This is a genomic window from Bradyrhizobium sp. (assembly GCF_049519115.1).
Lineage (GTDB): Bacteria > Pseudomonadota > Alphaproteobacteria > Rhizobiales > Xanthobacteraceae > Bradyrhizobium.
The window spans coordinates 1-57,074 of sequence record NZ_JBEKRB010000023.1; the positions used below are offsets into that span (position 1 = coordinate 1).

At 61.3% G+C, this 57,074-nt stretch carries 53 protein-coding genes (1 of these 53 running past the window's edge); 23 read left to right on the forward strand and 30 right to left on the reverse strand.

Annotation, left to right across the window (positions count from 1 at the left end; all coding sequences use genetic code 11):
* Positions 1-1,265: 1,265 nt before the first annotated feature.
* Entirely contained in the window at positions 1,266-1,517 is a 252-nt protein-coding gene (locus tag ABSE61_RS18335) for a hypothetical protein (protein WP_423872544.1), read from the reverse strand.
* A gap of 112 nt (positions 1,518-1,629) precedes the next feature.
* On the opposite strand from ABSE61_RS18335, the gene ABSE61_RS18340 reads away from it, so the two are divergent.
* From ABSE61_RS18340 to ABSE61_RS18355, 4 genes are all read left to right on the forward strand, one after another.
* Positions 1,630-2,520: a DUF2061 domain-containing protein gene (locus tag ABSE61_RS18340; RefSeq protein ID WP_423872545.1), complete on the forward strand. Its 891-nt coding sequence runs from the start codon at positions 1,630-1,632 to the stop codon at positions 2,518-2,520.
* A gap of 85 nt (positions 2,521-2,605) precedes the next feature.
* Complete coding sequence (locus ABSE61_RS18345) at positions 2,606-3,964, forward strand: class I SAM-dependent methyltransferase (protein WP_423872546.1); 1,359 nt, start codon at positions 2,606-2,608, stop codon at positions 3,962-3,964.
* 111 nt (positions 3,965-4,075) lie between these two features.
* The gene (locus ABSE61_RS18350) at positions 4,076-4,405 is read left to right on the forward strand and encodes a hypothetical protein (protein ID WP_423872547.1); all 330 of its coding nucleotides are present in this window, start codon (positions 4,076-4,078) and stop codon (positions 4,403-4,405) included.
* Between the two features lie 10 nt (positions 4,406-4,415).
* On the forward strand, positions 4,416-5,648 hold the full coding sequence (locus ABSE61_RS18355; RefSeq protein WP_423872548.1) for a Zn-dependent hydrolase: 1,233 nt from the start codon (positions 4,416-4,418) through the stop codon (positions 5,646-5,648).
* 40 nt (positions 5,649-5,688) lie between these two features.
* Here ABSE61_RS18355 and ABSE61_RS18360 read toward each other — a convergent pair whose 3' ends face one another.
* The 3 genes from ABSE61_RS18360 to ABSE61_RS18370 all read right to left on the reverse strand — a co-directional run bounded on the left by ABSE61_RS18360 (position 5,689) and on the right by ABSE61_RS18370 (position 7,493).
* Positions 5,689-6,468 (reverse strand): enoyl-CoA hydratase-related protein, encoded by a 780-nt coding sequence (locus ABSE61_RS18360; protein WP_423872549.1) that lies wholly within the window; start codon positions 6,466-6,468, stop codon positions 5,689-5,691.
* A 97-nt stretch (positions 6,469-6,565) separates the two neighbouring features.
* Positions 6,566-6,811 (reverse strand): hypothetical protein, encoded by a 246-nt coding sequence (locus tag ABSE61_RS18365; protein WP_423872550.1) that lies wholly within the window; start codon positions 6,809-6,811, stop codon positions 6,566-6,568.
* Between the two features lie 49 nt (positions 6,812-6,860).
* A complete protein-coding gene (locus ABSE61_RS18370; protein WP_423872551.1) occupies positions 6,861-7,493 on the reverse strand; it encodes a DUF2061 domain-containing protein in 633 nt (210 codons plus the stop codon).
* A gap of 38 nt (positions 7,494-7,531) precedes the next feature.
* On the opposite strand from ABSE61_RS18370, the gene ABSE61_RS18375 reads away from it, so the two are divergent.
* A complete protein-coding gene (locus ABSE61_RS18375; RefSeq protein ID WP_423872552.1) occupies positions 7,532-8,569 on the forward strand; it encodes a PrsW family glutamic-type intramembrane protease in 1,038 nt (345 codons plus the stop codon).
* Between the two features lie 122 nt (positions 8,570-8,691).
* Positions 8,692-9,258 carry an HdeD family acid-resistance protein gene (locus ABSE61_RS18380; protein WP_423872553.1) on the forward strand — a complete coding sequence of 189 codons (567 nt, stop codon included), beginning with the start codon at positions 8,692-8,694 and terminating at the stop codon, positions 9,256-9,258.
* Positions 9,259-9,319: 61 nt separating this feature from the next.
* Here ABSE61_RS18380 and ABSE61_RS18385 read toward each other — a convergent pair whose 3' ends face one another.
* The 3 genes from ABSE61_RS18385 to epmA are packed head-to-tail and all read right to left on the reverse strand — an operon-like array spanning position 9,320 to position 11,765.
* Positions 9,320-9,544: a hypothetical protein gene (locus ABSE61_RS18385; RefSeq protein WP_423872554.1), complete on the reverse strand. Its 225-nt coding sequence runs from the start codon at positions 9,542-9,544 to the stop codon at positions 9,320-9,322.
* A gap of 56 nt (positions 9,545-9,600) precedes the next feature.
* A complete protein-coding gene (locus tag ABSE61_RS18390) occupies positions 9,601-10,698 on the reverse strand; it encodes a lysine-2,3-aminomutase-like protein (protein WP_423872555.1) in 1,098 nt (365 codons plus the stop codon).
* Positions 10,695-11,765, reverse strand: coding sequence for an EF-P lysine aminoacylase EpmA (epmA, locus tag ABSE61_RS18395; protein WP_423872556.1), 1,071 nt, complete (start codon positions 11,763-11,765; stop codon positions 10,695-10,697). Before epmA ends, ABSE61_RS18390 begins: the two co-directional genes overlap by 4 nt.
* Positions 11,766-11,905: 140 nt before the next feature.
* Here epmA and efp point away from each other — a divergent pair, with 140 nt between their 5' ends.
* Both efp and ABSE61_RS18405 read left to right on the forward strand, forming a co-directional pair.
* Positions 11,906-12,472: an elongation factor P gene (gene efp / locus ABSE61_RS18400; RefSeq protein ID WP_423872557.1), complete on the forward strand. Its 567-nt coding sequence runs from the start codon at positions 11,906-11,908 to the stop codon at positions 12,470-12,472.
* Between the two features lie 50 nt (positions 12,473-12,522).
* The gene (locus tag ABSE61_RS18405; protein WP_423872558.1) at positions 12,523-14,136 is read left to right on the forward strand and encodes a M23 family metallopeptidase; all 1,614 of its coding nucleotides are present in this window, start codon (positions 12,523-12,525) and stop codon (positions 14,134-14,136) included.
* A gap of 19 nt (positions 14,137-14,155) precedes the next feature.
* Here the strand turns inward: ABSE61_RS18405 and ABSE61_RS18410 are convergent, their stop codons facing one another.
* Both ABSE61_RS18410 and ABSE61_RS18415 read right to left on the reverse strand, forming a co-directional pair.
* Positions 14,156-14,668, reverse strand: a complete 513-nt coding sequence (locus tag ABSE61_RS18410; protein ID WP_423872645.1) for a cupin domain-containing protein — start codon at positions 14,666-14,668, stop codon at positions 14,156-14,158.
* A 35-nt stretch (positions 14,669-14,703) separates the two neighbouring features.
* Positions 14,704-15,183 carry a carboxymuconolactone decarboxylase family protein gene (locus tag ABSE61_RS18415; RefSeq protein WP_423872559.1) on the reverse strand — a complete coding sequence of 160 codons (480 nt, stop codon included), beginning with the start codon at positions 15,181-15,183 and terminating at the stop codon, positions 14,704-14,706.
* A gap of 50 nt (positions 15,184-15,233) precedes the next feature.
* On the opposite strand from ABSE61_RS18415, the gene ABSE61_RS18420 reads away from it, so the two are divergent.
* Positions 15,234-15,818, forward strand: a complete 585-nt coding sequence (locus tag ABSE61_RS18420) for a MarR family winged helix-turn-helix transcriptional regulator (RefSeq protein ID WP_423872560.1) — start codon at positions 15,234-15,236, stop codon at positions 15,816-15,818.
* Between the two features lie 44 nt (positions 15,819-15,862).
* A complete protein-coding gene (locus ABSE61_RS18425) occupies positions 15,863-17,098 on the forward strand; it encodes a lytic murein transglycosylase (RefSeq protein WP_423872561.1) in 1,236 nt (411 codons plus the stop codon).
* On the opposite strand, the gene recJ is transcribed toward ABSE61_RS18425, so the two are convergent.
* Positions 17,099-18,940, reverse strand: coding sequence for a single-stranded-DNA-specific exonuclease RecJ (recJ, locus tag ABSE61_RS18430; RefSeq protein WP_423872562.1), 1,842 nt, complete (start codon positions 18,938-18,940; stop codon positions 17,099-17,101).
* Between the two features lie 186 nt (positions 18,941-19,126).
* On the opposite strand from recJ, the gene xdhA reads away from it, so the two are divergent.
* Genes xdhA through guaD form a run of 3 tightly spaced genes read left to right on the forward strand, consistent with a single transcriptional unit; the run spans position 19,127 to position 24,297 of the window.
* Positions 19,127-20,560: a xanthine dehydrogenase small subunit gene (xdhA, locus tag ABSE61_RS18435; protein ID WP_423872563.1), complete on the forward strand. Its 1,434-nt coding sequence runs from the start codon at positions 19,127-19,129 to the stop codon at positions 20,558-20,560.
* Complete coding sequence (xdhB, locus tag ABSE61_RS18440) at positions 20,557-22,917, forward strand: xanthine dehydrogenase molybdopterin binding subunit (protein ID WP_423872564.1); 2,361 nt, start codon at positions 20,557-20,559, stop codon at positions 22,915-22,917. Before xdhA ends, xdhB begins: the two co-directional genes overlap by 4 nt.
* Before the next feature lie 27 nt (positions 22,918-22,944).
* Positions 22,945-24,297, forward strand: coding sequence for a guanine deaminase (guaD, locus tag ABSE61_RS18445; RefSeq protein WP_423872565.1), 1,353 nt, complete (start codon positions 22,945-22,947; stop codon positions 24,295-24,297).
* A gap of 30 nt (positions 24,298-24,327) precedes the next feature.
* Here guaD and ABSE61_RS18450 read toward each other — a convergent pair whose 3' ends face one another.
* The 5 genes from ABSE61_RS18450 to ABSE61_RS18470 form a co-directional block, all read right to left on the reverse strand.
* Positions 24,328-25,047 carry a haloacid dehalogenase type II gene (locus ABSE61_RS18450; RefSeq protein WP_423872566.1) on the reverse strand — a complete coding sequence of 240 codons (720 nt, stop codon included), beginning with the start codon at positions 25,045-25,047 and terminating at the stop codon, positions 24,328-24,330.
* A gap of 113 nt (positions 25,048-25,160) precedes the next feature.
* Positions 25,161-26,159 (reverse strand): class II fructose-bisphosphatase, encoded by a 999-nt coding sequence (glpX, locus tag ABSE61_RS18455; RefSeq protein ID WP_423872567.1) that lies wholly within the window; start codon positions 26,157-26,159, stop codon positions 25,161-25,163.
* A gap of 52 nt (positions 26,160-26,211) precedes the next feature.
* The gene (locus tag ABSE61_RS18460) at positions 26,212-27,531 is read right to left on the reverse strand and encodes a homoserine dehydrogenase (RefSeq protein ID WP_423872568.1); all 1,320 of its coding nucleotides are present in this window, start codon (positions 27,529-27,531) and stop codon (positions 26,212-26,214) included.
* A 54-nt stretch (positions 27,532-27,585) separates the two neighbouring features.
* Complete coding sequence (locus ABSE61_RS18465; RefSeq protein WP_423872569.1) at positions 27,586-28,806, reverse strand: LL-diaminopimelate aminotransferase; 1,221 nt, start codon at positions 28,804-28,806, stop codon at positions 27,586-27,588.
* 203 nt (positions 28,807-29,009) lie between these two features.
* On the reverse strand, positions 29,010-29,291 hold the full coding sequence (locus tag ABSE61_RS18470; RefSeq protein WP_423872570.1) for a hypothetical protein: 282 nt from the start codon (positions 29,289-29,291) through the stop codon (positions 29,010-29,012).
* 450 nt (positions 29,292-29,741) lie between these two features.
* On the opposite strand from ABSE61_RS18470, the gene ABSE61_RS18475 reads away from it, so the two are divergent.
* The 4 genes from ABSE61_RS18475 (at position 29,742) to ABSE61_RS18490 (ending at position 34,586) form a co-directional block, all read left to right on the forward strand.
* Positions 29,742-31,547, forward strand: a complete 1,806-nt coding sequence (locus tag ABSE61_RS18475) for a PHA/PHB synthase family protein (protein ID WP_423872571.1) — start codon at positions 29,742-29,744, stop codon at positions 31,545-31,547.
* A 146-nt stretch (positions 31,548-31,693) separates the two neighbouring features.
* A complete protein-coding gene (locus ABSE61_RS18480) occupies positions 31,694-32,092 on the forward strand; it encodes an MAPEG family protein (protein WP_423872646.1) in 399 nt (132 codons plus the stop codon).
* Between the two features lie 110 nt (positions 32,093-32,202).
* Positions 32,203-33,600, forward strand: a complete 1,398-nt coding sequence (locus tag ABSE61_RS18485; RefSeq protein ID WP_423872572.1) for an MFS transporter — start codon at positions 32,203-32,205, stop codon at positions 33,598-33,600.
* Positions 33,597-34,586, forward strand: coding sequence for a substrate-binding domain-containing protein (locus tag ABSE61_RS18490; protein ID WP_423872573.1), 990 nt, complete (start codon positions 33,597-33,599; stop codon positions 34,584-34,586). The genes ABSE61_RS18485 and ABSE61_RS18490 overlap by 4 nt, the downstream gene beginning before the upstream one ends.
* 133 nt (positions 34,587-34,719) lie before the next feature.
* Here ABSE61_RS18490 and ABSE61_RS18495 read toward each other — a convergent pair whose 3' ends face one another.
* The 5 genes from ABSE61_RS18495 to ABSE61_RS18515 all read right to left on the reverse strand — a co-directional run bounded on the left by ABSE61_RS18495 (position 34,720) and on the right by ABSE61_RS18515 (position 38,955).
* The gene (locus ABSE61_RS18495; RefSeq protein ID WP_423872574.1) at positions 34,720-35,307 is read right to left on the reverse strand and encodes a class I SAM-dependent methyltransferase; all 588 of its coding nucleotides are present in this window, start codon (positions 35,305-35,307) and stop codon (positions 34,720-34,722) included.
* Between the two features lie 12 nt (positions 35,308-35,319).
* Entirely contained in the window at positions 35,320-36,369 is a 1,050-nt protein-coding gene (gene argC, locus ABSE61_RS18500; RefSeq protein ID WP_423872575.1) for an N-acetyl-gamma-glutamyl-phosphate reductase, read from the reverse strand.
* A 165-nt stretch (positions 36,370-36,534) separates the two neighbouring features.
* On the reverse strand, positions 36,535-37,515 hold the full coding sequence (argC, locus tag ABSE61_RS18505) for an N-acetyl-gamma-glutamyl-phosphate reductase (protein WP_423872576.1): 981 nt from the start codon (positions 37,513-37,515) through the stop codon (positions 36,535-36,537).
* Positions 37,512-38,171, reverse strand: a complete 660-nt coding sequence (locus tag ABSE61_RS18510; RefSeq protein ID WP_423872577.1) for an FMN-binding negative transcriptional regulator — start codon at positions 38,169-38,171, stop codon at positions 37,512-37,514. Before ABSE61_RS18510 ends, argC (ABSE61_RS18505) begins: the two co-directional genes overlap by 4 nt.
* 253 nt (positions 38,172-38,424) lie before the next feature.
* Entirely contained in the window at positions 38,425-38,955 is a 531-nt protein-coding gene (locus ABSE61_RS18515; RefSeq protein ID WP_423872578.1) for a DedA family protein, read from the reverse strand.
* Positions 38,956-39,212: 257 nt separating this feature from the next.
* On the opposite strand from ABSE61_RS18515, the gene parE reads away from it, so the two are divergent.
* From parE to ABSE61_RS18535, 4 genes are all read left to right on the forward strand, one after another.
* A complete protein-coding gene (parE, locus tag ABSE61_RS18520; RefSeq protein WP_423872579.1) occupies positions 39,213-41,270 on the forward strand; it encodes a DNA topoisomerase IV subunit B in 2,058 nt (685 codons plus the stop codon).
* 258 nt (positions 41,271-41,528) lie between these two features.
* Positions 41,529-42,311: an outer membrane protein gene (locus tag ABSE61_RS18525; RefSeq protein WP_423872580.1), complete on the forward strand. Its 783-nt coding sequence runs from the start codon at positions 41,529-41,531 to the stop codon at positions 42,309-42,311.
* 140 nt (positions 42,312-42,451) lie between these two features.
* Positions 42,452-42,637 (forward strand): hypothetical protein, encoded by a 186-nt coding sequence (locus ABSE61_RS18530; RefSeq protein WP_423872581.1) that lies wholly within the window; start codon positions 42,452-42,454, stop codon positions 42,635-42,637.
* A gap of 182 nt (positions 42,638-42,819) precedes the next feature.
* Complete coding sequence (locus ABSE61_RS18535; protein WP_423872582.1) at positions 42,820-43,590, forward strand: SDR family NAD(P)-dependent oxidoreductase; 771 nt, start codon at positions 42,820-42,822, stop codon at positions 43,588-43,590.
* A gap of 131 nt (positions 43,591-43,721) precedes the next feature.
* Here ABSE61_RS18535 and ABSE61_RS18540 read toward each other — a convergent pair whose 3' ends face one another.
* Both ABSE61_RS18540 and ABSE61_RS18545 read right to left on the reverse strand, forming a co-directional pair.
* Positions 43,722-44,957 (reverse strand): FAD-dependent oxidoreductase, encoded by a 1,236-nt coding sequence (locus tag ABSE61_RS18540; RefSeq protein ID WP_423872583.1) that lies wholly within the window; start codon positions 44,955-44,957, stop codon positions 43,722-43,724.
* A 52-nt stretch (positions 44,958-45,009) separates the two neighbouring features.
* Entirely contained in the window at positions 45,010-46,518 is a 1,509-nt protein-coding gene (locus ABSE61_RS18545; RefSeq protein WP_423872647.1) for a caspase family protein, read from the reverse strand.
* 500 nt (positions 46,519-47,018) lie between these two features.
* Here ABSE61_RS18545 and ABSE61_RS18550 point away from each other — a divergent pair, with 500 nt between their 5' ends.
* Together ABSE61_RS18550 and ABSE61_RS18555 are read left to right on the forward strand one after the other, a co-directional pair.
* Positions 47,019-48,473 carry a DEAD/DEAH box helicase gene (locus ABSE61_RS18550; RefSeq protein ID WP_423872584.1) on the forward strand — a complete coding sequence of 485 codons (1,455 nt, stop codon included), beginning with the start codon at positions 47,019-47,021 and terminating at the stop codon, positions 48,471-48,473.
* A 147-nt stretch (positions 48,474-48,620) separates the two neighbouring features.
* Positions 48,621-49,655, forward strand: a complete 1,035-nt coding sequence (locus ABSE61_RS18555; protein ID WP_423872648.1) for a GGDEF domain-containing protein — start codon at positions 48,621-48,623, stop codon at positions 49,653-49,655.
* 131 nt (positions 49,656-49,786) lie between these two features.
* Here the strand turns inward: ABSE61_RS18555 and ABSE61_RS18560 are convergent, their stop codons facing one another.
* From ABSE61_RS18560 to ABSE61_RS18595, 8 genes are all read right to left on the reverse strand, one after another.
* Positions 49,787-50,281: a TfoX/Sxy family protein gene (locus ABSE61_RS18560; protein ID WP_423872585.1), complete on the reverse strand. Its 495-nt coding sequence runs from the start codon at positions 50,279-50,281 to the stop codon at positions 49,787-49,789.
* A 60-nt stretch (positions 50,282-50,341) separates the two neighbouring features.
* Positions 50,342-50,758 carry a HesB/IscA family protein gene (locus ABSE61_RS18565; RefSeq protein WP_423872586.1) on the reverse strand — a complete coding sequence of 139 codons (417 nt, stop codon included), beginning with the start codon at positions 50,756-50,758 and terminating at the stop codon, positions 50,342-50,344.
* Positions 50,759-50,810: 52 nt separating this feature from the next.
* Positions 50,811-51,149 (reverse strand): SUF system Fe-S cluster assembly protein, encoded by a 339-nt coding sequence (locus ABSE61_RS18570; protein WP_423872649.1) that lies wholly within the window; start codon positions 51,147-51,149, stop codon positions 50,811-50,813.
* An 89-nt stretch (positions 51,150-51,238) separates the two neighbouring features.
* Positions 51,239-52,486: a cysteine desulfurase gene (locus ABSE61_RS18575; RefSeq protein WP_423872587.1), complete on the reverse strand. Its 1,248-nt coding sequence runs from the start codon at positions 52,484-52,486 to the stop codon at positions 51,239-51,241.
* Entirely contained in the window at positions 52,483-53,808 is a 1,326-nt protein-coding gene (gene sufD / locus ABSE61_RS18580) for a Fe-S cluster assembly protein SufD (RefSeq protein WP_423872588.1), read from the reverse strand. Before sufD ends, ABSE61_RS18575 begins: the two co-directional genes overlap by 4 nt.
* Before the next feature lie 17 nt (positions 53,809-53,825).
* Positions 53,826-54,578: a Fe-S cluster assembly ATPase SufC gene (gene sufC / locus ABSE61_RS18585; protein ID WP_423872589.1), complete on the reverse strand. Its 753-nt coding sequence runs from the start codon at positions 54,576-54,578 to the stop codon at positions 53,826-53,828.
* Positions 54,579-54,652: 74 nt separating this feature from the next.
* Positions 54,653-56,149 (reverse strand): Fe-S cluster assembly protein SufB, encoded by a 1,497-nt coding sequence (gene sufB, locus ABSE61_RS18590; protein WP_423872590.1) that lies wholly within the window; start codon positions 56,147-56,149, stop codon positions 54,653-54,655.
* A 97-nt stretch (positions 56,150-56,246) separates the two neighbouring features.
* Positions 56,247-57,074 carry the 3' portion of a cysteine desulfurase family protein gene (locus ABSE61_RS18595; protein WP_423872591.1) on the reverse strand. The gene runs 330 nt beyond the window's last position, so the window shows 828 of its 1,158 coding nt (coding positions 331-1,158); the start codon falls outside the window, past its right edge — the gene reads right to left on this strand; the stop codon is at positions 56,247-56,249.

The following is a 57,074-nucleotide window of genomic DNA, read 5'->3' on the forward strand; positions in this document are numbered from 1 at the left end:
AAGGTTGCATCTAGTGCTGCGAGCAGCACCAGATGCTGTGCGACAGGAGGCTCCGTTGTGGCCCAGCGTCAGCAGCGGAGCGAGCGCACGACCTAGTTGATTTGCTGCCAATCGGCGTATTTTCGCTCGGCGAAATTGACTTGCGCGTCGGTCTCAGCCTCACGCATGAGGCGTGATAGCCGCCATCCCTCAAAGTCGTCGCCGTGTTGGGTTGCGCGTTCACGGACGACATGCGCCGCGTCGTTCAAAATCCGACAGCGTTGACCAAAACCTGCGGCTCTCCATCATTGTTTTGTTCCTTTGGTTGGATGGGCAACCGCAGCCACGGTCGATAGTTGCACGCCACCGGCGAGCGCAATGAATTTCAAGTTAATGCTGATGATAGAAAAAACCACCGGGTCGGCGGCGGGTTCAAATGTCAGCGCCGTAGCCTTCTGGCGTGTGCCGCCAACCGCTGCCGGTTGCCCCGAAAGCTGACGATGGCGGAGATTCCGGCGCTGATTCCATCTGACATCATGCCGCGCAGCCGGCTTGCTCGATATCGCACCAACTTCTGACGCTCTCTGGTCCCATTTTGGCCCCGACTCAGACCAAGGCTCTCGACAAGCGTCAGGAGCCACGAATGCGCCCGCCAATCTATGATGTCTATCAAATGAAAGCCGATAGGCTGCCGGAAGGCTCAAAGGCCGTTTGGCTTCGAACCTGGCCCGACGAAAGGCCGGCTTCGGACAATTGGACGCTGATCGGACGAGAGCGCCATCCGAGTAAGTGGACGATCGATGAGATGAATGAGAAAGGCTTCTGCTTCCGCGAGATACCGGGCTGGATCGACTCCTCGAATTTTAGGTAGCGACGGAGTTTTTCAAAGAGGTTCGTCCGCCGATCTGACGACGCCTCTCTGCGCCATGAAGCGAGATAGACCGTTGACCGCCGCGTCGTATTTCGCAGTCCGGTGTGATTAAATTTCAACACTCAATGAAAATCTGCTCGGTTCTTATTCGGAACACAGTTGCGCCTATTGGCATCCCCACGGCTCCGCGAAGTTGCCAGCGAAAGAAAAAACGGGAGTCAGTCATGAGCGTCAACATCCCCCTGGACCTTCAAAGAAAGTGCGAACAGCGCTGGGCCGCCAGATTTCCTCAACCGGTTGCTACCGCGCCTCAACGCCAATCAGATGGGAAAGATCAGGAGCGGCCGCACCCCAGCCCAGCGGAGTAAGCGCACATCTGTCCAGGGGAAATACGTAACCGCAGCTGCACAAGGCGTCAGGGCTTTGCTGGCGTCGTGCCCGCGCTGGTTTTGCTCTTGGAAGTCTGCTTGGTCTCTTGACGGCCCTCTTGGCGGTCGCGCGCGGTCGATAGTTCTTTCTTGAGCTTCGACTGCTCGTCGGCCGTCATCGCAGGCTTGTCGGGCCTTGGCGGCACATCTCCTACAGCCGGATAGCCGGTCGTTTTCGGACGCGCTGTTTCCTCGGCTTGCGAGGCGAGCGGCAAAAGCGAGATGACGGATAACAGCATCGCTGAAGCAGCCAACGCAACTAGTCGCCCCTTCCGCATCCGTAGTCCTATCTGTGTTTCACTGAAACGCGAGCACGGCCGACCTGTCTGGGGGTAGGTTCAGAAGCCGACCGTGCGGGCCCTGACGGGCGGCCGTCAGCAACCCACAAAGATAACGGCAACTCTCGGCGTCCTGTTCCGTGACATCTTGTCCATCGCTCGGAAGGCGCGACGTCTACGAGAGACTGTTGCATTTATGTCTTATATTTCAGCGAAAGTTTTCCCGTTACATCCAGAACATTCCAGGGTGCTCATGAAGCGCGAAATCACGATTGGACTGGCCGTGGTTGCGGGCGCCGCCCTGCTGGAGGTCACGCTGGTTCCCGGCATCATTCTCGGCGGCGCTACTTTCCTCGTGCCCCAGTATCTGACCGGACGACGCGGCGCGGCGGCGCGACGAGGCATCAAGTCCCCGCTGATCGACGCGTCCTCGCGTGAAGTGGTTGTGAAACGGCCTTCCCAGCACCTGGCAAAATTGCCGCTTCGACGGACGATTGCCAAAACGATTACGTTTCGCCTCGTCGTGACGACGCTTGATTTCACCACGAACTATATTGTGATCGGCGAGATAGCGACCGCGGCCGGCCTGTCGACATTCAATCTCTTCGCTGGCCCCGTCTTCTATTTCGCCCACGAGGCCGCGTTGAATTATCTGCGTCCTTCTGAAACCAGCGTCACGCTGCATTTGCGCACATCCGACCCCGGCAGCGACACAACCGGGCTCACGATCAGCCCGGCGCTGGCCAAGACAATCACCTACCGAACAATTGCAACGATTGTGGACTTCACCACGAATTACGTGGTTGTCGGCACCGTGGCCGAGGCGATGATCCTGTCGGCCACCGGCTTCGTGCTCGGGCCGTTCGTGTATTACGGCCATGAGAAGGCCTGGGAATACTTTGCCGACGATTCCGCGGCAAAAGCGGCTCCTGTCAAAGAGCTCGAGCTTCCTGCGGCCGTTTAAACGTTCGGCTAAACTATTGATTTCCCTCAAAAGCGATGCTCCCTTAGGAAGGGAGTGTCAGAATTCGCAACGGGGATAAGTCATTTTGCCGGGGGCCTCAAAAGCGGCGCGCCGTCTCGATAGTTTCAGGCGCCTGCTCACGCATATCAACGAGCGGATCCTGCCTGATCTCGGCTTCGTGTTGTGGGACGGCTCGACGATACCTGCCGATCTACGATCCGATGCGCTGGCCTTCGCGATCGCCGATGAGGGCGCCGTGGCGGCCATGATCCGGCGGCCGAGTATCGATACCTTCCTCAACCTCTGGGTCACGTCGCGGTTCGATCTGCGCAACGGATCGTTCTTCGATCTTGCCGCGCGCCGGCCGAAAATACGCACCCGGGCGCTGATGAAATCGTTCGACAAGCTTCTCGCGCTGACAACGCTCGCCAGGTTTGTGTTCGTGCCCCGCGGCGGCCCGTGGCCGCTGGAAGGCGTTCGCAGCGAAAAGACGCGCATCGATGGCTCCGAGGCGAGCAACAAGGAGAACGTCCATTATCACTACGACCTCTCCAATCGGTTTTACGAACTCTTTCTCGATCCGGAGATGGTCTACTCCTGTGCCTATTTCAAAGACTGGAACAACGATCTCGCGACGGCGCAGGCTGACAAGCTCGATATGATCTGCCGCAAGTTACGGCTCCAGCCGGGCGAAACGCTGCTCGATATCGGCTGCGGCTGGGGGGCACTGGTCTGCCATGCGGCGCAACACTATGGGGTACGCGCCCATGGGGTGACGCTAGCCGAAGAGCAGTTCGCTTACGCCAAGGAAAAAGTCGCCCGGCTGGGGCTCGGTGGCAAGGTGACGCTTGAACTGCGCGACTATTCACATCTCGAAGGCAGCTTTGACAAGATTGCTTCGATCGGCATGTTCGAGCACGTCGGCATCGCCAACCATCCGACCTATTTCCAAGCCATCAATCGCCTGCTGAAGCCTGGCGGCCTGTACCTCCACCACTCGATCGCGCTGCGCTCGAAGAGTTTCGAGCGCTTTCGTCGCGGGCGCCGGCGTGACGCCGCTTTGGCGACCGCGGTCGGCCGCTACATCTTTCCCGGCGGAGAACTCGATCATCTCGGCATGTCGATCGGAAATCTCGAGCTGTATAATTTTGAAGTGCACGACGTCGAAGCATGGCGCGAGCACTATATGCACACCACCCGGCTCTGGCACGACCGGTTGACGGCAAACGGCGAAGCCGCCGAGCGTGAAATCGGCCGCGAGAAAACCAGGCTGTGGATCGCCTATCTTGCGGTGGTCTCGATCGCCTTCATGCAAGGCACCGTCGGGATTTTCCAGACACTGGCCTCGCGCCGCGTTCGTGGCCCTTCCGGCTTGCCGCCGACCCGTGCCGATTTGTATCGGAGAGTCCATATCGGGCGCCGCGTTAGACCTCACGCGGATTAAGCGCACGATGGTTCCTCGCGACACCAAGAGTTGCAGACCTATTGACTTCGCGTGCTCTCACCTTTCTAGAGGATGGCAGCGGGCACGAAAATCGAGGGGCGACAGACATCGATGGTTTTTCAAAGATACCTGGCGATTCTCGCGGCCCTGACATTGGCCGGCTGCGGCGGCATGTCGGGCCTGTCTCTGCCAGACGTCAAGGCAAGGAACGATTTCAAGGGCAAACCGCTGAGCGCGGTCACAACCGTGCTCGGCAACCCCGATTTTCAGCGAACCGTTGCCGGACAGAAAACCTATACGTGGCGAAGAGGCTCGGTCATCCAGGAATGCCTGATCAAGGTGGTGATGGCCGGCGATGTCGTCGAATCCTACGATACGTCGGGCGACCCGGCGATCTGTTCGCCCTATCTCGCTCCCGCCCAGCCAGTCCCTGCCGAATAAGATTTGTACCATGAATGATCTACGTTCCAAGGCTGACGGCGCGCGGGTACTTGCCGATCTCAATGCACTGCGTGCCCTCGGCGCCTACAAGACCGGGGTTCATCGGCCGACCTTTTCCGAACCGCACGTACATTCGCTGCAATGGCTGGTGGGAAAACTGCCTGAAGCCGGTCTTGCGGGCGAGATCGACGGCATCGGCAATGTGCTGGGCATGAGCACCAAAGCCGGCTTGAGGCTGCTGGCCGGCTCGCATCTGGAGAGCCAGAATTTCGCGGGCTGGCTCGACGGGCCGCTCGGCGTCATCTACGCGCTCGAGGCAGCGCGCGTCATCAACCTGGATCCCGGCATCAAGGGTGCGGTGGAAGTCGCCTCATGGTGCGACGAGGAAGGCCATTTCGGCCATTTCCTCGGCAGCCGTTCCTATGTCGGCGACGTCACCGAGCAAGATATCGACACCGCGCGCGACCGCACCAACGGCCGAGCGATGCGTGAGGCCCTGCAAGCGGCCGGTCTGGCGGGCCGCCCACGCAAGATCGTCGAGCGCGGCCGTCACATCGGATATCTTGAAGCCCATATCGAACAGGGACGGACGCTGGAAGGCTCGCGCCTCGGTATCGGGGTCGTCACGTCGATCATCGGTATCTGGCAATATGAGATCACCTTTACGGGCGAGCAAAATCACGCGGGTACGACGCGGATGAGGGATCGCAGGGATGCCGGCCTCGCGGCTGCGAGGTTGTGCATCGCCATCGACGATCGCTTTCCAAGGGCCGCCGGTCCGCGAACCGTTTGGACCACCGGCCGCATCACGCTTGATCCCGGCGCTCCCAGCATCATTCCCGGCCGTGCCGAAATGCTGTTCCAGGTTCGCGATGACGACATCGCCATCGTCGAACGTCTCGAAACACTGCTCCGCGAAACCGCAACTGAGATTGCCGCGGCGAGCGGGTGCAGCGTCGAAGTCGATCGTATCCGTACCGGCAGACCCGCGATGATGGATGAGAAATTTCAGCGCGCGATCGAGGAGGCTACATCCGACGTCGCAGGAGGCAAATCCGTTCGCATGCCGAGCGGGGCCGGTCACGACGCGCAAGTTCTCGCCGCGATCATGCCGGCGGGCATGTTATTCGTGCCGTCGATCGACGGCATCAGCCATCACTGGAACGAGAACACCGACGATGCTGATATCGTCGCCGGCGCAGAGGTATTTGTCGAGACCTGCCGCCGCTTGCTCTCGAGCTGAACGTGTCGAGAGCTTCGCGCCAGCCGGCCCACCAAGAAAGCTAGTTTCCCTGCCAGCGCGGCGGACGCTTCTCCGCGAAAGCCTTCGGACCCTCGACATAGTCGGCCGATATGATCATTTCGCGCACCGCGGGATATTCGCGCTGTGCGACCATCGCGGCCGGCAATGGCACATTCAGCCCTTCCAGCACTGCCTGTTTTGACGCGCGGATCGACATCGGGCTGTTCTGGCAAATCTGGTTTGCCCAGCGCTCCGCCCCGGCAAGCGCCTCGCCCGTCGGCACGACCTCATTGACAAAACCGAGTTCAAAACCCTCCCGAGCCGAAACGTGCCGGCCGGTCAGGATCATGCCCATCGCCCGCTTCAACCCGATCTGACGCGGCAGCCGTTGCAGGCCTCCGGCCAATGCCGCCAGGCCAACGCGCGGTTCGGGCAGCGCGAATGTTGCATTCTCCGATGCAATGATGAGGTCGCACGCCAGCGCGACCTCGAAGCCACCGCCCATCGCCACACCATTGACGGCTGCGATGATCGGCTTGTCGCAATGGAAGCGCAGCGTTAGTCCACCGAAGCCGCTGGAATTCCAGCCGCGATCGCCGCCCGCAGCCTGCCATTTCAGGTCATTGCCTGCGCAGAACGCCCTGTCTCCTGCACCGGTGACGATCGCCACCCACTGATTGGGATCGGCGGCAAAAGCGTTGAATACCTCGTGCAGCTCAAAATGAGCGGGCTTATGCAAGGCGTTCATCACGGCCGGACGGTTGAGCGTCACGATCGTGATGTGGCCGGCGTGCTTGACGTCCACAAATTCAAAACTCATTTTGGAACTCCTTAAGGAAACGTCCCTCTCTGGTGTTGTGATGCTTCCGCTCTTTTTACATGGCGGCGTTTGTTTCGGGCCTTGCGAGAGCTAGTCGCTAAGGCTGAATGACGTTGCAGTTGGTGCGTCCCGACAACACGCAATCCTGCATCTTGCTGGCCGCTCTCAGTTCGTGCGCCAGCCACAGTCCAACCACCAGCAGCACGACCGCAATCCCAAGCCCTGCCATCGCCGGCGTGTTGTTTTCCCGCGGTTCACGGTTTTGCGGCTTGGACTGTGCCGGCTTGAGTTTTTCAGCCTCAAGGTTTTCGGGCTCAAGTTTTTGAGTGTTGGGGTCTTTCATCAACGGGACCGTCTTCTTTCATGTTTCTTGGTCTTAATTTGCCTCCAGATCAATCCAGTCTGCGGCGCCCCCAGGGAATGGCCGCCCAAACCCGCTCGTGAAGATAATACCATGCGATCTTCGTAATGATCTCCATGCCGGCGATCGAACCAGCAATCTCGACCCTTCCGGTAAAAAACCAACTGATGGCAAAAGTGTCGAGGGTTCCAAGGGTTCGCCAACTGATAGCCTTGAGGACCGACCTTGAATGCGTTTCTGCCCCGCGGAATAAAGCCACCGGCGCGCTCCCTCTATTATTGGCGTTAAGCCTACCATGAGGCGACAGTTGTTCGCTCTGCGGTTGCCATGCAGTCGGGGCAAAGGCCCCGGCGATAGCGCATGCCCGGCAATTGGCGAACTCTTTGATTTGGCTATCCAATTGCTTACCCGGCGCACCGCCGGCCTTCCCGCCTGGCAAGCGAGCGATTGAACGGCCGACCGTAAAAGCAATATCAGGGTTGGGGCCTACGAAACGCTTGCGGCGAAACGCGCGTAGTTTGCCATAGAGAATGCCGAAAAATGGCATATTTCCATTTTGTGTCGGAGGACCGAACGGCTCCCGATTGGACGTCAACTGGAAACTTGAACCTGCTGGTGCGCCTTTGATTCTGACAACGACCTTTAACAAGCCGAAAGCTGTCAACTTTGGCGGCAAGCGATTGTTGGAGCAGGCATAGGTCGATGCTTCTCCTCGAATCCCTCCCGACAGTCATCGGAACGGCGGCCGTTGCACCGGCACTGCTCATCCTGTGGCTCGTGGTCGCCGCCGATGAACGGCCGGGACCGCCGGCCAAGGTGTGGACCGCGTTTTTCCTCGGCGCGGCCAGCATTTCCTTGCTTGGGCTGCTACGCACCCCCTTCATGTCGCTGCTATCCGCTCCTGAAAATCCATGGGTAGCGCAAGCACTGCACTCGCTGTTCGGCGTCGCGCTGCCGGAGGAAAGCGTCAAGATCCTGGTCATTGCACTGGTATCGGTATGGCGAAGGCCGTTCACCGATCCCATGGACACGGTGGTCTATGGCGCTGCCGCCGGTCTCGGCTTCGCGGCTTACGAAAACCTCGCCTACCTGGTTCAGCACGCCGACATGTGGCAGTCGCTGGCCGCGCTGCGCAGCATTCTAACCGTCCCGTTCCACGGTGCGCTCGGAATCATCGCCGGCGCGTATCTGGCGATCGCACGATCCGGTACGGCGCTCGGCGCCCACCGCCACAACCGCGACTGGGCCCGTTTCACGAGCCGCCTCCTGGTGCTGGCGGGCCCGGTCGGGTTGCATGCCGCGTTCGACTTTCCCCTGCTGACGTTGCAGAAAAATCCGCAGATCGACAACAACACCCGCCTCATCCTGGGCGCAGCCAGCATTCTGATCGGTTTCTCCTCCATCGCGTTTGCCACCCGACTGGTGCGACGGGTCGGTCGTCACCACGCGCCGCGAACCGAACTCGCACGCGAGCGGCTCAGTCAGCTTCGGCGAATGTGGGCATTGCTGGTGGTCGGCGGCGGCGCAGGTTTCGCCGGCCTCGTTTTCGTTCTGTCCTCGATCCATCACTGGCTGCAAAATCCGGATCGCAACGTGACACTCGTTCTCGTTCCGATCGGCCTTCTTTCCATTCTCATCGGCTTCGCGCTGCTGGTGGTCACGACCGCGGTCTATTTTCTGGGTCGCGAGCGCATCCGCGCCCAGGCATCAAACCTGTCGTCCCTGCCCGGCCAGGGCTGAAGTTAAAAGGCTGACGCTAAAAGGTTGAGCTTAAAAGGCTGGGACACGCTATATTCGCGCCGTCACAGAAGCGCGCCATTCTGACTGAACGCTGCATGGCCTAACCGGTACGGGAGATTTCGATGACCAACGAAAATGCCGAGTTGCCGACGAAAATGCACGATGCCGTTCGCGCGCATTGGAAGGCCTTCCTGATTGAAGGGATTCTCTTGGTCATCTTTGGATTGGCCGCCATCGTCGTGCCACCGGCCGCCAGTCTCGCCGTGACCATCCTATTGGGGTGGCTGTTCCTGATCAGCGGCATCGCAGGCCTGGCGCTGACCTTCTGGGCGCGTGAAATGCCCGGCTTTTGGTGGTCGCTGATTTCGGCCGCGCTTGCGGTCCTTGCAGGGATTGTCCTTTTGGCTCAGCCGGCGCAGGGCACGCTGACGCTGACCATCGTCGTCGGTGCTTATTTCCTCGCCGAGGGCGTCGCCACCATCATGTATGCGCTGGAGCACCGGCGCGAACTGTCGGGCCGGTGGTCATGGATGCTGATCGCCGGTCTGATGGATCTGTTGATTGCAGCCATCATCATCACGGGATTGCCGGGGTCGGCCCTGTGGGCGATCGGCCTCTTGGTCGGCATCAACCTGTTATTTGGCGGCGCGACCTTGATCGGCGTAGCGCTCGCCGCACGCAACGCCTGATCGCGAACATTCGCAGTCCGTCTCAGCGGGCACTTTTGCGAATGTTAGAATTAAAGGGCCACTAGCAGCCGCGGCAAATACTCTTGATCTTGCGGTCGAGCTCTGCGTCCTGTTTTCTCTCGGCTTCCGCAGCGGGGGAATTATCCTTGCCCTGCGGCACTTGGTCGGCCCGCGGCTGGCGGTGACCGACAGGTGCGGGCAAAGGTTCATCCCGTTTGTTTTGCGCGACCGCCGCCGAACCGACCGTCAACATCAGAAATGTGGCCGTCACCAACAGTTTTCGCATCTGCTTTTTCCATGTTCGACGTTACAGCCTCGAAACCCGGGTTCCGCGGAAAACGGTTACGAACCCGGCGGATAGAGATGAACGTCACCGCAATAATCCACGATACGATAGCGGGTTTCTGCGGACTGTTCACGATCTGCGGAGAAAGATTTTTCGGCGGAAAGATAGTTCGGGCCGGCGGGGGCCTTGCCGTGACCGCCGGGGATATCGACCACGAATTCCGGCTGACATAGCCCGGATACCCGGCCACGCAGCGCCCGCATGATCTCCTGGCCGTGCGCCAGCGTCGTTCGCAGATGCGAAGTCCCCGGTGCGAGATCGCCGTGATGCAGATAATAGGGCTTTATCCGGCACTCGACGAAGCCGCGCATCAGCGCTTCCAGGCTCTCAGGATCGTCATTGACCCCCCGCAGCAGCACCGACTGGCTGACCATCGGAATGCCGGCATCGATCATGGCGGCGCAGGCCGCGCGCGCGTTCGGCGTGAGTTCCCGGATGTGATTGGCGTGAACCGCCACCCAGGTCGTGGCGCCCTTGACCCTCAAGGCTGCAACCATCTTGTCGTTGATGCGCTGGGGCTCGGCGACCGGGACCCGGCTGTGAATGCGGATGACTTTGACATGATCGATCCGCGCAAGGTCCGCCATCACCTCGGACAGGCGCCGCGGCGACAACATCAGCGGATCGCCGCCGGTCAGGATGACTTCCCAAATTTCGGAGTGGGCGCGGATATAGGCCAGCGCGTTGTTGTAAGCCCCTTCCGAAAGCGTAGTCCCTTTGCCCGGCCCGACCATCTCGCGGCGAAAACAAAACCGGCAATACACCGCGCAGACATGCACGAGTTTGAACAAGACCCGGTCCGGATAGCGATGCACGATGCCGGAGACCGGCGAATGCGTCTCGTCGCCGATCGGATCGGGCTTCTCGTTGGGTTGAGCCACCAGTTCCTCGGGACTCGGGATATATTGCCGCGCGATCGGATCAAGCGGATCGTCCGGATCGATCAACGCCGCCACCTCGGGCGTCACGGCGATCGCATAGCGCGCCGCGACTTTTTCCAGTGAGGGAATATCCGCAACCGGGACAAGACCGCGGGCGGCGAGTTCAGCAGGCTCACGCAGAGTGCTGACGGGTTTAAAAACGATACTGCTCATATTTCTCCAGTTGGGGGTGTCCAAACCACCTGATCGACCGACGCTGCGCCGCTTGCCAACATCACCAGCCTGTCAAAACCAAGCGCAACGCCGCTTGCCTCCGGCATGCTTGCCACCGCGGCGAGGAAATCCTCATCCAGCGGATAGCGCTCACCGTATCGGCGCTGTTTTTCGTCCATCGCCAGCATAAAGCGACGGCGTTGCTCGGCTGCATCGGTCAGTTCACCAAATCCATTCGCCAATTCCACACCGCAGGCATAGACCTCGAAACGCTCGGCGACGCGTGGGTCAGATGAGGCCACACGCGCCAGCGCCGCCTCCGGCAGCGGGTATTCATAGAGTAACGTAAGGCGTCCCTGCCCCAGATTTGGTTCAACGTATTCCACCAATATTTTACTGAAAATATCGGACCATGTGTCGTCAGTAGTAATACGGACTTTGGCATCGGCGGCCGACGCGAGCTTGCTCCGGTCGCCTTCGGCCCCCTCAACGGTGGCCAGGAGGTCTATCCCGGCGAAGCGCTCAAATGCCCGGGCTACCGTCAACAGTTCGGGCTCGGCGAAGGGATCGGCGGTCCGCCCGCGAAACGAAAATGTCCCGATCCCTGTTGCCTGCGCGGCCTGCGCGATCAGGACGACGGTATCGGCCATGACCGCATCGTAGGCCGCGTTCGCCCGGTACCATTCGAGCATGGTGAATTCCGGCAAATGCAGCCGGCCACGCTCGCGGTCACGGAATACCCGGGCGAATTCGAATATCCTGGACTCGCCGGCAGCCAATAACTTCTTGCAGGCGAATTCTGGCGAGGTCCGCAGATACCGCGTCGCGCCGTCGCCGTCGCCGTCGCCGTCGCCGTCGGGGGCGATGATCTCTGTGCGCGGGGCATGTAAATGGGTCTCGTTGCCCGGCGAGACCTGCAGAACAGCCGTTTCGACTTCGGTAAAGCCTTGTTCATCGAACCAGGCCCTGATGGCCCGGGCAACAGCGTTCCTCGCGGCCAAAAACGGCTTGATATCGGTGTGCCGGGCCGCGGACCACCACGGCGACCTGTTCTTATCCGCAACCATCAGCCAATCGCCTTGTCGGGCCGCAAAACGCTAGCTTCGAAGCACAAAATCAGTATGTTGCAGCCCGAAACTGCCCCCGACAGCTCCCAGGGACACCCCTGCCAGGCACGATCCCGGGCCAGAATATCAGGAAAACAGCTTTGAAAGTCATCGCCAGCTCTATTCGCAAAGGCAACATCATCGAGCAAGACGGCAAGCTCTATGTTGTGCTTACGGCCGAAAACATCCACCCCGGCAAGGGAACCCCGGTCAGCCAGATCGAAATGCGCCGTATCGGCGACGGGGTGAAGATTTCGGAGCGCTACAAGACCACCGACCAGGTGGAAAAAGCGACGGTCGAGGACACCAATTTCAATTATCTCTATGAGGATGGTGACGGCTTCCACTTCATGAACACCGAGAATTACGATCAGGTCCAGGTTTCCAAGGAGATCGTCGGATCCTCGGCACCTTATTTGCAAGAGAACATGACCGTGAAACTGTCGCTTCACGACGGTAACCCGGTCGCGATCCAATTGCCGCAGCGCGCGACGCTGGAAGTCGTAGAAACCGAACCGGTCACCAAAGGACAAACGGCGTCGTCCTCTTACAAACCCGCCGTCCTGTCCAATGGCGTCCGCACCGCCGTGCCGCCGCACGTCGCCGCCGGCACAAGGATTGTGGTGATGACTGAAGACGGCTCTTACGTCGAACGCGCCAAGGATTAAAATTAGAGTATTAAGATTAGAGTACGGGGTATACGCCGGGGGGCGTCACAGTGGAATCGGGGGCCCGCACGTTCACTGCTCGTCTACAGCTAGCCTTCTTCTTTTTGTTCGTTGCCGGCGCGAACGCGGTGGCCGCGGACGAATTCAGAAGCCCGGCCATTTCCGTCGTGCGCGTGGATTGGCGCGCGGCGCTTGAGCAGCTTCGCGGCGAGATCGGAACCCAGCCCGCGGTCGTCCCGGCGTTTACGTTCGCCCGCCGATATCGACTGGCTGCCTCCGACCCACGATCGCTTCCGGCTTTCGTGCAGCTCAACGCGACGATGTCCCAGATTTTCACCGGGATCGGCCGCAGCACGATTCCCGTCCTGCTGCCCATCGACACGGCGGCCTATCTCGAGGCACGGTGGGCGGCCACGTCCGAAAGTCTTTCGCTTTCGCGCTCTCAGGCCGATTTTCGTCCCGCGGACGTGTTCGACGCAGGTCCGGCCGGCTACGACGCGGTATTTTCGCTCGAGCCCGGTGCAGCCGGCGACATGCCGCGACGCATCTTTGCCAAGCCGGTGGAAGTCCAGATCACGGGCTCGCTCCTAACCTACGATCTCAACGATCCCCTCGGCGGCAAGGGCGAACCGGTCAAATCGCTGGCCGCGCAATATCCCGACCTGCGCCGGTTCATCCGGGAAGGTTATGTGCGCTATGCCTTCACGCGCTTCGGCGTTCCCTACGTAGTTTCGATCCAGTGCCTCGACAGCGTGGCAAAGGCGAAGCGTCTAGCCTGTCGCGAGGCCTATCCGGTCGCCGAGCGATTCTTGAAGGCGCTGCACGTCGTGGGTGGCCTGCCCTCGGGTCCGCGGATGGATCTCACTCCCGAAAGCGTCGAACGTCCCTTCACGATGTCCTCGGATTTCACCTACCGGCCGCCCGGAGACATCGTGGCCCATAGCGCATCGCGCAAGCTGAACGGCCGCGTCGACTATACCGCCTACTCGCAGATTCGCTTTCCGTTGGAGAAGGCGCCAGCTTTCGCCCATTCGCAATCCTTCCACCCACGCAAGAGCGACAAGTTTGACGAACTTGCGGTTGGTCCGACCAGCTATCCCTGGCAGGACAATTTCTGTGAAGCGCGCAGTTTCGGGGTCGGCCAATGCGCGAGTGGATTCGGCCACCAGGGTCAGGACACGCGGCCCGCTCCCTGTCCTCCGCATGACGACGGACCGGAGCATTGCGACCCCAAACAAAGAGCAGTGGTTGCGGTCCGCGAGGCCGTCCTGATCCGCGAGCCGAAGCAGCAAGCGGCCACGCTTCAGGTCAATACGCGCAACGAACACATACGCTTCCGCTACATGCACATGGACCCGTCGGCGATGGACGCCGATGGCGTCCTGAACGGCCGCCGTGTCGAGGAGGGTGAAAAAATCGGCGTTGTTTCCAATTATCTCGACCGCCCCAATGGCACCACGCGTCACCTGCACTTCGACATTCAGGTGTTCACGCGCGACGGATGGTTGTGGATCAATCCCTATGTCACGCTCGTCTCCGCCTATGAGCGTCTGATCCATGGACGCGGGCGCGAAGTCGGGCCGCACAGTGTGGCTGCCGCCGACGTGGCCCACGCCCTGCCTGAAGACATGAGCCGCCGGGACGTGGAAGAAGGCCGAGAGTAACGCCGCCCGCCTGGTGGCGTTATTCCAGCATGGTCGTGAGTTGAGCGCCTTCATCCGCCACGAACACGGCAATCAGTTCCGCCGGCTCGGTATTGCTCGCATTGGCCGAAACCAGATGCGTCGAGCCCGGCGGCTCGAAAAACGATTGACCGACGCTAAATGTTTCGACCGGACTGCCCCCAAGCTGGGAACGGATCTCGCCTTTAGTGATGTAGGCAGTGACCGAGCCCGCATGGCGATGCGCGCGACTAAAACCTCCGGGACCATAGAACACCCGTACGATCGTGACCCGCTCGCCGGCCACGTTCGGTAAAGCGTAAGAGCCGATCACCTCGACCTTGTCGAGCGGTGAACTCGCTGCAGCCGCGCTATTGATGCAGAGCGGCGCCAAAACGCCGGATATCTTGTCCATTGTCAGCGGCACGGCTTTTCCAGCGGCCCACGCGCAGGCAAGGCCGGCCATCACCGCGAGCAAAACCGGTCGCCGACGGGGCCGCATCGACAAGGGTGGTATCGTCGCTATCGATGTCATGATCATTCCCTCCCATTTATTGTTGATTGATTGGCTCATGATGCTTTCGCGCTGACCTGTCCCTGCCGGGCTGCCGGGCTCCAGCGATAGGCAACGCCGAACCTGTTCCAGACATTGATCGAGGCAATGGCCGAGGTCAGATAAGTCAATTCCTTGTCGGAAAATTCCGCGCGCGCCTGATCATAGACTTCGTCGCTGACGCCAGCCGTCACTAGCGTCAGCGCCTCGGTCCAGGCCAGCGCCGCACGTTCGCGGGGGGAAAACTGCGGCACCTCACGCCACACCACGACAAGATTGAGCTTGTCGACGGGGACGCCAAGCCGCTCCGCCTGCAGGATATGATACTGCACGCAAAAGGCGCAGCCGTTGATCTGCGAGGCCCGCAGCTTGATCAGTTCGAGCAGCGGCTTCTCGATGCCGGACCTGGCGGCAAAACCGCCGAGCGCGATAACGCCCTCATAAGCGTCCGGCGCCAGCGCCTGAAAGTCGCTGTATTCCTTGCGGGCATGTGACATTCCTGATCTCCCATGTTATCAGTGTCCTTATTAACTATAAGAGTACTGATATGATACGCAAGACCGCAAGTCGCACGAAGCCGGGATCACCGGAAAAACAAGAAGGACGGCGAAAATCCCGGCGGCGCGAAAAACCCTCCGCCGAGGTTCCGGCCCTGCACGGAGTCCGGCCTCCAGCTCCCGGTTCCGGCAAGCGCGGCGAGGACGGCCACATCGCCTATCTACTGCGGCAGGCACAGGCCGCGACGCGGCTGACGCTGGAGCGCGCACTCGCCGATCTCGGAGTCACTCAACCGCAATTTGCCGTCCTCACCATGCTGAACGCCTATCCTGGCCTTTCCGGCGCCGACGTCGCCCGCGTGGCGCTGCTGACCCCGCAAACCGTCGGCGTCATCATCGGCAACCTCGAACGCGACGGCGCGATCCAAAAGACGCCGCACCCGGTGCACGGCCGGGTATTGCAGTGGACGCTGACGCGCCGCGGTGTGAGCCTGCTCGAGCAGTGCCGCCGCCGCGTCACCATCGTGGAACGGCGCCTGGTGACGGGATTAAATGCCAAGGCGGAGGTCACGATCCGGCGCTGGTTGTCCAGAATTGCGTCAGATCTGCACGAGGGGGACCGAAGCTCCCACTGACTTGGCTCTGCCGGTTCATGCTCAGCACGGCTAGACTGGCTGGGATGGCACAGGCTGATTCCCGAGAATGGCCCACCCGCCGCGCGCTGCTCGGCTTGGGCGTCGCCGCGAGCGCCGTGTTCGCCAATCCCCTCGCCGCCTTCGCCGCCACCCCGCTCGGCTTCGACCAATGGCGCGAGCGATTTCGTGCCCATGCGCTGGCGAAAGGCGTTTCGGAAGCGACCTGGGCGCGGGTGATGGGCCGCATCGAGCCGGACATGTCCGTCTTCCGGGAACTCGGGAACCAGCCGGAATTCAACGAAGAGCTTTGGCAATACATCAATCGCCGGGTCTCGGACTGGCGCATCGTCAACGGCCGCGAGGCGCTGCGGAAGAACGAGGCGCTGTTCGCGCGGATCGAGCGGGACTATGGCGTCGAGCGCGGCACGCTGCTGGCGCTGTGGGGCGTCGAATCCGCCTATGGCGATCCGCAGGTGCAACAGAACCATATGCGGCCGGTATTTCCCGCGTTGGCGGCGCTCGCCTGGAACGAGCCGCGCCGCCGCGCCTATTGGGAATCCGAACTGGTCAACGCGTTGCGCATCGTCGATCGCGGCTGGAGCACGCCTGAGGAAATGCGGGGGTCGTGGGCCGGCGCGATGGGACACACCCAATGGATGCCCGAGGTCTGGCTTAACGTCGGCATCGACTACGATCAGGACGGCCGGGTCTCGCCCTTCGGCAGGCCGGACGATGCGCTGGGTTCCACCGCCCGCTATCTCGTCACCAGAGGCAAATATCACCGCGGCGAACATTGGGGTTATGAAGTGCGCACCAACGGCGCCTCATCGCGCGGCAATCGCAGCTATGCGGCATGGGCTAGCGCGGGCGTCGCGCGCGCCGATGGCGCCCCGTTCCCACAGCCGAACGCCTCCGCGCAACTTTGGACGCCGGTACCGGAAGGTCCGAGTTTTCTCTTGGGACCGAATTTCTATTCGGTGCGAAGCTATAATCCCGCGATGAACTACGCGCTTGCGATCTGCCATCTCGGCGACCGCATCCTCGGCGGCCCGCCCTTTATCCAGCCGTTCCCCGGCTCCGAGCGCGCGCTGACGCTGGCCGAGGTCAAGGAGATGCAGGTTCGCCTGACGAGAGCTGGTTTTGACACCGGCGGCACCGACGGCCGCGTCGGCAATGACACGATGCAGGCCGTCCGGGATTATCAGGCCAAGATGGGGCTTGAGCCGGCCGACGGCTATGGCGGCCTGAAAGTGCTGGCGCGGTTGCGACAGGGCAGCTAGCTACCGGATCACCGCCGGCCCTTGATCAGGCACGGCGACATCGATCACACGCAGTTGCACGCGCTCGGTGCCCTGCCAGCGATCGACCGCGAGCGACCCCGCCACATGCAGGACCTGGCCGCGATGGGCGGTCAGCGCGTTCCCCAGTTTCTGGCCGATCGAGCGAAACGCGATGCCGTTGACGATCGACCCGTCGCCCGACTTGAAGCGCACGCGCAAATGCGCCTGGCCGACCTCATCGGCATACACCAGTTGATGCGAGGGCAGCGCCAGCACCGGTTCGGGATTGCCGCTGCCGAAAGGACCGGCGCGGTTCAGCGTGGCAGCCAATTCCGTGGTCACGCCGCGCGCGCTGACCGCGCCGTCGACGAAGATCTCGTTGACGTGACGCGACTGCGCCACATCGGCGGCGAGCGCATCCTCCATATAAGCCCGGAACTCAGCGAGTCGTTCCTTGCGCAAGGTCACGCCCGCGGCCATGGCGTGGCCGCCGCCCTTCATCAGGAGACCATCATGGACCGCCTGCCGCACCGCCTTGCCGAGATCGACGCCGCCGATCGAGCGGCCCGAGCCGGTGCCGATGCCGCCGGGTTCGAGCGCAATGGCAAAGGTCGGACGCGAGAACTTGTCCTTCAGCCGCGAGGCGACAAGACCCACAATGCCGGGATGCCACCCCTCCGAGGCCGTGACGATCACCGAACCCTTGTCTTCCAGCCCAAGCGAGGCCAGCGCCTCGGCTTCGGCCTGCGCTTCGGCCGCCTGTTCGATCACCCGCCGTTCGATGTTCAGCCGGTCGAGTTCGGCCGCAATCTTTGCTGCTTCCGAAATGTCGCCTTCCAGCAATAGCCGTACGCCGAGATCGGCGCGCCCGATCCGGCCGCCCGCATTGATGCGCGGCCCCAGCATGAAGCCGAGATGCCAGGCTTCCGGCGGCCCATTCAGCCGCGCCACATCCATCAGCGCGGTGTGGCCGACATGGTCGCGGCGGCGCATCGCAACCAAGCCTTTGGCGACGAAGGCCCGATTGAGCCCGATCAGCGGCGCAACGTCGGCGACGGTGCCGAGCGCCACGTGGTGCAGCATGCCGAGCAAATCCGGCTCCGGCATCTCCGCCGTCCAGAATCCCCGCGACCGCAATTCTCTGTTGACCGCGACCAGCGTCACCAGAACGAGCCCGACGGCCGCGAGATGACCAAGCCCTGAAAGATCATCGGGCCGGTTCGGATTCACCAGGGCTTCGACTTCGGGCAATACATCGCCGCACTGGTGATGATCGATCACCACGACCGACATGCCGAGCTTGCGCGCTTCAACCAGCGGCTCGATGCTAGTGGTGCCGCAATCGACGGTCACGAGCAGCGTAGCCCCCTTCCCTGCCAGCATCCGCACCGCTTCGACGTTGGGTCCATAACCCTCGAAAATCCGGTCGGGAATGTGGATCAACGGATCGAGCCCGCAATGGCGCAAATGCCAGGTGAGCAGTGCGGCTGACGTCGCGCCATCGACATCGTAATCGCCGAACACCGCGACCTTTTCGCCGCGCACGGCCGCATCCGCGATGCGTTTGGCGGCCGCCTCCATCTGCGTCACGCTAAAGGGATCAGGCATCAGCTTGCGGATGGTCGGATCGAGGAAGTCCTCGACCGCGTCGATGTCGACGTCGCGCCCCGCAAGCAGGCGCGCCAGCATTTCCGGTAATTGATAGCGCTGGGTAATCGCCAGCGCCCGGGCCGCCCCGCGCGCATCCAGCCGGTCGCGCCACAGCTTCCCGGTCAGGGAATGGGCGACGCCGAGAAAGGCCGGCGGGGCCTCGACAGGCAATGCGGATGCGGGAAGCGTCATGATGCCTCAAGAAGATAGGCTTGGGCGGCGTCTCTTCAATGATTCGCGCCTCGTTTCCACGGCTAATTGCCGTCGTGACGGAGAGCCATGATCCTCCTGCGCCGGAGGGTCAGGTTGTCGTTGCGCCGGTCGACCGCTCGCCTGAAATCGCTATCATGCGGGCGCTCAATATGCGACGATTTGGGCATGACCGGCGTCATTCATTTCCTGCTCAACGGCATCAAGCGTCGCGTTACCGAGGTAACGCCCGCCATGACGGTCCTGCAATATCTTCGCGAACGCGAAGGCATGATCGGCACCAAGGAAGGGTGCGCGGAGGGCGACTGCGGCGCTTGCACGGTCGTTGTGTGCCGGGTGGAAGACGGGCGGCCCGTTTATCACGCGGTCAACTCCTGCCTGTTGCTGCTGCCCCAGCTGGATGGCGCCGCCGTGTACACGGTCGAGGGACTGGCCGACCAGCGCGGCGAATTGCACCCGGTGCAACAGGCGCTGCTGGACAGCGACGGAACCCAATGTGGATTCTGCACGCCGGGAATCGTGATGTCGATGGCCGCCTTCCAGCAAAGCGGTGAGACGGCCACCGACGATCATATCCACGAGATGCTGTCGGGAAATCTATGTCGCTGCACAGGCTATCGCTCCATCGTTGCGGCGTGCCGTCGCCTGGCAGCCGATACAGCCGATGCTCCCGCGCCATTGATGGAATCGCCTTCCCTGATCGAGACGCTAACGTCCTGTGCCGATTACAGGGACGACAATCTGATTTTCCTGACCCCTTGCTCCCTCACAGAACTCGCCGGTGTCGCGGCGCAACATCCACAGGCCCAGTTCCTCGCTGGCGGCACAGATCTCGGTCTGCTGTTCAGTAAGCACCGGAAGCAGCCGACAGCTCTGATTTCCACCTCGCGCGTGGCTGAAATGAAGCGGATCAGCGTTGTGGCGGACGCGCTCGAGATCGGCGGGGCCGTGACCTATACGGAGGCGCTGCCGTATCTCGACGAGCACTTGCCGCAATTCGCAGACCTGGTGCGGCGTATCGGATCACGGCAGATCCGCAATCTCGGTACGATCGCCGGCAATCTGGCGAATGCCTCGCCGATCGGCGATACACCGCCCTGCCTGATTGCGCTGGAGGCGATTCTGACGTTGCAATCGGCATCTGGCTCGCGCAGCGTTCCGGCCGAAGGCTTTATCACGGGTTACCGCAAGACCGTACTGCAGCCGGGCGAATTCATCGAAAGCATCCGCATACCGCGCCTGCGGCCAAATCAGCAGTTCTTCGCCTACAAGATTTCGAAGCGCTTCGATCAGGATATCTCGACGACGATCGGCGCGTTCCGGATCGAGCTACAAAACTCTGTCGTCCGCGATTTACGGGCAGTGTTTGGAGGAATGGCCGCGCAGCCGGCCCGTGCAACCTGCGCCGAGAAGATCGTGATCGGTCGTCCATGGACGCCTGAGACGCTTGCCGGCATCGACGCTGAGGTCGCGCGTGACTTCTCGCCCATCGACGATCATCGCGGCAGCGCGGCTTACCGGCTGCGCGCCGCGGCCAATTTGTTCCGTCGGCTGCAGCTGGAAACCACGGTTACGAGCCCGGTGCGTCTGGAGTTGCTATGAACGAACCGATCCTGCGATCCATACGGGGCGGCGCGCATGTGCCGGTTCGCCACGATAGCGCCATCGGTCATTTGACCGGACGGGCGCTATACATCGACGACCTGCCGGTCGTACCGGGCACGCTGCACGGCGCGCTTGTGCTTAGTCCACATCCCCATGCCCGCATCAGCCGGATCGACCTCTCCCGCGCGCTCGCTTCGCCTGGCGTCGTGGCGGCAATCGTTGCCGACGACATTCCCGGCAAGAACGATATCGGCCCCATCCGCGGCGACGAACCGTTGCTGCCCAAAGAGTTTGCCGAATATGAGGGCCAACCCGTTGTGGCCGTCGCAGCCGACACCCTGGACAATGCACGAGCGGCGGCGAATCTCGTTGCAATCGACTACGAGATCCTGCCTGCCGTTCTCTCGTTGACCGAAGCGATCGCGCGCGAGCTCTATGTTTCGCCGGTGCAGGCGATGAAGCGTGGCGATGTGGATGCCGAACTGGCTCGTGCCCCGCACAGGCTCTCCGGCGAATTCGCATGCGGTGGCCAGGACCACTTCTACCTCGAGGGACAGGTTGCTTTGGCGGTGCCCGGTGAAGGCTCCGACATGGCCGTCTATTCGTCGACCCAGCACCCGACCGAAGTGCAGCATGGCGTGGCGCACCTGCTCGGCCTGCCCTTCAACATGGTGACGGTGGAAGTCAGGCGCATGGGCGGCGGCTTCGGCGGCAAGGAGAGCCAGGCCACGTTGATTGCCGGCATTGCCGCGGTACTCGCCCGCAAAGCCGGCCGGCCGGTCAAGCTCCGGCTTCCGCGCGACGACGACATGCGCGCCACCGGCAAGCGGCATCCGTTCCTGTTTCGCTATGACATAGGCTTCGATGGCGATGGCCACATCCTTGGGCTCGACCTGTTGCTCGCCGCCAATGGCGGCAATGTCGCCGATCACACCCCGGCGGTGGTCACCCGCGCGCTTTGCCACGCCGACAACTGTTACTGGCTGCCGTGTCTGCGGTTCGTCGGCCTTCCGTGCAAGACCAATACCGTCTCGAACACGGCGTTTCGCGGCTATGGCGGACCGCAGGGAATGTTCGCGATCGAGACAATCCTCGATATCGTGGGCCGTCATCTCGGACTGCCGCTCGAGGAACTGCGGCGGCGGAATTTCTACGGCATCGGCCGAAATGACGTGACGCCTTACGGCATGAAGGTCGAGGACAACATCCTCGGGCACATCGCCGACGAACTCGAGCACAGCGTCGATCTTGCCGGCTGGCGCGAGGAAATCTCGGCCTTCAACGGCGCAAGCCCCGTAATCAAGAAGGGGCTCGCCACCATGCCGATCAAGTTCGGCATCTCCTTCAACCGTCCGGCACTCAACCAGGCTGGCGCGCTGGTCAGCGTCTATACCGACGGCAGCGTGACGCTGAACCACGGCGGCACCGAGATGGGACAGGGCTTGTTCGTCAAGGTAGCGCAGGTCGTCGCTGAAGCTTTTCAGATCGATCTTGAGAATATTCGTGTTTCGGCGACCACGACAGCCAAGGTCCCGAATACCTCGCCGACGGCCGCATCTTGCGGATCTGATCTCAACGGCATGGCGGCCCTCAATGCGGCCCAGGAAATCAAGGGACGCATGACGGACGTGGCGGCAGGCCATTTCGACGTGCCCGCAAGCGAGATCCTGTTCACTGCGAACCGGATCTATGCCGGCAACCGCAGCCTGTCGTTCAGCGAACTTGCGCTGTTGTGCTGGGATCAGCGCGTCTCGTTGTCGGCGACGGGCTATTACCGGACGCCGAAGATCCATTGGGACCCAAAGACCAACACGGGACGTCCCTTCTATTACTTCGTCTATGGCGCCGCAGCGGCGGAAGTGGCGATCGACACACTGACGGGCGAGATGCGGGTGCTGCGCGCCGAGCTCCTGCAGGATTGCGGAAAATCGCTCAATCCGGCACTTGATCTTGGCCAGATCGAGGGCGCCTTTGTACAGGGCATGGGCTGGCTCACCACCGAGGAGTTGTGGTGGGACCAAGGCGGACGGCTCAAGACCCACGGTCCGTCAACCTACAAGATTCCCGGCAGCAGGGACGTGCCGCCTCGCTTCAACGTCCGTCTGTTGAGCGATGCACCGAACAAGGAGGCCACGGTCTTCCGCTCCAAGGCGGTGGGCGAGCCGCCACTGATGCTGGCCATTTCTGTATGGCTTGCCGTCCGTGACGCCATCGCCAGTCTTGCTGACTACAAAACCGCACCCGTTCTCGATGCTCCGACAACTCCGGAGCGGATTCTTTCAGCCATCGACGATATCCGTCTGCGCGCCGGCCGGTCCGACGATCGGGTTGAGGCCAGCCCTTCTGGTCATTAAGTCCGAAAGCTCGCGAGAAGGGCCACATTGAGAAACCGACCGACAAACGAGCGCCCGACCGTCATTCGCGGCCCCGTCCTGACCTTCACGGGCAACCCTTTTACAGATGGGCTCGAACACACCGCGGTTTACGAACGGGATGCCATCGTCGCGATGGCGAACGGCCGGATTACCGAGTTCGGTCCGGCACAGCATGTTCTGTCGCGACTGCCAGCCGACATAGAAATCAGGAACTACGGCAAGGACTCTCTGATTTCGGCCGGCTTCATCGACAGCCACGTCCATTTTCCACAGACGCCGATGATAGCTGCGTACGGAGAGCAACTGCTGGATTGGCTGGCGAACTATACCTTTCCGACCGAGCTTAAATACTCCGACAAGGATTTCGCCCGGTCCGTCGCGCGGGTTTTTCTGCAGGAAAACCTGCGCAACGGAATCACCAGCGCGTGCGTGTATTGCACCGTATACCCGCAGTCGGTCGATGCGCTTTTCGAGGAAGCCGAGAAGCTCGGCATGCGCCTTGCCGCCGGCAAAGTACTAATGGATCGCAACGCGCCGCCGGCGCTGCTGGATACGCCAAAGAGCGGCTACGACGACTCCAAGGCGCTGATCGCGAGGTGGCACAATCGCGGGCGCCTCTTGTATGCCGTCACGCCGCGGTTTGCGCCCACCAGCTCGCACGAGCAGCTCGAAGCCGCAGGCGCGCTCTGCCGGGAGCATCCCGATTGCTACATGCAGACCCATGTCTCCGAGAACAAGAACGAGATCGCCTGGGTCGAGGAGCTGTTTCCCGAACGCAACGGATATCTCGATGTCTACGATCGCTACGCGTTATGCAGGCCGCGTGCGATTTTCGGCCACTGTATCTATCTGACGGAGGAGGAACTGCAAGTCATGCACCGGACGGGCTCGGCGATCGCCCATTGTCCGACGTCCAATTTCTTTCTCGGCAGCGGTACGTTCGACATCAGCCGCGCCCTGCGCCAGGATCGCCCGGTACGCACCGGAATCGGGACCGATCTTGGAGCTGGCACTTCATTTTCAATGCTGACCACAATGAATGCGGCCTACAAGGCCGCCCAGCTCAACGGTTATTCACTTTCCGCTCGTCATGCGCATTATCTGGCCACGCGCGGAACGGCTCATGCCATGTACCTTGAAGACAAGATCGGCAGCATTGCGCCGGGCATGGAGGCCGACATTGTCGTGCTCGATATGAAATCGACTCCGCTCATCAAGTACCGGATGCAATTCGTCGAGGATTTCGAGGAGGCGCTCTTCGTCCAGACCATGCTCGGCGACGACCGGGCCGTACAGGCGACCTACGTCGCTGGCGAGCTGAAATATAGCCGCAATACCGCGGAGGTCATTTCGACGTAGCGACGTTTGGCTACATTGCAGAGACGACGATCAACACCCCATCCGCGTGGCCAATTCGCCGAAATCCCTGGCGACGATGTCCCAGTCGCCCTTCGCCTCGAGGTCGTATTTCTGCAACGGACCATATTCGGTCGGACGCGCAACGAAGGCGGTTTTCAGCCCCAGTTTCTGGGCGGCCTTCAGATCGTGGTTATGCGCCGCCACCATCATCACCTGCTCCGGCGGCTGGCACAAAAGCCGCGCGGCGCCGAGATAGGTTTCGGGGTCGGGCTTGTAGTGTTGAAACAGCTCCGCCGACAGGATCAGATCCCACGGCAGGCCGGCGAACTTCGCCATCTCGGTCAACAGCGCGACATTGCCGTTCGAGAGCGGGCTGATGATGTATTTCGTCTTCAGCCGGGTCAGTCCGCCGACGCTATCGGCCCAGGGATGCAGCCGGTGCCAGCCCATCGTGAGGTGATGCAGGTCGGCTTCGTTCAAGCCGGAAATCGCAAGCTGTTCGACGAGTTTTTCCAGCGAACGCCGGTGCAGCGTGTCGAGAATGACATAGCCCCGATCCGGGTGTTTTCTCACGTCGTCCATGGAGGCGGCATAGACCGCGCGCCAGCCGTCGACGAGACCTGTCCAGTCGGCCTTGATGCCGCGCTTGTCGCCCCATGCGGTGAAGTCCGCGATCAGGCTGGTGCGCCAATCGACCACGGTGCCGAAGACATCGAAGACGAGGGCTTTGACTTGTGAGAGGTGGGACATGGGGGCTCCCGGTTCTGCTCCGTCATTCCGGGGTGGTGCGTTAGCACCAGACCCGGAATCTCGAGATTCCGGATTCGATGCTGCGCATCGCTCCGGAATGACGGGTGTTGTCTTTAATCGAGATGGAATTTGTCGAGCTGACGATGCTCGGCCTTGATATAGCGCACGGTGCCGGTCACCGAACGCATCACCACCGTTTCAGTCTCAATGACATCCTTGCGGAACTTGACGCCCGACAGCAACGAACCGTCGGTGACGCCCGTGGCGGCGAACAGGCAGTCGCCCTTCGCCATGTCTTCGATCCCATAGATCATCTTCGGATCGGTCACACCCATCTTGTGCGCGCGCTCGCGCTTTTCCTCGTTATCGAGGATCAGCCGGCACTGCATCTGGCCGCCGATGCAGCGTAGCGCGACGGCCGCCAAAACGCCTTCAGGCGCACCGCCGGTGCCGATATACATGTCGACGCCGGTTTCATCGGGGGTCGCACAGTGAATGACGCCGGCAACGTCGCCGTCGGTGATCAGGCGAACCGCAGCTCCGGTCGAACGGATGCTGTTGATGATGTCGGCATGGCGCGGCCGGTCCAGCACCAACACCGTGATCGCCGACGGCTCAACACCCTTGGCCTTGGCGAGCCGGCGGACGTTGTCGGCCGGCGCTGCGTCCAGATCGACCACGCCCTTGGCATAACCAGGGCCGATGGCGAGCTTCTGCATGTAAACATCGGGCGCGTGAAGCAAGGTGCCGCCGTCGGCCATCGCCATGGTCGCGATCGAGCCCGGCATGTTCTTGGCGCACAGCGTGGTGCCTTCGAGCGGATCGACGGCGATATCGACCTTCGGTCCAGCCTTGAGCCCGACCGTTTCGCCAATGAACAGCATCGGCGCCTCGTCGCGCTCGCCCTCGCCGATCACGATCGTGCCTTCGATCGGCAGCTTGTTGAGTTCGCGGCGCATAGCATCCACCGCCGCCTGATCGGCCGCCTTTTCGTTGCCGTGGCCGCGCAGGCGCGCCGCCGAGACTGCCGCGCGCTCCGTCACCCGTACGATTTCGAGCGTCAGGACCCGCTCGAGCAGCAACTGGGGCGGGACGGAAATATGGGTCGACATCGGCGAACTCCTCTTAAGACCTCATTTGCAGGCTTTGCGGCCTGCATAATATTCAATTCTTTTCGATCCGGATCACCTGCGGACGTCCGCTGATGACCTTGTCGCGCTGCACGGCGTCCAGCGCGCGGTATACGGCGTCCTCGCTAGTGGCATAGGTAATCAGGATCACCGGTACGGGCGCAGCTTTCCCCGCCATCCGCACGGCGTCAACGCCGTCGGCATGGCGCTGGACGATCGATTCAATGGAAATTTTTTGTTCGGCCAGGCGCGTAGCGATCGTGGCGGCGGTGCCTGCCAGATCGCGCGCCATCAGGCGGATGTAATAACCGCCCTCATGGCGTTCCATCGGCGCCTTCTCGATCGCCCGCAACCGTTCCACGGGACGGCCGAACGGCAGCGCGCGGATACCGCGCGCGACATCGGCAATGTCGGCGACAACGGCCGACGCCGTCGCCGCCCCGCCGGCGCCCGGGCCAACCAGTGTGATGGGCGGAATGCCCTCGCCGTCGATGGTGACGGCGTTGGTGACGCCCATGACCTGCGCAATCGAGGACGTCTTCGGCACCATGGTCGGATGCACGCGCTGCTCGATGCCCTTTGCGGTCCGCACCGCTACCCCGAGCAATTTGACGCGGTAGCCGAGTTCGGCGGCGGCGCGCAAATCCTCCGGCGCGATCGACGAGATGCCCTCGACATAGACCGCGCCTTGCGAGACTCTGGTGCCGAAGGCAAGGCTCGCCAGAATAGCCAGCTTCTGCGCGGTGTCGTGACCGTCGACGTCGAACGACGGATTGGCCTCGGCATAGCCGAGGCGCTGCGCGTCCTTCAGGCATTCGGCAAACGACAACCCTTCCTGCTCCATCCGCGTCAGGATGTAATTGCAGGTGCCGTTGAGAATTCCGTAGACACGATTGATCGCGGTGCCAGCGAGCCCCTCGCGCAGCGTCTTGACGATCGGGATCGCCGCGCCGACGGCGGCTTCGAAATTCAAGGCGCCGCCAAATTGCTCGGCGGCCTTGGCGAGTTTAAGCCCATGTTTGGCGATCAGCGCCTTGTTGGCGGTCACCACCGACTTGCCGGCCTTGAGCGCGGTCTCGATTGCCGACAAAGCGGGTTCACCCGCGCCCCCCATCAACTCGACAAAGCAATCGATTGAGGGATCTCTCGCAAGCTCCAGCGGCGTTTTGGCCCAGTCGACCCCCTGCAGCTCGAGCCCGCGCTTCTTGGCCTTCGAACGCGCGGTGACCGCAACCACCCGCACCGCTCTGCCACAGCGCGACGACAGCGTTCGGCTCTGCTGTTCGATCAGACGGACCACCTCGGCACCGACGGTGCCGAGCCCCGCAATGCCCACTTTCAGGGGTGCGACCATGACTGAGAAGAACCTGCCGGAAGTTTGCCCACGGGAGACGCGGGCAGCAATGGATTAGCGCCGGTTGGCGAGAGGAACCACGTTGTGCAACGTTTCGATGCCGCTTTCAAGGAAGCGGCGCACGCCGCGCGCGGCCTGCCGGATACGTTGCTCGTTTTCAACCATGGCTATTCGCACGTACCCCTCGCCGTGTTCGCCAAACGCGACGCCGGGCGAAACCACGACGCCTGATTTCTCGACCATCAGGGTGGCGAACTGCATGCTGCCGAGGCTGCGAAATGCTGCGGGCAGCGGCGCCCAGGCGAACATCGAGGCTTCCGGCGGCGGAATGTCCCAGCCCGCGCGGCCGAAGGATTCCACCAGCGCATCGCGCCGCTTGCGATAGGTATCGCGCATCTCGCGAATGCAATCTTCCGGGCCGTTGAGCGCGGCGGTGGCCGCGACCTGGATCGGCGTGAAGGCGCCGTAGTCGAGATAGGATTTCACCCGCGCCAAAGCCGCGATGATCCGCTCGTTGCCGACGGCAAATCCCATGCGCCAGCCCGCCATCGAGAAGGTCTTCGACATCGAGGTGAATTCCACGGTCACGTCGACCGCACCGGGCACCTGCAACACCGAAGGCGGTGGTGAATTGTCGTCGAAATAGACCTCGGCATAGGCCAGATCGGACAGGATGAAAATCTCGTGCTTTTTAGCGAAAGCCACCAGATCCCGGTAGAAATCCAGGCTCGCGACATAGGCCGTCGGATTGGAAGGGTAACAGACGACGAGCGCGAGCGGTTTTGGGATCGAATGGACGATCGCCCGCTCGACCGCTTCGAAAAATTGCGGCGTCGGCTCCGACGGCACCGACCGGATTACACCGCCAGCCATCAAAAAGCCGAAGGCATGAATCGGGTAGCTCGGATTGGGGCACAGCACGACGTCGCCCGGCGCGGTGATCGCTTGCGCCACATTGGCAAAGCCCTCTTTCGAGCCAAGCGTGGCGACGATCTGGGTTTCGGGATTGAGTTTGACGCCGAAGCGCCGGTCATAATAGGCGGCCTGCGCGCGCCGCAGGCCCGGAATACCCCGCGACGCCGAGTAGCGATCGGTACGCGGCTTGCCCAGCGTCTCCTTCAACTTGTCCAGAACGTGCTGAGGCGTCGGAAGGTCCGGATTCCCCATGCCGAGATCGATGATATCGGCACCGGCATTGCGTGCGGCCGCCTTGGCGCGGTTGACCTGTTCGAACACGTAAGGCGGCAGACGGCGAATGCGGTAAAAATCTTCCATTGGACCCTTCAACTCCGGCGACCCATTTTCATGGACAGATTCGCCAATGACCCCTTAACGGATATCGTTCGACATCACCCTAAATCAACACCATATCAATTACTTAGTTAGATTTCGGGCTGAAGTCGTTTAAGTGTCGCCCCAACTCGCGGGGCCCAGCAAACCAATTCTAGCACGGAAGACTTTGTGCGCCAGCAGCCAGATTATTTTGCCGCCTGGGCGGCGTTCTGGGACTGGTCTTTGGACTGACCTTGGTCTTTGGCAGCCACGGCCGAGGCCTGACGGTCGCGCGCGGCCACCAGTTCTTTCTGGACCTTGGCGCGTTCGGCCGGCTCCATGGCGGCCTCGTCACGCGCCGGCGGCAATTGATTCACCGGCAGATACGCCCCGGTATCCTTGGCATGCGTATCGGACGATGCGCTGTCGAGCGGAATATCGGCGATCGATGTCGAGCAGCCGCCTAGAGCCAGCGCCGTAAGCAGCAATGCCGCCCTAGCCCATGCTCCACTGATTTGCCCACAAGACATCCGCCGTCCCCGACCCATCCAGACGCGATTAGCGACACAATTTCGACCCAATGACGCCAAGCGCTCAAACCATTGTCGCCCGAAACCATTAAATCCCAAACAGGAAACGGGCCGTCTGGGGCCTCAATAAGACCTAGCCGGGATAAATATCGCAGTGCAATAGCAACTTTTTGAGAGTGATTGCCTGTTTACCAGTGGAGTGGATTTGACATTCGCTACCCGCCAGCCGCGAGCTCTTTAAGCGAATGTCAAATCCAAAACTCCACTGGAAACCTATATTTACTAGTGGTCCTTTGATTCTAACATTCGCAAATGTCCCGCTGAGAAGGGATGCGAATGTTAGAATCGGACCACTAGCGTCGATTCTCGCGCGATGACGAAGTTGAAATGAAGCTGTAGTCTTGCGCCATGACGGACGTCGCCTCAGAAGCCCAGAACACCGCGAAATTCAACGCCGAAGCTTTCGCGATGAACATCGCCAAAGCGATGGAGAAAGGCGGCCAGGCGCTTGCTGCCTATCTGCAGCCGGCTGCCAACGGTGAGGTGCAGGACAAGCCGCCGAACGAACTCACCGAGCTCGTCAAGACATTGAGCACCGTCGCCGAATACTGGATGGCGGACCCCGATCGCGCCAACGATATTCAGACCAAAATCGGCAAAGCCTATCTCGACCTGTGGGGCAACTCGGTCCGGCGTCTTGCCGGCGAAGAGGTTTCCCCCGTCGCCGCGCCCGCGCCGCGCGACAAGCGGTTTGCAGATCCCGAATGGAAATCGAACCAGTTTTTCGACTTCGTTCTGCAGCTTTACCTGCTGACGACGCAGTGGGCGAACGATCTGGTGCGGGACGCCGAGGGCCTCGACCCGCATACGCGCAAGAAGGCCGCGTTTTACGTCCAGCAGCTCACCAACGCGATCGCTCCCTCCAACTTCGTCCTCACCAATCCGGAGGTGTTGCGCGAGACGCTGACTTCGAACGGCGACAATCTCGTACGCGGCATGAAGATGCTCGCCGAAGATATCGAGGCCGGGCACGGCACGCTTCGCATCCGCCAGTCCGATCCGTCCAATCTGGAAGTCGGCGTCAACATGGCGATCACGCCGGGCAAGGTGATCTTCCAGAACGATCTGATGCAATTGATCCAGTATTCGCCCGTGACGGAAAGCGTGCTTCGAACGCCGCTTCTGATCGTGCCGCCATGGATCAACAAGTTCTACATTCTCGATCTCAAGCCGGACAAATCCTTCATCAAGTGGTGCGTCGATCAGGGCGTTACGGTGTTCGTGATTTCCTGGGTCAATCCGGACAAGAGTCTCGGAAGCAAGACCTGGGAAGACTACATGAAGGAAGGGCCGCTGGCGGCGATGGACGCGATCGAGCGCGTCACCGGCGAAATGAAAGTCCACACCATGGGCTATTGCGTCGGCGGCACGTTGCTGGCGACGACGCTGGCGTGGTTGGCCGAGAAACGCCGCGTCCGCGTGACCTCGGCGACGTTTTTGGCGGCGCAGGTCGATTTCACCAATGCCGGCGATTTGCTGGTGTTCGTCGACGAAGACCAGGTCTCAGCCATCGAACGCGACATGAAGGCGTCGGGCGTGCTCGAGGGCGCCAAGATGGCCATGGCGTTCAACATGCTGCGATCGAACGACCTGATCTGGTCCTACGTCGTGAGCAATTATCTGAAGGGCAAGCCGCCGTCGTCCTTTGATCTCCTGCACTGGAATTCGGACGCGACAAGGATGCCGGCTGCGAACCATTCCTATTATTTGCGCAACTGTTATCTCGAAAACCGGCTGTCGTCGGGAACCATGGTGCTCGACAACACCCTGCTCGACCTGTCGAAGGTCAAGGTGCCCGTCTACAACCTCGCCACCCGCGAGGATCACATCGCGCCGGCCGATTCCGTGCTCTATGGTTCGCAATTCTTCGGCGGCCCGGTGAAATATGTGCTGTCCGGATCAGGACATATCGCGGGCGTCGTCAATCCGCCGGCTTCCGGGAAATATCAGTACTGGACCAACGACAATATCAAGGATGTGACGCTCGCCGACTGGGTCAAGGGTGCCCAGGAACACAAGGGATCGTGGTGGCCCGACTGGCGGCAATGGCTAGAGGCGATCGATCCGGAGCAAGTCGCGGCCCGCGAAGTCGGCGCGGCTGCGTTGCCGGCGATCGAGGACGCGCCCGGCAGTTACGTTCGGGTCCGCGCGTGAGCGTAACGAGGTGTCACGCGCGGCGTAATGCTACCTGCCTGTGATGGATTTGACATTCAACATTGATGGTCCACTGATGTATAGACGGTGGTCCCGAGGGAACGTGTTTTTAAATCTGGCAGGGGGAAACGATGACACCTGGACTGATGACGCCTGAGCTGTTCTGGCTGACCTTGACGGTCATTTTGACCGGGTTGTTGTGGATTCCCTACATCCTTAATCGTATCACGGTGCGCGGCCTGTTCGGTTCGATGGCCAACCCGTCGCGCGGCGACAAGCCGCATTCGGAATGGGCGAACCGCTTGATGTTCGCGCACGACAATGCGGTCGAGAACCTCGTTGTCTTCGCGCCGCTGGTCCTGATCCTCGCTGAGCTCGACTATTCGACGAAATGGACGGCTTACGCCTGCGCGGTGTATTTCTGGGCGCGCGTGGCGCATCTCATCGTCTATACGCTTGGGCTGCCGGTGTTCCGCACGCTGGCGTTTACCGTCGGCTTCATCGCGCAAGCCATTCTGGCGCTTGCGATCTTCAAGATCGTCTGAGACGCCACTTGAGACGCGATGAAACAACAGGGCGGCATGTTAGCTGCCATTGTTGGCGCTGTCCGGCTGATCCGCCCGCACCGCCATCGTAATCCCAACGCGAGCGAAGCATGACGAAGGCCGCATCCATCGATGTCGGAGACCTGATCGAGGGCCAGAGGTTCGGCAGTTTCCAGGCTGGCTTGATGTTCTGGATCTGCACCTTCATGCTCATCGAAGGCTACGACATGCAAGTCGTGGGTTACGCCGCGCCTGCCATCATCAAAGCCTGGCATTCGGACAAGGCGGCATTCGGCGCGGTGTTTGGCGCGGGGCTCGGCGGTTTCATGCTAGGGGCCACGCTCCTTGGCAACTTTGGAGACCGCTTCGGCCGCAAGCACATGATCGTCTCAGGCTCCCTGTTGTTCGGTTTCTTCACCCTCGCGAGCGCCTGGGCCGACGGGCTCACATCATTGCTGGTGCTGCGGACCATCGCCGGCATCGGGCTCGGTGGTTCGATCCCCAATGCCATCGCGCTGGTGGCGGAATATGCCCCGGCGCGTGATCGCGCGACCCGCGTCGGCGTCATGTTTATCGGCTATACGATCGGTTCCGCGCTTGGCGGCGTCATCGCTGCGCAACTCATTCCAGCCTGGGGCTGGCCCAGCGTTTTCATTGTGGGCGGCGTCCTACCCATCGCGATTGGTCTCGTTTCCATCTTCGTTCTGCCGGAATCGGTTCGCTTCCTGATGGTGAAGCGCGGCCGCACCGACCTCGTGCTCGGTCTGTTGCGCCGTGTCCGCCCCGACCTCGCCATTCCAGACAACGCCTTCCTCGCGATCGAAGAGGAGAACAAGGAAGGCTTTCCGGTAGCACACCTGTTCGCGGATGGCCGGGCATCGATGACCGTGCTTTTGTGGCTCGCCTATGCCGCCAACATGATCTCACTGCACTTTCTGACGAGCTGGCTGCCGACGGTTGTCGCCGAAAGCGGCGTGCCGCTCGCTCATGCGGTGATTGCGACGGCGCTGTTGCAGGGCGGCGGCGCTGTCGGAAGCCTGGTCGTCGGCCGGCTCCTCGACCGCATCGGCACGCTCGGTATCGTCGCCGCCTTCCTCGTTGCTGTGCCCTGCGTTGCGGCGCTCGGCCATGTCGGAACGAGCGAAGGGCCGCTCATGGCGCTGGTGATTGTTATTGGTCTCTGCGTCATCGGCGGCCAGGTTGGCATCAACGCGTTGGCGGGCACGCTCTATCCCACCTATATGCGCTCGACCGGCACCGGCTGGGCCTTCGGCGTCGGCCGTGTCGGATCGATCCTCGGGCCGGTGATCGGAGGCAAATTACTCGCCTTCGGTCTGCCGCTCGGCATGCTTTTTGCGGCCGCCTCGATGCCGATTCTGATCTCGGCAAGCGCCCTGTTCTTCCTGGGGCGACTTGCGATCCTCCGAAACCGCGCGGTGGGAACGGCGGCTCAATCAACCGCGATGCCCTCGCCGCTTTATCAGGCTTCAGGAGGCCCTCGCCCATGAACGAAGTCCCGCTCACACTGGCGATCAGCCGTTATGACCACGTAGAGGACCTGGTTTCGGGGCGCGTCGTACCCGAAGGCATCCACCTCACATGCCTTAGCCTGCCGATCGAGGAAATCTTCTTCCGCTTCCTGAAATACCGCGAATGGGACGCATCCGAAGTATCCTTTGCGAAATACGCGTCGCTCATTTCCCAAGGCGACCGTGCATTGACCGCTATTCCGGTCTTTCCCTCGCGCATCTTCCGACATTCTTCGATCTATGTTCGCCGCGATGGCGCCGTCCGCACGCCACAAGATCTCGCTGGCAAGCGGATCGGCCTGCCCGAATGGGCGCAGACAGCGGCGGTTTATTCGCGCGGGCTTCTCGCGCATCAATACGGCATCGATCTTGCCAGCATCGAGTGGATTCAGGCGGGCGTCAACGAGCCGGGCCGCAGCGAAAAGGTGGCGCTCAATCTGCCGCCCGGCATTCGCCTGACACCAGCGCCGACCAAGAGCTTGAGCCGGATGTTAGTCGAGGGTGAGGTCGATGCGGTACTGTCGGCGCATCCGCCCGACTGTTTCGAGAACGCTCACCCGAACATCGCACGGCTGTTCGAGGATTACATGACGGTCGAGGCTGATTACTACCGCGCGACCGGTATCTTTCCGATCATGCACGTCATCGCGCTGAAGCGCGAGGCGGTCGAGGCGCATCCCTGGATCGCCATGAATCTCTTCAAGGCCTTTGAGGAGGCGAAGCGGCGCAGTGTCGCGCGCGCCCTCGAGGTGACGGCGCCTCGCTTTCCCATTCCATGGTGCTTCGAGCATACCAGGCAGGCGCAGAAGCTATTCGGCCAGGACCATTGGCCGTACGGCGTCGACGCCAACCGCACGACGCTCGAAGCCTTCCTGCAATATGCCTATGATCAAGGCGTCTGTCACCGTCGCCTGGCGCCTGAGGATTTATTTCCAGAACAGGTTCTGTCTCAGGTCCGGGTGTGATCGGCCAATGGGACGGCCCGCGTCAGCCTGGTGGAGCGGATTTGGTCGGCTTCGCCGCGCAAGTCGTGCTCGCGCTCGCGATTTTCAAGATCGTCTGATCGCCTGCCAGTGGCGGCACCGGGACGTTACCGCCTCACCCTTTGCGCATGACGAGATGCAGCATGGTCGCTGGCGTCTCGTCAAAACTTTTGATGACGCTGGTATCGGAACTGAGCGACTGCCATGGCCCGGCCGCCGCATAAGTCGCGTGAAGCCAGTCCGCTGAAACATAATTGTAGTAGCGGCCAAGCGAGTCCCGGCCGTCGTCCTCGCCGCTCTTGAAGCTCGCATAGAACACGCCGTCCGCTTTCAGCGCGCGGTGAATGCGCGTAAGGATTCCGGCGAGCTCCGGTTTCGGCACGTGCAACAGACAGGCGCTGGCCCAGACGCCGTCGAATGCTTCGCATTCTTCCAGCTCGTCGAACCGCATGACCTCCACGGGGTTATTGAGCCGACTCGAGGCAATCGCGGCCATTTCGGGCGAGCCATCGGTGGCACGCAGGTCAAAACCGCGCGCCAATATTTCAGCGGCGTGGTTGCCGGCGCCACAGCCGAACTCAAGGATCGAGCCGCCAGGCGGCAATAACCCAAGAAAACCAATCAGCCGTGTCGATGGCGCTTTCGCCCAATCGGCATAGGCTCTGGCGTTGCTCCGGTAAAATTGCAGCGTCTCATCGTCCACGGCTGCCTCTCGTCATGGAAACAGTGCGATCTGCTCAAGGCCCGTTGCCTCGGGCCAACCGAACATCAGGTTCATGTTCTGGATCGCCTGCCCTGCCGAACCCTTCACCAGATTGTCCAGCGTTGCAATGACGATGGCGCGGCCGTTGATACGATCGGCAAACACGCCGATCTGCACATGGTTCGAGCCGCGCACATTCCGCGTCTGCGGTATCTCGTCCTTTTTCGCAAGATGCACGAACGGTTCGTGCCCATAGGCCCGCTCCAACGCTGCGCGCAGATCGTCCACTGTGGCGCCGTTTAGCCTGACATAGCAGGTGCAGAGCTCGCCGCGTGCCATCGGTACCAGATGCGGAGTGAAATTGACCGTTACGGTCGTCCCGGTCGCGACACCGATTTCCTGCTCGATTTCGGATGAGTGCCTGTGCGTGCCGATCGAATACGGCGACAAGCCCTCACCGGCCTCCGAGAACAGCGTATTCAGCTTCAACCCACGGCCTGCGCCGGTCATGCCCGACTTAGCATCAATGACCAGGTCATGGGCGTCAACGAGGCCGGCTTTCACAAGCGGCACGAGGGCGAGCAGCGCCGCCGTTGGATAACAGCCAGGGCAGGCAATCAGCCGCGCGGGGGCGATCTTCGGCCGGTAGAGCTCCGTTAGCCCGTAGACCGCCTCGCCCTGCAGATACAGTGCGCGATGTTCGTGGCCATACCAGTGGGCGTAAGCAGCCTTGTCGCGCAGCCGGAAATCCGCGGACATATCAAGGACCTTGATAGCGGGGTTGGCGCTCAGCACCGCAGCAACGATCTCCTGCGTGGCGCCGTGCGGCAAGCCGCAGACCACCGCATCCTGCTTCGCCCAATCGACCGCTTCCCATTCGGTCAAAACAGGCAGATCGAGTGCGAAGAAATGCGGAAATACCTCGCCCATTGCCTTGCCGGCATGGGCGTTGGCGGTCAACGCGGAGATTACGACATTCGGATGCCGGGCGAGCAAACGGATAGCGTCGGAACCGGTGTAGCCGGACGCGCCCAGGACTGCGACTTTCTTCTTCACGCTCATGACTCGCTTCTTTTTGAACGTCTTGATTTTCGATCCTGAATGCCTGCAATCAGGCTTCGCGCGAGTGCCGTGAAGTGGCATCGCTCACGCGCGATGAAGCGCGCGACCGCCATTTGGTCGACTTCAGATTTTGCTGGTTTGGCTTGCGGCGCCTGCCGCCTTCCCTCAGGCCTCTGAAAGGCCCAGCATCAGCCGCATGTTCTGTACGGCGGCTCCTGAGGCACCCTTGCCGAGGTTGTCGAGGCGCGCAACCAGAACCGCCTGACAGTGCTTGTCGCTGGCAAAGACATAGAGCTCGAGCTGGTTGGTGTCGTTGAGGGCTTCGGGCTCAAGCTTGCCGCTTTTGGCCGCCTCGCTTGCAAGCGGCAGCACCGAAACGTAGCGGCTGCCGGCATAGCGTTGGCTCAAGGCCGCATGCAGATCGGCCCCATCAGGCTTGCCTGGAAGCGTATCGAGTTGTAACGGCACCGAGACCAGCATGCCCTGCCGGAAGTTGCCGACCGACGGCACAAAGATCGGCCGATGCGTCAGCCTCGAATAAAGCTGCATCTCCGGCAGGTGCTTGTGCTCGAAGCCGAGCCCGTAGAGTTCGAAGGACGGCGCGCTGCCATCCTCAAAACTTGCGATCATCGACTTGCCGCCGCCGGAATAACCGCTCACGGCATTCACGGTGACGGGATAATCCGCGGGCAACAGGCTGGTATCGACCAGCGGCCGCAACAGCGCGATCGCGCCAGTCGGATAGCAACCGGGATTGGCGACCTTTTTCGCCTTTCGAATCTTGTCTGCCTGATCGGCTGCAAGTTCCGGAAAGCCATAGGCCCAGTCGGGCGCGACACGAAACGCCGTCGAAGCGTCGAGAATTTTGGGCGCAGCCGCACCCATGCCGTCGATCAGCGCTACGGTCTCCTTCGCCGCTTGATCCGGCAGGCACAGGATGACGAGGTTCACCTCCTTCATCAGCGCGCGCTTGGCACCGGCATCCTTGCGCTTGTCTTCCGCGATCGTCCTGACCACGACATCGTTCTGCAACCGCAGCCGCTCGTTGATGCCAAGGCCGGTGGTTCCGGATGCGCCGTCGACGAACACCGCGGGCTTGGTCGAAGCCCCGGAAACCTGGTTCTCTCTGGTATCTGAAAGGCTCATGGCGTGTTCCCTTCGAGCTTGTTCGCGAAGACCTGCGGCCGCGCTTGTCTCATCAAACCGGCAATCTGTTGCGAACTCGTCTCCGTTCGCTCCTGCAGCGCATCTGCTACCGCGGCATAATCGGCGTCAGATTTGTGCTGGTTCAGCTTGAAGCTACCCTCAATTTCTTCCACCTTCATGACGAGCCCGACAATCGCCTTTTTCATCGTCTCCAGCCGCGCGGACGTCATTTTAGCCGACGTCCATGGCTTTTTCGGCAACAGCCAATGCTCGAATTTCTCACTCAGCGTATCGATCTGAACCGCCAGTTCGTCGTCCGACAAAACCCGTACGGTCCCGGTCAGATGGACTGACTGATAGAGCCAGGTCGGCACCTGGTCCGGCGAGACGTACCAGTCCGCCGACACATAGGCATCGGGACCGTTGACCGCGAGGAGCCACGAAGTGGCGCCGTCCGCGAGTTTTGCCAGCGGATTTTGGCGGGCGACGTGAAACAGCACCTCGACCGCGCCGTCATCGGCACCGCTCAGGTAGAATGGCAAGGAAGAGGCGATCGGCCGCGTGCCGTTCCAGGCGCAGATGGTGCCAAATCCGCGCTCTTCCGCGAAGGCGAGGCTTGCGGCTTGGTCCTGCTTGAAAAACGGAGGCGTATACATCTCAAACTCCTGCTTGGCTTATCTCTGGGAAGCCGCCGGGATGGGATGCGCTGACAGGAGAGATGCCGCGGATCGGATCCGGCGGCAAAGGCGATGATCTAAACGCGAACAACCGCCCAAACCGCTGAAATGCGGCGGCGATAGGCGAACAAAGGGATCGCGGCGTCGATCATGGCGCGGGCTATAAAACCGTCGCGGTCCGGCGTCAAGGTTTTAGGCGTTTTTTCGTGAATAGGCGCTAAACACGGCCGCCTCAAACTGCCCGCCAAAGCCAGTCGACGATCTCCGCAATCACGTCGCCGAACAACAATAACGCCGCCGACCAGACCAATGCGGACACGAAATTGGCGATCTGGAATTGCCAATAAGGCATTTCAAAAATCCCGGCCGCCAGCGGCACCGAGGCCCGCAGCGGACCGAAAAAACGCCCGATGAAAATGCTCGGCACGCCCCAGGATTTCACGAAGGCCTCGCCGCGCGGCAAGATTTCCGGATATCGCGACAGCGGCCACATCTGCGCGACACGTTCCTTGTATTTGAAGCCGAACCAATAGGAGACCCAGTCGCCGAGGGCTGCGCCAATTCCGCCCGCGATCCACAGCGGCCAGAAGCTCATGCCACTGACGCCGATCAAAGCGCCGATCGCCACCAACGCACCCCAGGCCGGGATCAACAGCGAAATGAAGGCGAGCGATTCCCCGAACGCGAGCAACAACACGATCGGCGAGGCCCAGACCTGATGGTCGCGCACGAAATCGGCAAGCGCGCGCGTATATTCTTCCATTCCAAGAGGCCTTTCCCGGCAATGCCTGTAAGCCGGCCGACCGTCAACATCAAGTCACAATGGTGCTCCAGGAAAGCTCCCCCGCTCGGCCGTCTGCGCTGATCGATTTCTGCACTTCGCGCACTACATAACTCAGCACCAGATAACTCGTAAGTACCGGCGCCTCCCCTTACGGCCGTCACTTTTCACGTCCAACCGTGGCATAGTCAGGACAACCGATTCGCCCCGCGCGGCTCTCCGCCATCACCTGTAAAACGATGCCCAAATCATTGAAATCAAACGCTAAAACAAAACCTTCCGACGATCTGTTTGAGGCCAACGCGCCGAAAGCCAAGTCGGCGGCCAAAGCCGCTTCACGCCCCAGCAGCGCCGAGGCCGGCTACACCGCACGCGACATCGAAGTCCTCGAAGGGCTCGAGCCGGTGCGGCGGCGACCCGGCATGTATATCGGCGGGACCGACGAGAAAGCGCTCCATCATCTGTTTGCCGAGGTCATCGACAACTCGATGGACGAGGCGCTTGCGGGCCACGCCACCTTCATCGAGGTCGAACTCGACACGGAAGGATTTCTGACCGTCACCGACAACGGCCGCGGCATCCCGGTCGATCCGCATCAAAAATTTCCAAAAAAATCCGCGCTCGAAGTCGTCATGTGCACGCTGCATGCCGGCGGCAAATTCGATTCCAAAGCATATGAGACCTCGGGCGGTCTGCACGGCGTCGGCGTCTCTGTGGTCAACGCGCTGTCGTCGCGGCTGGAAGTCGAGGTCGCGCGCGAACAGAAGCTTTACCGCATGGTGTTCGAACGCGGCCACCCCAAGGGCAAGCTCGAAGATCTCGGCAAGGTCAGCAACCGCCGCGGCACCCGAGTGCGCTTCAAGCCCGACAGCGAGATCTTCGGCGCCAAGGCCGTATTCAAACCCCAGCGCCTGTTCAAAATGGCGCGCTCGAAAGCGTACCTGTTCGGCGGTGTTAAAATTCGCTGGCGCTGCGATCCCGCTTTGCTGAAAGGCATCGAGGATGTCCCGGCCGAGGACAGTTTTCATTTTCCCGGCGGCCTGAAGGATTATCTCGCCGCCGCCATCCACGCCGACACGCTGGTGCATCCGGATATTTTCTCCGGCAAATCGGGCCGCGTCGGCGCGCATGGCGCCTGCGAATGGGCGGTGGCCTGGACCGCCGATGCGGACGGCTTCTTGTCTTCCTACTGCAACACGGTGCCGACCCAGGATGGCGGCACGCATGAATCTGGCATGCGCAGCGCGCTTTTGCGTGGCCTGAAGGATCACGCCGAACGTGTGGGCCAGGGCAAGCGCGCTGGCTCCATTACTTCGGAAGACGTGATGGTCGGCGCGGCCGTGATGCTATCTGTGTTCGTTCGCGAACCGGAATTTCAGGGCCAGACCAAGGATCGCCTCGCCACGGCGGAAGCGCAACGCATCGTCGAACAGGCGATCAAGGACCCGTTCGACCACTGGCTCTCCGGCAATCCACTGCAAGCCAACAAGCTTCTTGATTTCGTCGCCGAGCGCGCCGAGGAGCGGCTGCGCCGCCGCGCCGAAAAGGAGATTTCGCGCAAGAGCGCGGTAAAGAAGCTGCGCCTGCCCGGCAAACTCGCCGATTGCACCGACACCGCTGCGGAAGGCTCCGAACTCTTCATCGTCGAAGGCGACTCGGCCGGCGGCAGCGCCAAACAGGCGCGTGACCGCAAGACTCAGGCGATCCTTCCGTTGCGCGGCAAGATCCTCAACGTCGCTTCCGCCACCAAGGACAAGCTCGTCGCCAATGCGCAGCTCGGCGACCTGATCCAGGCGATCGGTTGCGGCACCGGCGCACACTATCGCGAAGAGGATTTGCGTTATTCGCGCATCATCATCATGACCGACGCCGACGTCGACGGCGCCCATATCGCCTCGCTCCTGATCACTTTTTTTTACCGGCAGATGCCGCGGCTGATCGACGAGGGCCATCTCTATCTCGCGGTCCCGCCGCTTTATCGCCTCACCCATGGCAGCAAGACGCTTTATGCCCGCGACGAGGCGCACCGGGATGCCCTGATCAAAAGCGAGTTCAACGCCAACGCTAAGGTCGATGTCAGCCGCTTCAAGGGCCTTGGCGAGATGATGCCCGCCCAGCTCAAGGAAACCGCCATGGACCCCTCCAAACGCATGCTGCTGCGGGTGGTGCTTCTGGCCGACGACCGCGAAGGCACTGCCGATTCGGTCGAGCGGTTGATGGGTACCAAGGCCGAAGCGCGCTTCGCCTTTATTTCCGACAAGGCGGAATTCGCGAGCGAAGACCTTCTGGACGTGTAGGTTTCAAGAGAATTCGGGCTTCTTCGCTGGAATTCAGGCTTCTGCGTTGCTGCGGTCGCGAGGAAGGTAAGATTTTGCCCTTATCCGCTGATTTTAAAGGATTTTTGACTTCTCGAATTCTGCGGATACCCGCGTTTTGCAGTCCTGTGTGCCTCCCCGGCCACAGCTTTTTGGACGAAACTAGCTATAACTGTGTTCAGAGATTCGAAATCGCCTGCCGCGATCAGCGGTTCGGCGCCAAAGCTGGGGACTACAATTATGAAAAAGTTGGTGTTGGCCTTGACCGCGGTTGCGGCGTTCACTGGATCGGCTCTTGCGGCCGACCTTCCCGCTCGCACCTACACTAAGGCTCCGGTGGCGGTTGAGCCGGTTTACAACTGGACCGGTTTCTACATTTTCGGCGGCGCCGGCGGCGGCGTCTGGGATGCTGACCAGAACAGCGTGAATGCGGCTGGAAACGCGACCACCATCAATTCGAGGTCGGGTGGCGACGGTTGGTTCGGCACGGTTGGTGCCGGCTATGATTGGCAGTTCAACCATTCGTGGGTTGCCGGTATCTTCGCTGACGGCCAGTTCGGCAGTCTCCGTGGCAATATCACCGACTCCTTCAACGCCCTGACCGGTACCGAAAAGCTTCGCGATACCTGGGCCGCCGGTGTGCGTTTGGGCTACCTCGTGGCTCCGAACGTTTATTCGTACGTCAACGCCGGCTTCACCGAGTCGTTCTGGTCCGGCAGCCAACTCGGTCTCGTGACCGGCACCGCGGCTACTGTCAGCACGCCTTCCTTCAACCGTAACGGCTGGTTCGTCGGTGGCGGCGTCGAGAACAACCTGAACATCTTCGGCATCACGGCGCCGGGCTGGTTCATGAAGACCGAATATCGTGCGGCCTACTTCAACCGCGCCACGCTGGCGGAAAGCTTTATCACGACCGGAGTCCCGACCGGCAACTCCACCACCTTCCACCCGCTCGTGCAGACCATCTCGACTTCGCTGGTCTACCGCTTCAACTGGGGTGGCCCGGTGGTCGCCAAGTACTGATCTGAGCTGAGATTAAAATTCAAAAGCCCCGGCATCGCCCGGGGCTTTTTTGTGTCTCATGCGAAAGTCCTCGTGACGAAGCCGCCCGGCCGCCTTTAAATACCGTCAGGCCGAAAACGGCGTCACCAGAGGAAACCCCCATGCGCAACTTGCTGCTCGTCCTTGGCTTGCTCGCGCTGGCGATCGGCCTGCTATGGATCGGTCAGGGCACGGGCATGATCACCTGGCCCGCCTCAAGCTTCATGATCCGGCAAATCGAATGGGCCGGCTACGGCGCGGCGCTGGCCGGCCTCGGTCTGGTGCTGATCTGGCAGAGCAAGCGGTAGAGCAATACGACGTTATTTCGTCATGGCCGGGCATAGCTGTCCGAAGGACGACGTCGCTTCCGCTTGCCTATGCCCAGCCATCCATGTCTTTAAGCACGAGTAGCAAGAAAGACGTGGATGCAACGTCTAGCGCGAAGACGCGCTTCGCGCTTTTGCGCGGGCATGACAAGAGGATCCTCTCGATGAAAACAGGACTGTTCGACCTCAGCGGCAAGGTTGCGATCGTGACCGGCGGCAATGGCGGCATCGGCCTTGGCATGGCCCTCGGGCTCGCGGCCAATGGCGCTGCCATTGCCATTGTCGGCCGAAACGAAACGAAATCGGCCGCGGCTGTCGCCGACCTTGTGAAAGACGGCCACAAGGCCATCGCGGTCGCAACCGACGTCACCAATGAGGCCGCGGTCGCCGCCATGGTCGAGCGCGTTCGGCGTGAACTGGGACGGGTCGATATTCTCGTCAATAACGCCGGGATCAACATCCGCAAGCCGCCCGAGGCGCTCGATATCGCCGAATGGGACAGCGTGATCTCCACCAACCTGACTAGCGCGTTCCTGTGCTCACGCGCGGCCCATCCGGCGATGAAAGCTGTCGGCGGCGGCAAGATCATCAATATCGGTTCGATGATGTCGATCTTCGGCGCCAGCTTTGCGCCGGCCTATGCCGCAAGCAAAGGCGGCATCGTGCAATTCACCCGCTCCTGCGCGGTCGCCTGGGCGGCGGATAACATTCAGGTCAACGCTATCCTGCCCGGATGGATCGACACCGACCTGACCCGGCGCGCGCGCGAACAGATCACGGGCCTTCATGACAAGGTATTGGCACGAACGCCCGCGGCCCGCTGGGGCACGTCCGGCGACTTCGCCGGCATCGCGGCATTTCTCGCCTCTCCTGCATCGGACTTCGTGACCGGCACGGCGATCCCGGTCGACGGCGGCTTTTCGGTGATGGGGTAAAGCGTTTTCAAGCGAAGCATGCCCTCGGACTTGATCCGAGGGTGGGAACCGGTTCGCATAGCAATCAAGTTTACGCAGATTGCGTGGACTTATCTGCGCTAGAAAACGCGTCAAAATAGAATTTCGGCACTTCACTGCGCCGGCGAATGCACATGCTCGGGACGAACGCCGATCACAACAAACCGTGCGGTGATGCCCTGTAGCCAGGGTATTGCGTTGACTAGCCGCGCAAACAGCGGGGCGCGAAGCGGTTGGTTGCCAAGCTTGAGCGCAACGCTGATGATCTTGTTCTGAACAACGACTTGCATGGTCTGCGTCATCCGCACCGGAAACGCGCGCCGGCGCCGCACCGCATCGAGTTCGTCTTCGGAAGGACAGCCCCTGCTCTGCTTGACCGCGGCTAATTTCGCCGCGAGCAAATTCGCGGTCGCGACCGCATCCTGAATCGCGAGATTGACGCCGACGCCGCCGACCGGCGACATCGCATGCGCTGCGTCGCCGATGCAAAGCAGTCCCGGCAGCGTCCACCGTTTCAGCCGGTTGATCGCGACCGTCAGCAATTTGACGTCGTCCCAACTCTTTACATCCGCCATGCCCGCGCTCAGGACAGGCGCCATGCCGATGACATCGTTGTGAAAGGCGTCCAGCCCCCTCCCCTTCACGGCGTCAAACTGGTCTTTGGCGATGACGTAGGCGCATTGCCAGTAGTCGCCGCGGTCGAAAGTGACAAGCATCTTGCCGGTTTGAACACGTGCGAACAGGTTCTCGGTTTCGTCGGCCCGCCTGCCGGCGCGAAACCACAGCACGTCCATGGGCGCGCCGATTTCTTTCACCTCAAGGCCTGCGCGTTCGCGCACGATCGAATGCCGCCCGTCGCATCCGATCGTCAGACCAGCGCGGATTTCGACCGGTCCCTCCGGCGTGTCGGCGGTGACGCCGACCACCGCGTCACCCGACCGGATGAGGTCGGTGGCCGTGGCGTTCATCATGACGTTAAGGCAGGCAAACCGTTTGCCGCTTTCGCGCAGGAAATTGAGAAAATCCCATTGCGGCATCATGGCAATGAACGGGTATTTGACGTCCACACGGCTGAGGTCGGCGATGCGGATCGAGTCGTCGCCGAATTGGCCGTCCATCTTCTGCAACTGCTGATGCGGGACCTTCAGGAAGCCGTCGATCAGCCCCAGTTCGTCCATCACCTGCAAGGTCGAGGGGTGAACCGTGTCGCCGCGAAAATCTCGAAAGAAATCGGCGTGTTTCTCCAGCACGACCGTCTCGATGCCGGCGCGGCCCAACAGATAACCCAGCATCATGCCCGCCGGCCCGCCACCGACAATGCAGCAATGGGTTTGAATGATTCGGGGCATACCTACTCCCGCACGGTGCGATGTGCGCCGTTTCCCGCCTTGCCTGCGAATATCAGCGGCGGAAGCTCTTTATTTCAGAGACGCTGCCGTCGCGATAGGTCAATTCGACCGAGACGAATTGGTTCGACGGCGACAGCTTTAGATAAGGCTTGGCGTCATGCGGAATGGCGCTCGGATCCTTCATGTCGCACGGCGGCATTTTCAGCACCTGATCCGGCACCGACGTATCGATCCCGATGCGCACTTCGCGAATGGCGCAGCGATAGGACATCAGATGGGTGTAATAGACCAGCAGCCCATTGAACTCGCGAAATGACAGCCAGCTTGTCGCGGTCATGTCGAGGATTTTTCGCTGATCGTGGATCAAGGCCGCTTCCGGATCGAACCTGATCGGGAACGGCCCCTGCAGATTGCCGGACACGTCGACGTAACGCACCTCGATCGTGGCCGCTGGCGCATCCGCTGCCAGTTCGACCGAGGGGTTGGGCATCCGCTTGCGGGTTCGCGGATCGAGCGTGTCGAGAAATCCGGTCTCGCGGAAATCGCCGGCATTTCCCATTCGCCAGGAAATGCCGAGCGAAGGATCGGCAATCGAAAACACCACGCTCCAGCCGCCATTGTGACGGGAGAACATCGCAATCGGCGCATTGACCGAGTCTTCTTTCGGCGGCCGCGGAACCACTGCCGGCGACAATGCCGCGACTTGCGGCTGCGGCTCGGCAGGTTTCCCGGCGTCCATGTTCGTAGCCTTGTTCGTATCCTTGGCCGCATCGGCCTGCGCTTTTTCGATGCCGTTCAAAAAGACGTCGTCGACCATCTGGTCGAAATAAACCGGTATCTGCTTGTGGCTCACCGTCCCCGCCATTTCGCTGACGATGCGGCGCGTATGCTGGGCCACCTGCACGAGATTTTCACCGGGCTGCAAAAGCTCCTTGGCGAAGGTGCGCGTGAATACCGAGTTCGGATTGTTGTCGCTGTTGGAAAGGCGATCGAGCGCGGTCTGGCGGGGCCCTGCCGAAAACACCGAAAACACGCCTTCCGGCAACTGCGTCATCGGCGCCAGCCCGCCGCCACCGGCCACCGCCCGCGTGCCCGTCCGCTCGAACGGATTGTTGCGGCAGGCATCGAACACCAGGATCGCGGTGCGCGCCTTTTTGTTCTGCAAGCGCTCGATGATGCGGTCGGCGAGCACGGAAGCGTCGCGCACCAATTCTTCCTGCCCTTCGGTGGCCGCCGGCACGTCGATCGGCAGCAGGAAATTCTGCCCGGCGATTTCAAAGCCATGGCCGGCGTAAAAGAAAAACGCGGTATCGCCGGGCTCAACCGCATGATCGAAGGCGAGCAGCGTTTCGCTGAAGGCCTGTCTGGTCTGGTTTTCCGCCACCATCACGGAGAAGCCGAGCTGCTTGAGCGTCTCGCCCATGGTGCGGGCATCGTTGACCGCCTTCTGCAGCTTCGGCACGTTCTTGTAATCGTTATTGCCGATGACCAGCGCCACGCGCTTGGCCGCCTGTGCCGGGGCAACAAGAAGAGCGGCAAGCGCAAGCCCCAGCGCCGCCATCGCAAATCCCAACCGCACCGACCGCCTCATCGTGATCCTGCGCCCGCAGAAAATACCCTTGTATCGTAGTCGACCCGGCTATTTGAAGGGTTCAACCTGCTTTCGTCCGATGGAGTGGGTTTGATATCTGCGATCTTAGCGGGGGTGCCATTTTCAATGGTGGTGACATCAAGCGCCGTGTTTGGAAACATCGTCATTTCCCACGCCCCGCAAGTTGCCATGTTCATCCGCGATTTGAAGGCGAAATGACAAAAAGCGCGTTATTTGTGCGAAAACATTAAGCTTTTTCGACCTTTTGCCGCGTCCAAGATTGACTTTGGCGGTTTCGACCCTATGTTCGCGCTGAAAGCGGATTTGGATCGAATGCGATTCCTTCAGTTGATCCGCCGCTGGTCAGCGTCCTTTCACCGCCCCTGAGCTTAATCAAGCAGCCGTTTCGGGGCCGAACGCGACCGCCTTTTACCCCTCGATTCCGAACGGCGGTTTCGATTAGAGGCTCAATGTCATTTTCCCATCTCGGCCTGTCCGATAAAGTGCTCGCCGCCGTCGCGGCTACCGGTTACACGACCCCCACCCCCATTCAGGAACAGGCGATTCCTCACGTTCTGGCCCGCCGAGACGTTCTCGGCATCGCTCAGACCGGCACCGGCAAGACCGCTGCCTTCGTCCTTCCGATGCTGACGATCCTGGAGAAGGGCCGCGCCCGCGCCAGGATGCCCCGCACGCTGATCCTGGAGCCGACGCGAGAACTCGCCGCCCAGGTCAAGGAGAACTTCGACCGTTACGGCGCCGGCCAGAAACTCAATGTCGCGCTTCTAATTGGCGGCGTTTCCTTTGGCGACCAGGATACCAAGCTTACCCGCGGCGTCGACGTCCTGATCGCAACGCCCGGCCGGCTGCTCGACCATACCGAACGCGGCGGGCTGCTGCTCACCGGCGTCGAACTGCTGGTCATCGATGAAGCCGACCGCATGCTCGACATGGGCTTCATCCCCGACATCGAACGCATATGCAAACTGGTGCCGTTCACGCGCCAGACGCTGTTCTTCACCGCGACGATGCCGCCGGAAATCCGGCGCATCACCGAGACCTTCCTGCACAACCCGGAGAAGGTGGAAGTCTCAAAGCCCGCGACGACGGTCGCCACCGTCACTCAGTTGCAGGTTCCCGCCGGCCGCGAAGCCCATGACAAGCGGGAAATCCTCCGTAGCCTGTTGCGCGAGGCCAAGGATCTCAACAACGCGATTATCTTCTGCAACCGCAAACGCGAAGTCGCCGTTGTATACAAGTCGCTGCAGAAACACGGCTTTAGCGTGGGTGCCCTGCATGGCGACATGGATCAATCCGCCCGCACGGCGGCACTTGATCAATTCCGCAAGGGCGAAATTCCTCTGCTAGTCGCCTCCGACGTCGCCGCCCGTGGTCTCGATATTCCGGCCGTCAGCCATGTCTTCAATTTTGACGTTCCCCATCACGCCGACGATTACGTCCACCGCATTGGCCGTACCGGCCGCGCCGGCCGTGCCGGTACTGCAATTTCCATCGTCACCTCGATCGATCAAAAATCGATGGCCGCGATCGAAAAGCTGATTGGACGGAGCATTCCTCTCGCCGAAGGCAGCTCGACGACCTCATCGTCCGAACAAGCCGCATCCCCTCGGCACGAGCGCGCAAGGGATAGCGCAAGAGACGGCGAAAGCGACGGTTCGCGCAGTGGCGGCCGCAAGCGGCGGCGCGATCGCGGAGCCGGAAACAAAAGCCGAAGCCGCAACTCGGGTTCGGAACAATCTTCGGTTGAATCCGTTGCAGCGGCGCCGGTAACCCCGTCCGCAGCACCGCGCGCCCCTTCGATCGGCCGTACGCCGACGCCGCAAACCCCTTCCGCATCAGCCGAACCAGCGGATCACTCGCATCTTCCGGCGTTTTTGTTACGACCCGTGCGCGCTCGCGTCTGACCGCCCTACCAAGGTAGGGATTTGCCGTTTACGGCTCGTTCATCAACCTCCAGTAGCTTGGGTTCCATAGTTTAGGGGATTAGCGCGAAGCGCACCGCGCTGACGTCGCTGGGGACGTGTTCAGTGCTGGACGAACATGAGCGCACGATGGCGTTTGCCGAATTGGCGCTGGGCCAGATCAGGTCCTTGCGGCAAACTGCCATCCCTCGCAATTACGAAATCTGGTACGTCTACGCGACCGGCTACAATTCGCAGCTCAACAAGGTCATCAACGAGACGCTGGCCCTCAACGGCAAGCTGACCGAGGCCGATCTCGAGCAGATCTACGAGACCTACCTCTCCCACATCAAAACCACCGATCGAATCGACAAGGTCGGCGCGCGCGTCATCGGCGAAATCGACGACGTGATGGGACTGATCGGCGACGCGCTCGGCATGTCGGCGAGTTACAACGCGAGTTTGACCTGCGCCAGCGAAAAGCTTTCAGCTGCGGCCAATCGCGAACAGGTCATGAAAGTCGTCGACACGCTGGTCAAGACAACCCACGAGATGCGCGACACCACCAAGGCCCTGGAAGAACGGCTGACCCTGTCGAAGACGGAAATCAGCAATCTCCAGCAGAGTCTCGAGGCGATCAGGGCGGAAAGCCTGACCGACCCCTTGACTGGCCTCGGCAACCGCAAATATTTCGATCGTTCGATTGAAACCACCATTGAGACTGCGCTGGCCACGGGCGAGCCGCTCTCGCTTTTGATGTTCGACATCGACTACTTCAAGTCCTTCAACGATTCCTACGGCCATCTCACTGGCGACCAGGTGTTGCGGCTGGTCGGAATGTCGCTGAAGCAATCGATCAAGGGACAGGACATTACCGCCCGCTATGGCGGCGAGGAATTCGCCGTGGTGCTGCCCAATACGGCGCTGCGCCAGGCACTCACAGTCGCCGACCATATCCGCCGCGCCGTGATGTCAAAGGAATTGAAGAAGAAGTCCACCGGCGAGATCCTCGGCCGTGTCACGATCTCGGTCGGGGTCTCGATGCTCAAGCCGGGCGACGATGCGGATTCGCTGATCGAACGGGCCGATGCGTGCCTCTATGCGGCGAAGCGCGCCGGGCGCAACCGCGTGGTCTGCGAGGCAGACCCCGAATATGTCGCCGAAACCCGCGGCCAAGTCGCTTGACGCCCCCAGCAGTCGTCCCTGCGCAAGCAGGGACCCATAACCACCTACCTTTCGTTGAGTGATTAGCTGGGGCCACAACCGACGCAACAATACCATGCTGTGGTTAAAGGTCCCGGCTCGCGTGGAGCCTGTCATCGGGCGCGCATTCGCGCGACCCGTTGGCTTGGCTGGGACGACGGCTTATCTTTTATAGCTTTCTTCTTTTTAGCCGCTGGCTTCCTGGTCACGGCTTTCTGCGTTGGGATATTCGCTTTCTTCGCCGATTTCTTGCGCGCCGGCTTCTTGGTCTTTGGAGGTTTGCCTAGCGCAGCGCGCTGGGCCGCCGCCAACGCCGCCCTCGCCCATCCGGCCAATTCCTCCCGGTCGTCGAACAGCCGCGCCGGCAACTCCCAGTATGAATTGACGGTGACAACTTTCGCGGTCGATCGCTGTTGATACTGAAACGGCTTCGACCCTTCCGCCTGGAATTGTGGAATGGTCTGTTCGTCGGCGCGGAAATAAAGACCGGCCCGCAGCGCCAGCGCAAAGTTGGTGCCGTCGACGGAAATGCCGAAACCGGAGAACATCCGGCGCAGCGTCACCGGGCCGAAATCGGAAAACAACTCGCTTAAGAAATCGCGGTCCATCGGCGGCGCTCGTTCCCCGGCGGTGCGGCGAATGGCGGCATCAGCGCAGATCGGACGGTATCAGCCCTCGATCTCGGCCGGCTTGAGCTGCACGGATTCGCCGCAGCCGCAGGCGCCAATCTGGTTTGGGTTATTGAAGATGAACTGGGCCTGCATTTTATCAGCCTTGTAGTCCATCTCGGTGCCGAGCAGGAACAATACGGCCTTGGGATCGACCAGGATCTTCACGCCCTTGTCCTCGACGACTTCATCGGTCGGCCGGACCTCATGGGCATATTCGACGGTATAGGATTGTCCGGCACAGCCGCCGTTCTTGACGCCGACCCGCAGACCGACAATCTCGGAATCGGCGCGCTTGGTCAGTTCGGCAACGCGCGTCGCCGCGGCATCCGTCAGCCGCATGACTTGGGGACGAGGACGCTTTGCCTTGGGCGCGGGCGAACTGGGAGCTGGTGAGGTCGGGTTCATCTCTGTCATGTGGTCAATCCCAAAGCCGGTTCAATAAGGCCGCTCAATCGCCTGACGACGCTCACCACATATTGAGGACGAGACGCGCCTCGTCGGACATGCGGTCCGGCGTCCAGGCCGGATCCCACACCAGATTGACGTTGACGACGCCGACGCCAGGCACGCTCGCCACCGCGTTCTCGACCATCTGCGGCAACTCGCCCGCTGCCGGGCAATTCGGCGTGGTCAGCGTCATCATCAGATCGACCGAGCGGTCATCCTTGAGCTCGACCTTGTAGATCAGGCCTAGCTCATAAATATCCGCCGGGATTTCCGGATCGAACACGGTTTTCAGCGCGGCCACGATGTCGCCGCTCAGCCGCTCGGTTTCCTCCGGCGGCAATGTCGACTGGGTTTCCATGTTGGAAGTCTTGGCTTCCGAATCCTTGGATTCCAAATTCTTGGTTTCCAGATTCTGGGCTTCCAGATTCTTGGCTTCGATAGTGTCGGTCATGCGAACAATTCCCGCGCCTTGATCAGCGCCTGTGCCAGATGGTCGACCTCTTCCCGCGTATTATACATCCCGAACGAGGCGCGGCATGTCGCGGTCACGTTGAACCGCTCTAAAAGCGGCATCACGCAATGGGTTCCGGCGCGAACCGCGATCCCCTGCCGATCGATGACAGTCGCGACGTCGTGCGGATGCGCGCCTTTCATCTCGAAGGAAATCACTGGCCCCTTGCCTTTCGCGGTGCCGATCATCCGGATCGAATTGATTTCGCGCAAGCGCGATTCCGCGTAGGTCAGGAGGTCGTGCTCGTGCGCGGCGATGCGCTCCTTGCCGATCGAATTAACGTAGTCGATCGCGGCCCCAAGCCCGATCGCTTCCACGATCGCGGGCGTGCCCGCCTCGAATTTGTGCGGCGGGTCACCATAGGTCACCCAGTCGCGCGCCACTTCGCGGATCATTTCGCCGCCGCCGTTGTAAGGCCGCATCGCCACGAGATGATCATATTTGGCGTAGAGCACGCCGATACCAGAAGGACCGTACAGCTTGTGGCCGGTAAAGACGTAGAAATCCGCGCCGATGTCCTGGACGTCGATCGCAAGATGCACCGCGGCCTGGCTGCCGTCGATCAAAACCGGAATACCCCGGGCATGCGCGATCTTCACCACGTCCTTCACCGGAACGACGGTGCCGAGTGCGTTCGACATCTGCGTGATGGCGACGAGTTTGGTCCGCGGCGACAACTGCTTTTCGAATTCTTCGATCAGGAAGTTGCCTTCGTCGTCGACATCGACCCATTTGAGGACGGCGCCCTGACGCTCCCTGAGGAAATGCCAAGGCACGATGTTGGAATGGTGCTCCATGATCGAGAGCACGATCTCGTCGCCCTCACTGATGTTCGGCGCGCCCCAGGAGGACGCCACCAGGTTGATCGCTTCGGTCGCATTGCGGGTGAAGACGATTTCTTCAGGTCTCGATGCGTTGAGGAATTTTGCCACCTTGGCGCGGCCGCCCTCATAGCCTTCAGTCGCCGCATTGGCGAGGTAATGAAGCCCGCGATGCACGTTGGCGTATTCGCTTTTGTAGGCCTCGGTCATGCGATCGAGCACGGCGTTCGGCTTTTGCGCGGACGCAGCATTGTCGAGATAGACGAGCGGCTTGCCGTAGACCTTCAGCGCCAGCGCGGGAAAGTCTTCCCGCAGGAGGGCAACGTCATAAGAGCCATTTGAGACCGCCGGATGCATGCTCATCCCCGTGCCGCCAGCCAGCGCTGTGCGGTCGAAATCGCCAATTCGCGCAAATCGTCACTGGCGATGGATTCGATGGCCTCGCCAACGAAGGCCTGGATCAGAAGCGCCTGGGCCTCCTTCTCGGAAAGGCCGCGGGCGCGCAGGTAAAACAGCAGGCTTTCGTCGAGAGCGCCGGTGGTGGCGCCGTGGCCGCAGGTCACGTCGTCGGCAAAGATTTCCAGTTCCGGCTTGTTGTCGGCCTCGGCTTCATCCGACAACAACAAAGCCCGCGTCATCATCTTGGCGTCGGTCTTCTGCGCCTTGGGCTGAACAATGATGCGGCCCTGAAACACCGAATGGGCGCGGTCGTCGACCACGGCGCGGAATACCTCGCGGCTGGAGCAATTCGGCACCGCGTGATCGAGGAACAGCGTCGTATCGGCGTGTTGCCGGCCGTTCAGCAGGTTGACGCCGTTCGCCGTGACTTCGGAGCCCTCACCCGTAAAAGTGAAATAACCCTGGTAGCGGCTGAGGCCGCCACCGCTCGTCATGTTGAAGGTGGCGAGCCGGGCTTTCGCACCGATCGTAAAGGCTGCGGTCGTGATGTTGGTCGCATCCCTCGCATCTGCCATCAGCCGCACGTGCTGCAACTGGGCGTCAGCGCCAAGCCAAAGAGTGACGGCGTCGTTGACCTGGTAGGATTTGGCGCCGTCAGCAGCGACAAAGCTCTCCACAAGCGTCGCCTGCGCAGCCCTGCCGAGCTTCAGGAATGAGCGGGTGTAGCTGGCTGCCGACGAGCGCGCCGCGACGTGCACAATATGAAGCGGCTTGGTGAGCACAGCGCCATCGGCCACCGTGATCACGGCGCCATCGGTCGCCATGGCCGCGTTCAGCGCGATCATCGGGCCCGACATCGCGCCGTTCTCCAGCAGATCCGCACGGGCAGCGTTGCCGCCGTCTTCCAGCACCGCGCGCAGCGTTTGCACGCGAACGCCGGCTTCCGGCGCGCTCAGATTCGAGAGAGAGGGTGCAAGCACGCCGTCGATCAGCACCACCAAGCATGCTTCCACACCCGCCAGGTCGGCGAGCGCCGTTTTGGCACGCTTCAGCGTCGCGGCATCCAGAGTGGGTGCCAGCGGCAGCGCTTCGCGCATCAGCGCGCGCAGGTCGGTATATTTCCAGTCCTCGAGCCGGCGATGCGGCAGACCTGTGCGTTCAAAGGCTTCAAAAGCCTGCTGGCGCAGCTCGACGACCTTGCCGGAGCCAGGCAGCCGATCGCGCGCCGCGGTGAACAGGTTCTCCACGGCCTCTCGGGTCTCCGTTTTTGCCAAAGCAATGTTCATCGCTAAATCCGCATGACTCAGGCCGCGCCTTCGAATTGCGCGTAACCGGAAGCTTCGAGTTCCAGAGCCAGCTCCTTGCCGCCGCTTTTGACGACCTTGCCCTTCGACATCACGTGAACGAAGTCCGGCACGATGTAGTTCAGAAGCCGCTGATAGTGCGTGATCACCACCATGGCGCGGCCGGGCGAGCGCAATGCGTTGACGCCGTCGGCGGCGACGCGCAGCGCGTCGATATCGAGGCCGGAGTCCATTTCATCGAGAATGCACAGGCTCGGCTCGAACAGCGCCATCTGAAGAACTTCGTTGCGCTTCTTTTCGCCGCCGGAGAAGCCGACATTGACGCCACGCTTGAGCATGTCCTGCGGAATGTTCAACCGCTTGGCGACCTCGCGCACCTTCTTCAGGAAGTCCGGCGTGGAGAACTCATTCTCGCCGCGCGACTTGCGTTGGGCGTTCAGCGCCGTGCGCAGGAACGTCATGGTGGCGACACCGGGGATTTCCACCGGATACTGAAACGCCAGGAACACGCCCTTGGCGGCGCGCGCATCCGGCGACATCTCCAGCAAGTTTTCGCCCCTGAACAGAATTTCACCGCCGGTGACTTCGTAACCGGGCTTGCCCGCGATCACATGCGACAACGTCGATTTGCCGGAGCCGTTCGGCCCCATGATCGCGTGGACCTCGCCTTCATTGACGGTGAGCGACAGCCCATGGAGGATCTCGCGATCCTCGACACGGACTTGCAGGTTTTTGACTTCGAGTAATGGCATCACGTTGTTCCGTCTTTTCCGTTTATCCCTTGTCCCGAGGAGGCCGCGGAGCGGCCGTCTCAAAGGATAAGGTCTTATCCAACCGAACCCTCAAGCGAGATCGAGATCAGCTTCTGCGCCTCTACCGCAAATTCCATCGGCAGTTGCTGCAACACGTCTTTCACAAAGCCGTTGACGACGAGGCCAACCGCTTCTTCCTGACTCAAGCCACGCTGCACGCAGTAAAACAGCACGTCCTCGGAAATCTTCGAGGTCGTTGCTTCATGCTCGAACAGCGCGGAGGAGTTCTTTGCTTCCACATAGGGCACGGTGTGCGCGCCGCATTTGTCGCCGATCAGAAGCGAGTCGCAGGCAGTGAAGTTGCGCGCGCCGGTAGCCTTGCGGTGCGCCGTGACGAGGCCGCGATAGGTGTTTTGCGATACGCCGGCGGCGATGCCCTTGGAGATGATCCGGCTGGTCGTGTTCTTGCCGAGATGGATCATCTTGGTGCCGGAATCGACCTGCTGATGGCCGTTCGAAATCGCGATCGAATAAAACTCGCCGCGCGAGTTGTCGCCGCGCAGGATGCAGCTCGGATACTTCCAGGTGATGGCCGAACCGGTCTCGACCTGGGTCCATGAAATCTTGGAATTGACGCCGCGGCAGTCACCGCGCTTGGTGACGAAGTTGTAGATGCCGCCCTTGCCCTCGGAATTGCCCGGGTACCAGTTCTGCACCGTCGAATATTTGATCTCGGCATCGTCCAGCGTGACCAGTTCGACGACGGCGGCATGGAGCTGGTTTTCGTCGCGCTGTGGCGCGGTGCATCCTTCGAGGTAACTGACGTAAGCGCCCTTGTCGGCGATGATCAGGGTGCGCTCGAACTGCCCGGTGTTGCGCTCGTTGATGCGGAAATAGGTCGACAGTTCCATCGGGCAACGCACGCCCGGCGGCACATAGACGAACGAGCCGTCGGAAAACACGGCCGAGTTCAGCGTCGCGAAGTAATTGTCGGAGGTCGGCACCACGGTGCCGAGATACTTCTTCACGAGTTCGGGGTGTTCGCGGATCGCTTCGGAGATCGGCATGAAGATCACGCCAGCCTGCTTGAGTTCCTTCTGGAAGGTGGTTGCGACCGAAACCGAGTCGAACACGGCGTCAACCGCGATCTTGCGGCTCGCCGAAGGCTCGCCTCCGGGCGGCGGTTGTACGCCTTCCAGTATCGCGACTTCGCGCAGGGGAATGCCGAGCTTCTCGTAGGTCTTGAGAATTTCCGGATCGATCTCATCGATCGAGGAGAGCTGCTTCTTCGGCTTCGGCGCGGAGTAGTAGTAGAGATCCTGATAATCGATCTTGGGATAGTTCACCCGCGCCCAGGTCGGCTCGGTCATGGTCAGCCAGCGCCGATAGGCTTCCAGGCGCCATTCCAGCATCCACGCGGGTTCGTTCTTTTTCGCGGAGATGAAGCGGACCGTATCTTCCGAAAGCCCCTTCGGGGCCTTTTCGGACTCGATCAGCGTCTCAAACCCATATCGATACTGGTCGACGTCGATCTGGCGAACCCGATCGACCGTCTCTTGTACGGCAGCCATTTATTCCTCCGCTCGCGGTTTCAAGGACCGCGGTGGATCACAATTCAGAAGTGTCTCTTACGATGTTTCCCGGACGAAATCACCTGCTTAGAATGGTTCAAGCTGTGTTTCGTCGCTGACCCTTAAGTAGGTTACCGGCGAGCTTTCGCCAAGCCTCAAGGCACCGATCAACGTCCGCATCTCGCGTAGACCAGCCCATACTGAGCCGCACCGCGCCCCGGGCGATGTCTGGCTCAAATCCCATCGCCTCCAGCACATGGGACGGCTGCACCTTGCCGGACGAGCAGGCCGACCCCGAAGACACGGCAATTCCCGCCAGATCGAACCCGATCACGGCGGTTTCAGCCTTCAAACCAGATACCGTGAACAGAGTGGTATTCGGCAACCGTTCGACGGAATCGGAGAATACGATGACATCAGGCGTCATCCGCAGGCCATGCTCCAGCCGTTCCTGCAAGGTGCCCAGGCGGCCTCCCTCGGCCGGCAAAGCCGCCATCGCGGCCGCCGCCGCGGCGCCGAAGGCGGCGATCCCGGCGACATTCTCGGTTCCGGCACGGCGGCTCAGTTCCTGTCCGCCGCCACGCAGGAGCGGCTCCAGCCCGCTGACCCCCTCTGACAGGACCAGCGCCCCGACGCCCTTGGGGCCGCCAATCTTGTGCGCAGACAGCGTCAGGAGGTCGGCACCTGTTTTCGCCATATCGAGAGCAATTTTCCCGAACGCCTGGATCGCATCCACATGCAACAACCCTGCTGCGGCGTGAACGATCTCGGCCACTTCGGCGATCGGCTGAATCGCGCCGGTTTCGTTGTTGGCCAGCATGACCGACACCAGCGCGGGCGGGCGATCGCGAAGCAATTCGCGCAAATGATCGAGCTCGACCACGCCCGCGGGCGTGACACGTACCTTCTCCATCTGGTTTGGCAG

Coding starts and splice junctions, on each gene's coding strand:
- ABSE61_RS18530 (WP_423872581.1), top strand. CDS start 42,452: ATGCGCAACTTGCTGCTCGTCCTTGGCTTGCTCGCGCTGGCGATCGGC.
- ABSE61_RS18365 (WP_423872550.1), bottom strand. CDS start 6,811: ATGAAAGACCCCAACACTCAAAAACTTGAGCCCGAAAACCTTGAGGCT.
- ABSE61_RS18360 (WP_423872549.1), bottom strand. CDS start 6,468: ATGAGTTTTGAATTTGTGGACGTCAAGCACGCCGGCCACATCACGATC.
- parE (WP_423872579.1), top strand. CDS start 39,213: ATGCCCAAATCATTGAAATCAAACGCTAAAACAAAACCTTCCGACGAT.
- glpX (WP_423872567.1), bottom strand. CDS start 26,159: ATGTCGACCCATATTTCCGTCCCGCCCCAGTTGCTGCTCGAGCGGGTC.
- ABSE61_RS18565 (WP_423872586.1), bottom strand. CDS start 50,758: ATGACAGAGATGAACCCGACCTCACCAGCTCCCAGTTCGCCCGCGCCC.
- epmA (WP_423872556.1), bottom strand. CDS start 11,765: ATGGTTGCGGATAAGAACAGGTCGCCGTGGTGGTCCGCGGCCCGGCAC.
- ABSE61_RS18450 (WP_423872566.1), bottom strand. CDS start 25,047: ATGTCCCACCTCTCACAAGTCAAAGCCCTCGTCTTCGATGTCTTCGGC.
- ABSE61_RS18410 (WP_423872645.1), bottom strand. CDS start 14,668: ATGACATCGATAGCGACGATACCACCCTTGTCGATGCGGCCCCGTCGG.
- ABSE61_RS18380 (WP_423872553.1), top strand. CDS start 8,692: ATGACCAACGAAAATGCCGAGTTGCCGACGAAAATGCACGATGCCGTT.
- ABSE61_RS18575 (WP_423872587.1), bottom strand. CDS start 52,486: ATGAGCATGCATCCGGCGGTCTCAAATGGCTCTTATGACGTTGCCCTC.
- ABSE61_RS18525 (WP_423872580.1), top strand. CDS start 41,529: ATGAAAAAGTTGGTGTTGGCCTTGACCGCGGTTGCGGCGTTCACTGGA.
- ABSE61_RS18570 (WP_423872649.1), bottom strand. CDS start 51,149: ATGGAAACCCAGTCGACATTGCCGCCGGAGGAAACCGAGCGGCTGAGC.
- ABSE61_RS18425 (WP_423872561.1), top strand. CDS start 15,863: ATGGCACAGGCTGATTCCCGAGAATGGCCCACCCGCCGCGCGCTGCTC.
- ABSE61_RS18485 (WP_423872572.1), top strand. CDS start 32,203: ATGACGAAGGCCGCATCCATCGATGTCGGAGACCTGATCGAGGGCCAG.
- ABSE61_RS18560 (WP_423872585.1), bottom strand. CDS start 50,281: ATGGACCGCGATTTCTTAAGCGAGTTGTTTTCCGATTTCGGCCCGGTG.
- ABSE61_RS18535 (WP_423872582.1), top strand. CDS start 42,820: ATGAAAACAGGACTGTTCGACCTCAGCGGCAAGGTTGCGATCGTGACC.
- ABSE61_RS18475 (WP_423872571.1), top strand. CDS start 29,742: ATGACGGACGTCGCCTCAGAAGCCCAGAACACCGCGAAATTCAACGCC.
- ABSE61_RS18415 (WP_423872559.1), bottom strand. CDS start 15,183: ATGTCACATGCCCGCAAGGAATACAGCGACTTTCAGGCGCTGGCGCCG.
- ABSE61_RS18480 (WP_423872646.1), top strand. CDS start 31,694: ATGACGCCTGAGCTGTTCTGGCTGACCTTGACGGTCATTTTGACCGGG.
- ABSE61_RS18545 (WP_423872647.1), bottom strand. CDS start 46,518: ATGGCGGCGCTGGGGCTTGCGCTTGCCGCTCTTCTTGTTGCCCCGGCA.
- ABSE61_RS18490 (WP_423872573.1), top strand. CDS start 33,597: ATGAACGAAGTCCCGCTCACACTGGCGATCAGCCGTTATGACCACGTA.
- sufC (WP_423872589.1), bottom strand. CDS start 54,578: ATGCCATTACTCGAAGTCAAAAACCTGCAAGTCCGTGTCGAGGATCGC.
- argC (WP_423872575.1), bottom strand. CDS start 36,369: ATGAGCGTGAAGAAGAAAGTCGCAGTCCTGGGCGCGTCCGGCTACACC.
- ABSE61_RS18510 (WP_423872577.1), bottom strand. CDS start 38,171: ATGTATACGCCTCCGTTTTTCAAGCAGGACCAAGCCGCAAGCCTCGCC.
- xdhB (WP_423872564.1), top strand. CDS start 20,557: ATGAACGAACCGATCCTGCGATCCATACGGGGCGGCGCGCATGTGCCG.
- ABSE61_RS18465 (WP_423872569.1), bottom strand. CDS start 28,806: ATGGAAGATTTTTACCGCATTCGCCGTCTGCCGCCTTACGTGTTCGAA.
- ABSE61_RS18390 (WP_423872555.1), bottom strand. CDS start 10,698: ATGAGCAGTATCGTTTTTAAACCCGTCAGCACTCTGCGTGAGCCTGCT.
- ABSE61_RS18515 (WP_423872578.1), bottom strand. CDS start 38,955: ATGGAAGAATATACGCGCGCGCTTGCCGATTTCGTGCGCGACCATCAG.
- sufD (WP_423872588.1), bottom strand. CDS start 53,808: ATGAACATTGCTTTGGCAAAAACGGAGACCCGAGAGGCCGTGGAGAAC.
- ABSE61_RS18550 (WP_423872584.1), top strand. CDS start 47,019: ATGTCATTTTCCCATCTCGGCCTGTCCGATAAAGTGCTCGCCGCCGTC.
- sufB (WP_423872590.1), bottom strand. CDS start 56,149: ATGGCTGCCGTACAAGAGACGGTCGATCGGGTTCGCCAGATCGACGTC.
- ABSE61_RS18335 (WP_423872544.1), bottom strand. CDS start 1,517: ATGCTGTTATCCGTCATCTCGCTTTTGCCGCTCGCCTCGCAAGCCGAG.
- ABSE61_RS18375 (WP_423872552.1), top strand. CDS start 7,532: ATGCTTCTCCTCGAATCCCTCCCGACAGTCATCGGAACGGCGGCCGTT.
- recJ (WP_423872562.1), bottom strand. CDS start 18,940: ATGACGCTTCCCGCATCCGCATTGCCTGTCGAGGCCCCGCCGGCCTTT.
- argC (WP_423872576.1), bottom strand. CDS start 37,515: ATGAGCCTTTCAGATACCAGAGAGAACCAGGTTTCCGGGGCTTCGACC.
- ABSE61_RS18355 (WP_423872548.1), top strand. CDS start 4,416: ATGAATGATCTACGTTCCAAGGCTGACGGCGCGCGGGTACTTGCCGAT.
- ABSE61_RS18385 (WP_423872554.1), bottom strand. CDS start 9,544: ATGCGAAAACTGTTGGTGACGGCCACATTTCTGATGTTGACGGTCGGT.
- ABSE61_RS18555 (WP_423872648.1), top strand. CDS start 48,621: ATGGCGTTTGCCGAATTGGCGCTGGGCCAGATCAGGTCCTTGCGGCAA.
- xdhA (WP_423872563.1), top strand. CDS start 19,127: ATGACCGGCGTCATTCATTTCCTGCTCAACGGCATCAAGCGTCGCGTT.
- ABSE61_RS18540 (WP_423872583.1), bottom strand. CDS start 44,957: ATGCCCCGAATCATTCAAACCCATTGCTGCATTGTCGGTGGCGGGCCG.
- ABSE61_RS18420 (WP_423872560.1), top strand. CDS start 15,234: ATGATACGCAAGACCGCAAGTCGCACGAAGCCGGGATCACCGGAAAAA.
- ABSE61_RS18460 (WP_423872568.1), bottom strand. CDS start 27,531: ATGGTCGCACCCCTGAAAGTGGGCATTGCGGGGCTCGGCACCGTCGGT.
- ABSE61_RS18350 (WP_423872547.1), top strand. CDS start 4,076: ATGGTTTTTCAAAGATACCTGGCGATTCTCGCGGCCCTGACATTGGCC.